Annotated in this window: 41 protein-coding genes and 2 CRISPR repeat arrays (1 of these 43 running past the window's edge); of the genes, 29 read left to right on the plus strand and 12 right to left on the minus strand. The window is 33.9% G+C overall.

Features of this window, described 5'->3' with window-relative positions:
• The 3 genes from K0R77_RS08265 to K0R77_RS08275 form a co-directional block, all read right to left on the minus strand.
• Positions 1–1,023 carry the beginning of a hypothetical protein gene (locus K0R77_RS08265; protein ID WP_300350994.1) on the minus strand. 1,113 nt of this gene lie to the left of the window's left edge, so the window shows 1,023 of its 2,136 coding nt (coding positions 1–1,023); the start codon lies at positions 1,021–1,023; its stop codon lies off the left edge, out of view.
• A gap of 201 nt (positions 1,024–1,224) precedes the next feature.
• On the minus strand, positions 1,225–4,833 hold the full coding sequence (locus K0R77_RS08270; protein ID WP_300350997.1) for a DUF4450 domain-containing protein: 3,609 nt from the start codon (positions 4,831–4,833) through the stop codon (positions 1,225–1,227).
• A 1-nt stretch (position 4,834) separates the two neighbouring features.
• Positions 4,835–6,238, minus strand: coding sequence for a glycoside hydrolase family 28 protein (locus tag K0R77_RS08275; protein ID WP_300351000.1), 1,404 nt, complete (start codon positions 6,236–6,238; stop codon positions 4,835–4,837).
• Positions 6,239–6,565: 327 nt separating this feature from the next.
• Here K0R77_RS08275 and K0R77_RS08280 point away from each other — a divergent pair, with 327 nt between their 5' ends.
• Positions 6,566–7,753: a GAF domain-containing sensor histidine kinase gene (locus tag K0R77_RS08280; RefSeq protein ID WP_300351003.1), complete on the plus strand. Its 1,188-nt coding sequence runs from the start codon at positions 6,566–6,568 to the stop codon at positions 7,751–7,753.
• 87 nt (positions 7,754–7,840) lie between these two features.
• On the opposite strand, the gene K0R77_RS08285 is transcribed toward K0R77_RS08280, so the two are convergent.
• Together K0R77_RS08285 and K0R77_RS08290 are read right to left on the minus strand one after the other, a co-directional pair.
• Positions 7,841–8,086, minus strand: a complete 246-nt coding sequence (locus K0R77_RS08285) for a hypothetical protein (protein ID WP_300351005.1) — start codon at positions 8,084–8,086, stop codon at positions 7,841–7,843.
• Between the two features lie 24 nt (positions 8,087–8,110).
• On the minus strand, positions 8,111–8,650 hold the full coding sequence (locus K0R77_RS08290; RefSeq protein ID WP_300351007.1) for a hypothetical protein: 540 nt from the start codon (positions 8,648–8,650) through the stop codon (positions 8,111–8,113).
• Positions 8,651–8,890: 240 nt separating this feature from the next.
• Here K0R77_RS08290 and K0R77_RS08295 point away from each other — a divergent pair, with 240 nt between their 5' ends.
• The 4 genes from K0R77_RS08295 to K0R77_RS08310 all read left to right on the plus strand — a co-directional run bounded on the left by K0R77_RS08295 (position 8,891) and on the right by K0R77_RS08310 (position 12,148).
• Positions 8,891–9,067: a histone H1 gene (locus tag K0R77_RS08295; protein ID WP_047446385.1), complete on the plus strand. Its 177-nt coding sequence runs from the start codon at positions 8,891–8,893 to the stop codon at positions 9,065–9,067.
• A 258-nt stretch (positions 9,068–9,325) separates the two neighbouring features.
• Positions 9,326–10,474 (plus strand): carboxypeptidase-like regulatory domain-containing protein, encoded by a 1,149-nt coding sequence (locus K0R77_RS08300; protein ID WP_300351013.1) that lies wholly within the window; start codon positions 9,326–9,328, stop codon positions 10,472–10,474.
• Positions 10,475–10,480: 6 nt separating this feature from the next.
• Entirely contained in the window at positions 10,481–11,314 is an 834-nt protein-coding gene (locus K0R77_RS08305; protein WP_300351016.1) for a GLPGLI family protein, read from the plus strand.
• 126 nt (positions 11,315–11,440) lie between these two features.
• Positions 11,441–12,148 (plus strand): hypothetical protein, encoded by a 708-nt coding sequence (locus K0R77_RS08310; protein ID WP_300351018.1) that lies wholly within the window; start codon positions 11,441–11,443, stop codon positions 12,146–12,148.
• Between the two features lie 71 nt (positions 12,149–12,219).
• Here K0R77_RS08310 and K0R77_RS08315 read toward each other — a convergent pair whose 3' ends face one another.
• The 3 genes from K0R77_RS08315 to K0R77_RS08325 all read right to left on the minus strand — a co-directional run bounded on the left by K0R77_RS08315 (position 12,220) and on the right by K0R77_RS08325 (position 15,626).
• A complete protein-coding gene (locus K0R77_RS08315; protein ID WP_300351021.1) occupies positions 12,220–12,786 on the minus strand; it encodes an RDD family protein in 567 nt (188 codons plus the stop codon).
• Between the two features lie 136 nt (positions 12,787–12,922).
• Positions 12,923–13,492 (minus strand): RDD family protein, encoded by a 570-nt coding sequence (locus K0R77_RS08320; protein ID WP_300351024.1) that lies wholly within the window; start codon positions 13,490–13,492, stop codon positions 12,923–12,925.
• Between the two features lie 10 nt (positions 13,493–13,502).
• Positions 13,503–15,626 (minus strand): Tex family protein, encoded by a 2,124-nt coding sequence (locus tag K0R77_RS08325; protein WP_300351028.1) that lies wholly within the window; start codon positions 15,624–15,626, stop codon positions 13,503–13,505.
• A 535-nt stretch (positions 15,627–16,161) separates the two neighbouring features.
• Here K0R77_RS08325 and cas9 point away from each other — a divergent pair.
• Genes cas9 through cas2 form a run of 3 tightly spaced genes read left to right on the plus strand, consistent with a single transcriptional unit; the run spans position 16,162 to position 21,608 of the window.
• Entirely contained in the window at positions 16,162–20,376 is a 4,215-nt protein-coding gene (cas9, locus tag K0R77_RS08330; protein WP_300351030.1) for a type II CRISPR RNA-guided endonuclease Cas9, read from the plus strand.
• A gap of 3 nt (positions 20,377–20,379) precedes the next feature.
• Positions 20,380–21,273, plus strand: a complete 894-nt coding sequence (cas1, locus tag K0R77_RS08335; protein WP_300351032.1) for a type II CRISPR-associated endonuclease Cas1 — start codon at positions 20,380–20,382, stop codon at positions 21,271–21,273.
• Complete coding sequence (gene cas2, locus K0R77_RS08340; protein ID WP_034678328.1) at positions 21,270–21,608, plus strand: CRISPR-associated endonuclease Cas2; 339 nt, start codon at positions 21,270–21,272, stop codon at positions 21,606–21,608. Before cas1 ends, cas2 begins: the two co-directional genes overlap by 4 nt.
• Before the next feature lie 57 nt (positions 21,609–21,665).
• Positions 21,666–22,891: a CRISPR direct-repeat array (repeat unit 47 nt; unit sequence GTTGTGATCAATCACGAAGATAATAATTTTTGAAAGCAATTCACAAC).
• A gap of 551 nt (positions 22,892–23,442) precedes the next feature.
• A CRISPR array of direct repeats spans positions 23,443–24,658; the repeat unit is 47 nt; unit sequence GTTGTGATCAATCACGAAGATAATAATTTTTGAAAGCAATTCACAAC.
• A 152-nt stretch (positions 24,659–24,810) separates the two neighbouring features.
• Here cas2 and K0R77_RS08345 read toward each other — a convergent pair.
• Together K0R77_RS08345 and K0R77_RS08350 are read right to left on the minus strand one after the other, a co-directional pair.
• Positions 24,811–27,225: a hypothetical protein gene (locus K0R77_RS08345; protein ID WP_300351036.1), complete on the minus strand. Its 2,415-nt coding sequence runs from the start codon at positions 27,223–27,225 to the stop codon at positions 24,811–24,813.
• A 116-nt stretch (positions 27,226–27,341) separates the two neighbouring features.
• The gene (locus K0R77_RS08350) at positions 27,342–29,753 is read right to left on the minus strand and encodes a hypothetical protein (RefSeq protein WP_300351039.1); all 2,412 of its coding nucleotides are present in this window, start codon (positions 29,751–29,753) and stop codon (positions 27,342–27,344) included.
• 323 nt (positions 29,754–30,076) lie between these two features.
• Between K0R77_RS08350 and K0R77_RS08355 the strand changes: the two genes are divergently transcribed.
• Positions 30,077–30,265 carry a hypothetical protein gene (locus K0R77_RS08355; protein WP_300351042.1) on the plus strand — a complete coding sequence of 63 codons (189 nt, stop codon included), beginning with the start codon at positions 30,077–30,079 and terminating at the stop codon, positions 30,263–30,265.
• Between the two features lie 255 nt (positions 30,266–30,520).
• Here the strand turns inward: K0R77_RS08355 and K0R77_RS08360 are convergent, their stop codons facing one another.
• A complete protein-coding gene (locus tag K0R77_RS08360; protein WP_300351045.1) occupies positions 30,521–30,691 on the minus strand; it encodes a hypothetical protein in 171 nt (56 codons plus the stop codon).
• A 1-nt stretch (position 30,692) separates the two neighbouring features.
• Here K0R77_RS08360 and K0R77_RS08365 point away from each other — a divergent pair, with 1 nt between their 5' ends.
• The 10 genes from K0R77_RS08365 to K0R77_RS08410 all read left to right on the plus strand — a co-directional run bounded on the left by K0R77_RS08365 (position 30,693) and on the right by K0R77_RS08410 (position 44,960).
• Positions 30,693–31,244 (plus strand): DUF6266 family protein, encoded by a 552-nt coding sequence (locus K0R77_RS08365; protein ID WP_300351721.1) that lies wholly within the window; start codon positions 30,693–30,695, stop codon positions 31,242–31,244.
• A 210-nt stretch (positions 31,245–31,454) separates the two neighbouring features.
• Complete coding sequence (locus tag K0R77_RS08370) at positions 31,455–31,769, plus strand: GIY-YIG nuclease family protein (RefSeq protein WP_300351048.1); 315 nt, start codon at positions 31,455–31,457, stop codon at positions 31,767–31,769.
• 203 nt (positions 31,770–31,972) lie between these two features.
• Entirely contained in the window at positions 31,973–32,866 is an 894-nt protein-coding gene (locus K0R77_RS08375) for an exonuclease domain-containing protein (RefSeq protein WP_300351051.1), read from the plus strand.
• 116 nt (positions 32,867–32,982) lie between these two features.
• On the plus strand, positions 32,983–34,566 hold the full coding sequence (locus K0R77_RS08380; protein WP_300351054.1) for a type I restriction-modification system subunit M: 1,584 nt from the start codon (positions 32,983–32,985) through the stop codon (positions 34,564–34,566).
• Entirely contained in the window at positions 34,556–35,782 is a 1,227-nt protein-coding gene (locus tag K0R77_RS08385; RefSeq protein WP_300351057.1) for a restriction endonuclease subunit S, read from the plus strand. The genes K0R77_RS08380 and K0R77_RS08385 overlap by 11 nt, the downstream gene beginning before the upstream one ends.
• A 49-nt stretch (positions 35,783–35,831) precedes the next feature.
• Complete coding sequence (locus K0R77_RS08390; RefSeq protein WP_300351060.1) at positions 35,832–36,797, plus strand: hypothetical protein; 966 nt, start codon at positions 35,832–35,834, stop codon at positions 36,795–36,797.
• Between the two features lie 2 nt (positions 36,798–36,799).
• Positions 36,800–38,218, plus strand: coding sequence for a hypothetical protein (locus K0R77_RS08395; RefSeq protein ID WP_300351062.1), 1,419 nt, complete (start codon positions 36,800–36,802; stop codon positions 38,216–38,218).
• A complete protein-coding gene (locus K0R77_RS08400) occupies positions 38,211–40,844 on the plus strand; it encodes a hypothetical protein (protein WP_300351065.1) in 2,634 nt (877 codons plus the stop codon). Before K0R77_RS08395 ends, K0R77_RS08400 begins: the two co-directional genes overlap by 8 nt.
• 10 nt (positions 40,845–40,854) lie before the next feature.
• On the plus strand, positions 40,855–43,998 hold the full coding sequence (locus K0R77_RS08405; protein ID WP_300351068.1) for an HsdR family type I site-specific deoxyribonuclease: 3,144 nt from the start codon (positions 40,855–40,857) through the stop codon (positions 43,996–43,998).
• Between the two features lie 44 nt (positions 43,999–44,042).
• Positions 44,043–44,960 (plus strand): HTH domain-containing protein, encoded by a 918-nt coding sequence (locus tag K0R77_RS08410; RefSeq protein WP_300351071.1) that lies wholly within the window; start codon positions 44,043–44,045, stop codon positions 44,958–44,960.
• Between the two features lie 211 nt (positions 44,961–45,171).
• Here K0R77_RS08410 and K0R77_RS08415 read toward each other — a convergent pair whose 3' ends face one another.
• A complete protein-coding gene (locus K0R77_RS08415) occupies positions 45,172–45,528 on the minus strand; it encodes a hypothetical protein (RefSeq protein WP_300351074.1) in 357 nt (118 codons plus the stop codon).
• 101 nt (positions 45,529–45,629) lie between these two features.
• Here K0R77_RS08415 and K0R77_RS08420 point away from each other — a divergent pair, with 101 nt between their 5' ends.
• The 10 genes from K0R77_RS08420 to K0R77_RS08465 all read left to right on the plus strand — a co-directional run bounded on the left by K0R77_RS08420 (position 45,630) and on the right by K0R77_RS08465 (position 57,538).
• On the plus strand, positions 45,630–45,893 hold the full coding sequence (locus K0R77_RS08420) for a DUF1294 domain-containing protein (protein WP_300351077.1): 264 nt from the start codon (positions 45,630–45,632) through the stop codon (positions 45,891–45,893).
• 116 nt (positions 45,894–46,009) lie between these two features.
• A complete protein-coding gene (locus tag K0R77_RS08425; RefSeq protein ID WP_300351080.1) occupies positions 46,010–46,558 on the plus strand; it encodes a type 1 glutamine amidotransferase domain-containing protein in 549 nt (182 codons plus the stop codon).
• Positions 46,559–46,879: 321 nt separating this feature from the next.
• Positions 46,880–48,685 carry a translational GTPase TypA gene (gene typA, locus K0R77_RS08430; RefSeq protein WP_300351084.1) on the plus strand — a complete coding sequence of 602 codons (1,806 nt, stop codon included), beginning with the start codon at positions 46,880–46,882 and terminating at the stop codon, positions 48,683–48,685.
• A gap of 114 nt (positions 48,686–48,799) precedes the next feature.
• On the plus strand, positions 48,800–50,401 hold the full coding sequence (locus K0R77_RS08435) for a family 10 glycosylhydrolase (RefSeq protein WP_300351086.1): 1,602 nt from the start codon (positions 48,800–48,802) through the stop codon (positions 50,399–50,401).
• A 285-nt stretch (positions 50,402–50,686) separates the two neighbouring features.
• Entirely contained in the window at positions 50,687–51,238 is a 552-nt protein-coding gene (locus K0R77_RS08440; RefSeq protein WP_300351089.1) for a ferritin, read from the plus strand.
• A 98-nt stretch (positions 51,239–51,336) separates the two neighbouring features.
• Positions 51,337–53,283 carry an AAA family ATPase gene (locus K0R77_RS08445; RefSeq protein ID WP_300351092.1) on the plus strand — a complete coding sequence of 649 codons (1,947 nt, stop codon included), beginning with the start codon at positions 51,337–51,339 and terminating at the stop codon, positions 53,281–53,283.
• A gap of 176 nt (positions 53,284–53,459) precedes the next feature.
• Complete coding sequence (gene ychF, locus K0R77_RS08450; RefSeq protein WP_300351094.1) at positions 53,460–54,551, plus strand: redox-regulated ATPase YchF; 1,092 nt, start codon at positions 53,460–53,462, stop codon at positions 54,549–54,551.
• 86 nt (positions 54,552–54,637) lie between these two features.
• Positions 54,638–55,714 carry a hypothetical protein gene (locus K0R77_RS08455; protein WP_300351097.1) on the plus strand — a complete coding sequence of 359 codons (1,077 nt, stop codon included), beginning with the start codon at positions 54,638–54,640 and terminating at the stop codon, positions 55,712–55,714.
• Between the two features lie 35 nt (positions 55,715–55,749).
• On the plus strand, positions 55,750–56,688 hold the full coding sequence (locus tag K0R77_RS08460; RefSeq protein WP_300351100.1) for an AraC family transcriptional regulator: 939 nt from the start codon (positions 55,750–55,752) through the stop codon (positions 56,686–56,688).
• A gap of 85 nt (positions 56,689–56,773) precedes the next feature.
• Positions 56,774–57,538 carry an SDR family oxidoreductase gene (locus K0R77_RS08465; protein WP_300351103.1) on the plus strand — a complete coding sequence of 255 codons (765 nt, stop codon included), beginning with the start codon at positions 56,774–56,776 and terminating at the stop codon, positions 57,536–57,538.
• The last annotated feature ends 133 nt before the right edge of the window (positions 57,539–57,671 follow it).

The following is a 57,671-nucleotide window of genomic DNA, read 5'->3' on the forward strand; positions in this document are numbered from 1 at the left end:
TTCAAGCTCATTGGCTCTTGGGTCTGTACTTCCCTCAAAGTCAACAGCAGCACCACTTTCCCAGAAGTTTTTCCAGCCAGAAGTACTTTCTTTTTCAGCATCAGCGAATAAAGTTCTATTAGATTTCGGGTTTTTAGCCGAAAACTCAACGCTCAATTCAATTGTTTTGTTTTTAGAAGAGGGTTCGTAAACAAAATAATGTTTTCCTGCTTCACGAAGTTTTCCGTATGTAAAATTAAATTGTGTATAATAATCTGTACTCTGCAACTTGTGCTGAATCAATCCTTGAGTAGATTGTGAAGAAACGATTTTCGAAAAATGGTCATTTTCATTTCCGTAAAAAGCAGCATCATCCAAAAACTGTCCGGTCGGAGAAGGGTAGCGTGCAAAAACTTTTAATTTATTTTTTGAAATTAAATCAGATTCAATTTTAATTCCGATTTTATCTGAATTTTGGAAAGAAGCAGTCCAGACTTTTACCGGAGTTCCTTCCAGTGAAAACTCGCTCGTGATAATTCCTGTCCACAAATCAATTTTCTGATTGATGTTGGTTAAATCTGAAATTTTCGCTTTCTGACCGTCTTTTTTCGTCAGTTCAATCCCGATATTTCCCAATTGCAAACGGTGTTGGTTCACACGGAAATATTCAACAGCACCTTTATTGCGTTCAGGTTCTTTCAGTTGGACACTGTACAACGCTTTTCTTCCATCGTTATTGAAATCATAAGGTTTTAAAGTTTCTTCAAACTTGTAATTTTTGGTATTCGGAAAACTATTCCAGCCCCATTCAGACTGCGTTCCGAGAGAAACTCCATTTTTATAATATTCAGGGAACGACTGCATTCCGGTGATGTCAACGGTGTAGGCAAATTTCCCGTTTCCTACGGTTAAAGTAGAAAGTGTATCGGCTTTTATGTTAACTACATTATGTCGCTGAACGACCTTTTTTCGGTCAATTTTCTGGGCATTCAGTGAAGAAAATCCCATCAGGAAAATCCCGAGATATATTGTAATTTTTTTCATTTTATCTTTATTTATTCTTTAAACTTACAACTTAGGCTTCGACAAGTTCAGCCTGAAAATCCTAATACTAAATGTTTTACACTGCTGTCGGACTGAGCTTGCCGAAGTTTTTCTCACTAATATTTCTATATTATCTGCCACGAATGCACGAATATTTTTATAAGCATACACTTTATATTTGTGCATTCGTGGCATTGCATTCTATTTTAAAACTGTAGCACTCATCATTCCAATCACGACATCATTGCTCACGGCTGTGAGTTTTATCGACTTTAATTCTTTATTCGCGTCAATCGGCAAGTCCAGAATTGTTGCTGAGCCACCATCAACCTGACGGTCTGTAAATCCTTTGATGCTTGAATATTTGCTCAAATTTCCGCCTTTATACAATTCCCCGGTTTTTAATTTCACACGATACGGAATTTTATCATCCGGAATTTCAAAAGCAAAATTATCATCAAATAAATCCTGCTCAATCGGCCACCAATTAGTTGGGTTTTTCAGTTCTAATTCGGTTATCGAACCATCTGCATATTGAACAGTAATTTTTCCGTTAGCGATTTGCGACTGCATCGGATTTGTAGAACCAGCCATCAGAAAGTAGATTTTCTTTCCTTTCCCTGAAATCGGAATTTCAAGAGAATCGGAATAATTATCCCACTGACTGACGAAGGCGATATTTTTATCGGCTTTATTAATTAAAAATGGAATTCCAAGAAAATCTACTTTGCCATTTTTTCTTTTATTCATCAATCCGCTGTCATCAATTTGAGCGGTAATCAAAGGATAACACCAGTTTCCGATTCCCTGCCAAGGGAGCTGTAGAGTAGGGACTTTCAATCTTGGAGAAAGATATTTTTGGTTAAAAATCTCAGTTACTTTTTCATTATATTTTGAAGCTAATGAAATAGTGTTGAACTGACCTTGATTTTCAATTTCCCAATCCGTGATTTCAATATTTTGTTTGATTCCGTTGTATTCAAGTTCAATAGAATTGGTTCCTTTACTTAAATAATTTTCAGGAATTTCAATCGCTGTACCTTGATTTTTTTGAATCGAAAAAGTTTTGTTTAAACCATTAACAGTCAGTTTTCCATTAATGGGATTGGATGATTTCGACTGAATCTGTAGCTGTTTATTGACCCATTTTGTCTCCAAAGGAAAACGAATGTCCACATTTACAGGTTGCCACCAAGTTGTTTCGTTTTGCTCGAACTGAATAAAGAAAGTTCCTTTTCTCTCCTGCGGCTTAAGTTCAAACTTGTGGTTGACCACCCCGTCTTCGCCCTTCGGTCGAATCCACCCCTCCGGAGGAGGGGAATTTTTAATCAAACCTTGTGGGTCGTAGATGTTTTTGATTTTCTTTTTTGAATCAAAATTTAACTGAAGACTTTCCGATATATAATTAACGTAGTCGGTTTGTTCGTTTTTTAATTTTTCTCCTGAATAATTGATTTCAATTTTAAAATCTTTTCCCTTCGGCGTTTCAAACTGAACAATTGGCTGTAAAATAGAATTCGGTTTAATTTTCCAATCCACATTTTTTCCATTCACTTTCACCGATTTGATGTTGGAATAATTTACAGGAATCTGCATTTCCACTGCCACCGGATTTTGATATTTTGATTTAAATAAATACTCGGTCTTTTTCGAAGTTCTGGTAAACTGATAATCCCAATCCGGAAGTTTCAATTCTGCAGAATTCCAGTCTTTTGGGAAACCAGGTTTGATGCTGATTTTATTCTCCAGTAAATTCGGATAAACTCCGAAAAGTCCTTCCGTCAAAGTTCTTGAAGCTACGCCAATCGGGTCAGCGAAATCACGGTACAATTCTCCACGAAATGCATCGTAATGAGAAAGCTGTTCAAAATTCCCCGGACTTATGCCGTAATACATCGACTCCACCAAGTTTCCCTTCCAAAGTTGGTACGCATCCTCAGTTCTTCCGGCTTGCCAATAGGCCAAAGCGGTCTGTAAATTTTCCGCTAAAGCCACATTGTTAATCGACCAATCGTAAGGTTGCCAGTTGGTGGTTGATAATGTGTAATAATCTTTATTTTGTGCACCTTTCACCGTCACCGGAATTTTAGGCATATAATTAGTAATGTACTGTAAGTTTTGATAATCCTCAAATTCATTCAGAATAAACGCATCGGAAACGTGATAAATCGACCATATTCCCGGTTTGTCGTGAACGATTTGATTACCTAAAGCATCTTTATATTCAGAAAAATAGCCTTTGTTTTTTATCCAAAGTTCATTTTTCATTGCCTTTAAAATCGCATCAGCTTCCTGTTCGTAAGGTTGAGGATTTTCGCCAATGATTTTCGCGAGTTTCGCCATTTCACGATTGGCTCTGTAATTATAGGCCGAAGTGTGCGTCACTTTTCCACCCGAATATTGAAGTGCATCACTCGCCCAAATCGCTGCATACGCATCATACAAATCGCCACGTTTGAAATTCCGCTTTTCCCAATCCATATGACGAACCATCGTTGGCCACATTTTTTTCAGAAATTCTTTGTCGCCGGTATAATTGAAATGCGAAAACATCTGATCAAAAAATACCAGATTCATATCGTAATGATGCGGTTTTGTATTGTCATTTGGATTTCTGGAAATGTATCCGCTAGAAAAAACCGAAGTTCCCATTTTCTCCTCGTGACGGGCAAGATGACGCATCGTATCCATTTCTACAGGCGCAGAATCGGGTTTCAAAACCTGCGAATTGGCATAACTTTCAAAATGTTCTTTCGCCCGGTCGTGCCAACTCAAAGCATCGGCTGTGTAAGCTCCTCTCCAGGCATTCAGTCGCATTCTCCAGGCAACTGCACCGTGAAGGAAAGTCGGACTTTCCCAAATTCCATCGGCTGCAACTGCCAAATTAGCTCCGAAATTATTTAAATCTGCATCGGGAGTTTTTAACTGAATTCTATTGGTTAATGTTAAACGGGATTTTTCAGCTTCATTAAATATATTCTTTAAATCTTCGTCCGAATAGTTTTTATCTGATTTCCCTTTCGCAACCTGAATAAAAATTGGTTGCTTTTGTGAAGAATAGGAAGCGTAAACAATCGGGTATTTTTCGTTTTTATTTTGAGTAAACTCAGAAAGTTTTTCTAAAGTTTTTGCATCGGTCAATTGAAGAGAATTAATATTTGAAAAACTTCCGTTAACGGTTTGAGTTTCTTTTTTCCTGTTTAAATAATTTAATTGAAAATGATTTTTACTAATTTTATATTCATTAATCAGACAATATTCAGGCAACAGATAAAATCCGGATTCTGGGTCTGCGCCGATGTCGCCGTTTCTGCTGAAAGTCGTTCCGCTCGCACCGCCAAAAATTGCAAAGATTTTTGTTGAAGAATCTACATTTACAGTTTCCATTTTTAAAACCAAACCCTCTTCTTTAGCCTGTGCTAAAACAGTCAGTTTCAAAGTTCCGCTTCCTAAAATCGGGTCTTTGATTTCATACAACATCGAACCAGGTCGGTAACGGGTTTCAATTTTATCAGCCTGAATTAATTTTTTAATTGAATTACCCTTTTGAATGACAAACTGAAGATTGCCACCCATTCCCGGAAGATAGAGTGCAAATTCCGGCAAATCTCCTGCTTCAACCCTCGAAGCTCGATTATCTCCGTACAACGCACGGTTGAATCTGTACTTTCCGTTGACCAATAAAAAATCGCCTTTGTCTTCTTTGTAATGCAGTTCACGCTCGTTATTCTGCCAATGTTTCGATTGGGCAAAAGAATGGGAGAGTGCCGACAAAACTAGCAGTCCGGCGAAAATGGTTTTTCTTCGCATTTTATGGTTTTAACTCAGTTAAAGGCTGTCCGTTAACGGTTACATTTTTTAAAGTCACATTTTTCAAATAATCCACTTTGTAAGGGATCTGAACGCCGGTCATTTTTGCATTAATCATCGTGAAATCTGTCACAGGAGAAGATTCGTAAGCGTCAGAAAATACAGCATATTTTCCGCCTTTGTCAACCGTTAAATTTTCAACCCAGATATTTCTGATGGTCGGAATGTGATTTCCCGGCTTTTCATAATGCATATTGAAACGAACTGCCGCTTCTTTGTAGGCGCCAACTTTTGTGTTGTAGAAAAATACATTTTCGATAATGCCACCACGGCTTGAGCTGGTTTTGATTCTTAAAGCTCGGTCAAGATTTTTACTATCCATCACGTTTCCGATAGCGTAAATGTTTTTTGCACCGCCTGCAATTTCACTTCCGATTACCACACCGCCGTGACCGTCTTTCATTTCGCAATTTTCGATAATGTGGTTTTCGGCTGGTCTTCCGATGTCTCTTCCGTCCTCGTCTCTTCCTGATTTTATTGCGATACAGTCGTCTCCGGTATCAAAATAAGAATCTTTAATCCATACATTTTTACAGGCTTCAGGGTCGAATCCGTCGTTATTTGGTCCGTGGCTAATGACTTTTACTCTTTCAATTAAAACATTTTCACAAAGCACAGGATTCAAATTCCACATCGGAGAATTTTTCACCAAAACATCCGCCATATAAAAGTTTTTAGACTTATAGGGCTGTACGAAATTGGGTCTCAAATACCATCCGTTACCAAAAATTCTTTCTCTAGCCGGTTTTCTCTGAGCCATATATTCGTGAAGTTTCGCGCGGGCAGGATTTTGTCTTCCCGGACGAGTTTCATTATAGCCATATTTTGTTGCACCACACCAGAACCACCAGTTATCATTATCCGAATTTCCGTCTAAAGTTCCTTTTCCGGTAATGGCGATATTTTCTTCTTCATAAGCATAGATTAGAGATGAATAATTCATACATTCCATTCCTTCCCAACGTGTGAAAACAATAGGGTAGTCGTTGCTGTCCTGGCTGAATAAAATGGTTGAACCGTCACTTAAATGAAGATTGACATTAGATTTTAAATAAATTGCTCCAGTAAGAAAAACACCGTTTGGTACGACAACTCTTCCGCCGCCTTCTGCATTGCATTTTTCGATTGCTTTTTTGAAAGCTTCTGTATTTTTTGTTTTTCCGTCACCCACAGCTCCAAAATCGGTAATTAGGTAATCAACTTTTCTGAATTCCGGTTTTTTGATTTGCTTTTTTAAGGCTTTGATTTCTTTTAAAGGTTGTGCTGAAGAAGTCCACGGTTTATATTGAGCGAAAATTGAGATCGGTAGCAGGAATATAAAAAGGAATAACACGTATTTTTTCATAATGTCAGAACTTTGTTTAGTTTAAGAAAATCATATTTTAAATATTTTCTTTATTAATCGCAATCTAAAATAATTGTAAATAAAAATTATCCTGCACTGTCTGTTTTCTGAATTAAGTTGCGGTCAATTTGATTAAGAGTGGTCGATTTCATCATTTCAAAGGTAAGGATTATCAGTTTTTTAGAAGAAAACTGAAAGATGGAAGGCGAATTTTCTTATCTGAAAAGCCAGTGGCCAAAGATAAGTCTTAGAGATTATTTCTTACCTTTATAGATTAATTATGCTTATTAAGCAACATTAAAATCGAAATGATTAAAAATATATCATATGAACGATCGTACAAAATCATTTGATTTTGAAAAAGATATTGAGCAGGTGAATCAGATTCCTGCTGTGGCAAATATTCTTGAGGTAATCTGCAGTACAACAGGAATGGGATATGCTGTTGTTGCAAGGGTTACAAAAGACCGTTGGATCGCATGTGCAGTTAATGATAAAATTAATTTCGGACTTGGAGTCGGTGGTGAACTGAAAGTAGAAACTACGCTGTGCAATCAGGTAATGGAATTAGAAAAAACAATTGCTATAGATCATGCGGATAAAGATCCTGTTTATTCCGGTCACCACACACCTGAAATGTACGGTCTTCAGAGTTATATTTCAATTCCTTTGATCTTAAAAAACGGAGATTTCTTCGGAACTTTATGTGCAATTGATCCTAAACCTGCATTGGTGAACAATGAAAAGACGATCAATATGTTCAAACTTTTTGCAGAACTGATCGCATTTCATCTGGATTCTCTTCAAAATCTTAGCGAAACGCAGGCTCAGTTACAGGAAGAGCAGGAAAATGGAGAAATAAGAGAGCAGTTTATTGCTATTTTGGGCCATGACTTGCGTAATCCTGTTAATGCAATTTCCAATGCTGCTCAGCTTTTATTGCGAAGTTCTTTGGATGAGAGAAATCAGAGATTGGCAAAAGTCATTCAGGATTCTACCAATCGTACGAAAGGGTTGATTGATAATATGCTTGATTTTGCAAGAGGCCGTCTTGGTGGAGGCATCAAGCTGAATTATGAAAACAGCAAAAATCTTGAAGAAACTCTTCATCAGGTTATTGCAGAACTCAATATGGCATATCCTGACAGACTTATTCAGACAGATTTCAATTTGAAAGATGAAGTAAAAGGAGACAACAAACGTATTGCGCAGCTATTTTCTAATCTTTTGGGTAACGCAATCACGCACGGTGAAAAGGAATCACCAATCATTGTGACTGCAACAACAGAATCAGATAATTTTGAACTCCGTGTGATCAATAAAGGAAATAAAATATCGGAAGAGACAGAAAAACATCTCTTCAAACCATTCTCAAGAGGAAAAGTACATCACGGTCAGGAAGGATTAGGATTAGGACTTTACATTGCCAGTGAAATAGCAAATGCTCACAATGGCAGAATTTTAGTTGATTCTACTGATGAAGAAACTTGTTTCAGATTTCAGATCTCTTCATGATTTTATCATAATAAATTGAATTCAAATCTCTGGGTTTAATAATTTAAAGACTTTGCATCAACGATACAAAGTCTTTTTTGTTTGAGGTTAACGATCAGTTATTGCAAAATAAATGACATACAACCATCCCAAAATACCGTGAATGATTGCCCATAATAAAGATTTATTTCTGTCCCAGGAAGTTACCACCGCAATCACAGAACCGAGACTGATTCCTGTTTGTGTAACAGTATTTGTGACTTTGTTGGCAGTTTCCGGACCTGAAGTGCTTTGGGCAGCAATGATAGAAACTGCAAGTAATACGAATGTGAAGGTGAGAATTTTTTTAGTCATGAATTGTTAAGGTTGATTTGTATTTTATTTATTGAAATAATTGATTCCGAATATTCCTTTATTGGTTTGAATTGAAATAGTATCAGCTTTTTTAAGTTTAAAGAAATCATTATTTCTAAAGTATTTCAGATAATCTTTTTCGTCAAAATAATCTCTATGATCAACAATATTATATGCTAACAAATAGTGTTTTTTATCAATACTTAACACTTCATATTTTGCAATTTCTGTTGAAGAATGATGTTGTCTGTTGATAAATAATAGTACAGAAAGAAATAGAGATTTGGAAATAAAAGTCATTAAAAAAGAGATAAAAATTGTGTAGACTAATAGATTGATAAAGTCGGTTTTTTTGTATTTTCTTACGATACCGATAATCATTATGATCAAAAATAAAAAAACGCTTATAGCAATGGCAAAGTAAGGATATGTGTTTTCGGTAAAACGATCGATCTCTTCCTGCAAATAATATTCTTTCTGTCTAGGTACAAATATAAAAGTCATCAAGGCAAAACAAATGATAAAAATAATCATGGTTTTGTGTTTCTTTATTAATTCAATCATGCTTTTTTTATAGTTTTCAGCAAAAATAAATAAATGAAAATTATGGTCAACCTATTTATTTTAAATCTCAAATTTAAGTTTAAATCACTCTTAAATTGAATTATTTCTTTGGTTTTGTACAATTGAAACTCAAAATTCTGACTTTTGTGTTAAATAATTCACATTTTGCTATAAATTTTTTCCCCAATGTTAGGCTGGAAACATCTGAAAACATATATTTGCAGCCTAAATTTTATAGACATGAAAGAACTTATTGAAAAAATCAACGCAGAATTCGAAGCGTTTGCAACTGAAGCAAACCAACAATCAGAGAAAGGAAACAAAGCAGCGGGTACAAGAGCTCGTAAGTCAGCTTTGGAATTGAGCAAATTGTTCAAAGAATTCAGAAAGGTTTCTGTAGAAGAATCTAAAAAATAAGACAGACTCAGCCGGCTTACTAAAGCCGGTTTTTTTACGCCTTATTTCGAGAGGGCTTTTTCTTTAATACAACTAATTCTTTCATAAGTGGAAAGAATTTTTTTGTTAAAATATTTGAAGATTCCCATTGTTATTCCCAAATTTTAAAGCTTTTAGTTAAATATTGATAATTTATTATTAAATAACTCATTTCGTATTGAATTGTATCTGATTTGAAATATATATTTGTCTTATTAATAAACATGATAACAAATTTATATGAAACGAATTTTTATTTTATTTTCTGTTGTTTCGACACTTCTCTCAGCACAGAAAATACAGGTTATTGATGCTGAAAATAACAAGCCCATTGGAAATGCCCGAATTATTCTTGACAATAGAGTAGTTTATACTAATGATGACGGTTTTGCACCTGTAGAATCTACAGAGAAAAATCTTGAGGTTTCTGCGACTGGCTTCACTAAACAAAACCTTAATACATTTACCGCCTTAGTAAAATTAAAACCGAGTTTTAAAGATATTGAAGAGGTAAAGATGGTGAATGTTGATATTAAGACGATCTTTGAAGATATCTTTAAAAATTACTATAAAAGATACTTTGACGATCCATCACTTTACGATATTACCTTAAAGCAGCGGGCTTTTGATAATGATAAATTGCACTTTATGGTGATTGCTGAAGCTAAACTGTGGAGCAAAAGCAATACTTACAACTTCAAAGATGGCTTCAGGAAAAACTATGATGATATTCTGCAGATTCAGCTGAATAATGTCAAATATTTAAAAAATATAAAATCAGACAGTATTTTCAGCCAAAAAACGGATGAGTTCTCCCATGAGATCGTTGGGAATTTCTTTTTTAATTTTGAAATCTACCGCACTTTATTGAATTTGAGAAATAAAACGACCAAGTTTTCCGGTAACTTGATTTCTGATGATGGTGAAGAGCAAATCATTAGCTGTAAAATAAAATCAAACTATGGCATTAATATCAGCGGAGAAATTAAGTACAATAAAAAAGATAAAGTAATTACAAGTTATGAATTCACTTACTTACAGGGTGATTTTCCGACACAAAAGAAAGTAACTACCGATGGAAAAGAGTTTAGCAGAAAACTCGGTAATGCAACGATAAAATTTGAATTTTACAAAAAAGATGGTGTATATCTACCTTCGCTAAATAGTTTGAATACGGATAATTTTGTTATTTTCTATGAAGACCAAGTTCATACGAAAAAAGCCAGCCGGGAAATTGTCTATAATAGTTTTTCAAAGTCTGATAAAAAAGGTTTAGAATCTAAAATTGATTTCAATAAAAGCATATGGGAAAATATTCCTGTAAAAGAAGATAAAGAAACTACAATTTTACTTTCAAAAGAAGAACAGGAATTTATCAATCAGAAATAACAGACTATGAAAAAAATCGTTTTATCAGCATTTATTCTAGCTTCATTTGCATCAAATGCACAGACTCACCGTTTTATTTATGATGTAGAATACAAGAAAGATTCTACACAGAATATCACCACCAAAGAAAATTATCATCTTGATATCGAACCGAAACAAATAAAATATTATCCGCGAGATTTTTTTGTTGGAGATTCTTTGGTTGCCCATAATCTTGCGATTCCAAATGGAGCAAATTTTAATACCTCAAACATTCTCACTCACAAATCAGGAACTGACGATTATGAATATTATGATGTTTTAGAAAATATTATTTTAAAACTTCCATCAAAAAATAAACAGAATTGGAAACTGACGGATGAGAAAAAGAAAGTGAAAGACCTTAATCTTCAGAAAGCCACCACAACTTGGGGCGGAAGAAACTGGGTTGCATGGTTTACTTCTGATATTCCCTTTCAGGAAGGTCCTTACAAGTTTCATGGTCTTCCGGGACTGATTTTCGAGCTTTATGATGATCAAAATAATTACAAATTTGAGCTGGTGAAAACTCAGAAACTGACAAAACCTTATGTCAACCAATACATCAGTTACATGATTGAGCAAAGTGTTCCGGTAAATGAAGAAAAATATACAGCCACAAAACTGAAATACTACGATTCTCCGATCAACACATTGAGAAACAATAGTGGCTCAACAAAAACCAATGAAGAATTCTACCTCAACGACGGTACAAAGGTCGGAGAAAATAATTCCCGTGAAGTAAATGAGCGTTTGAGAGAATCAGTCAGAAAATATAATAATCCGATTGAGTTGGATAAAGCGATAAAATATCTTTTGTAGTTTTTTAGGTTTAAATAAAAAAGTTTCTCGTAAATTTCCATCAAGATTATTAATATCTTAATTAATAGAACTGAGAAGAGATTCTAAAGATGACAGATACAATTTAAATTTAATAAAAAACTAAAAATGAAACTTTTAACCACTATTATTACGGCTTGTTCAGTATTCACAACTAATCACTTTGTTTTTTCGCAAAGCACAAACGAAGCCAAAGCTAAAGAAATCATTGTAAAAGCAGTTGATGCGATGGGAGGAAAAGATCTTTTAAGCAGTATAAAAACTCTTTATTCGAAATCATCTACGGTTATGGATGGTAGAAATGTTAATTATATAACAAAAGAAATGACTCCGAATATGGGTAGTTTTGAAATTGAATATCAAGGCAGAATAGTGTACAGATCATGGTTCGATGGAAAAACCGGCTATGAGACGGTAAACGGCGAAAAGAAAATTGCTGATCAGGAAGAGTTCAAAGATAAGTTGGATAGAAAATACATCATGAATGAATTGGCATATTTGGATCCTTCTTTATATAAAGTTGAGTTTGTAGAAACGGATAAGGAAAATAAGCTGCATAAAATAAAAGCAACCGCTAAAGATGGAAATATTACTAATTTATATTATAATGCTGAAAGCTATTTACTGAACAAAGAGATTCATGAAAATCCTACGAAAGGTTCTTTTTCAACAACACTTTGCACAGAATATAAAAAATTCGGTGATCTTACTTACTGTTCAAAAAATACATTCCGGTCAGAGAATGGCGATCAGGTGGCAACTATAGTTGATTTGTATTACAATAAAGACATCAAAAAATCAGATTTTAAATTTTAATCTGTTTGATTAATTCTAAAAAGGCAGCTATTATTTTAAGCTGCCTTTTTTATTTTAAATATTAGAAGTTTTCAAGAAATAGTATTATGAATCTGAGCATCAAGGAGTTTTCTAATTTCCCATAATTGACTTTCTTTCACAATGTAAGTTTTACAAACTTTGTTATTCATGTGTATTGTGAAATTTGTTTCTGTGTGTTCGATTTTTAAAACTTCGTTTAATGGAGGTATGTAATCGTCAAAGATAAGTTTAAAAGTAGCTAAACATAAAAGATTTCTGCAAAATGATTTTGTTATTTTAGGATAATTTCCGAAATCATCAATAACTTTTATTTTAAATATTTTCTTTCCTAAAGTTGTTCCGAATGTCGATTCTGACAGAGTTCCCAATAAAATGACGGATGAGATAGAATATAGTATGGATAGAAATCCGTGTTGATGAAAAATGAAATAGAAAATTAAAAAGAATGGAAGTAAATCAATCAGTTTGGCAAAAATTCTTTGTTTTTCATTGTTTTTAAAACTTGCGTTGTACGGCAGATCATACTCAAATTCATTATAGATTCTTTTTCCCTCAACATCAAATTGACGAGTTGGGCGATGAATGATCTTCTTGATTTTTAATTCTGATATTTTCAAGTATAATTTTATTAAGCTTAAATATACAAAGAATAATAAAATATAATTCTGATTTAAAAGTTAAATAAAATCAAAGAATCTGTGAAGATCTGTGTGATTTGTTGGCGAAAATTTATCCCGCAGATTTCACAGATCTTCACAGATTCTTTTGTTTTAAAACATTCTGATCAAGCATTTTTCTGAGTTCCCAAACCTGACTTTCTTTTACGATATAAGTTTTGCATAATTTATTATTCATAAACATACTTAGACGTGTTTCAAAAAAAGTCCGCGTTCCAAAAGCAACATCTTTGATGGTTCGTTCCGAGAACGAAGGATAAAAATTTGCCAGACAAAGAAAATTTCTCTTTAAAGATTTTGAGATTTCCGGATAATTTCCATCATCATCTATTACCTTCATTTTAAAAAGTTTCTTACCTAAAGTTGTTCCCCAACGAGTTTCGGTGATACTCCCAAAGATCATAACTAAAGGAATTGTAACAATGAAGGAATAAATTATAGGAAGGTGAAAAATAAAATATAAAACCAAAAAGAGCGGAATCATATCAATAAACTTTGCAACTTGTCTTTTTTGATTGCTTCCATAAAAATCTACTTTGTAAGGTAAATCGTATTCAAGCTCATTATAAATACGCTTACCTTCAAAGTCAAAATTTCGTGTTGCTCTGCGAACTATTTTTCTTTCTTTCAGTTCTGAAATTTTCATGAGTTTTTAATTACAAAATCATACTCAGCTGAATCCTCTTTCTCGCCTCATCAACCTCAGTCACTTTTACCTGAACATGTTGGTGCAGTTTTACCACTTCATTGACATCAGAAACAAAGCCTTCTTTCAATTGAGAAATGTGAACCAATCCGCTTTCTTTAATACCTAAATCTACAAAACATCCGAAAGCCGTGATATTATTGACGATTCCGGGAAGAATCATTCCTGTTTTAAGGTTTTTAATGCTTTTTACATTCGGGTCAAATTCAAAAACTTTGGCAGCTTTTCTTGGGTCTAATCCGGGTTTTTCAAGTTCTTTTAAAATGTCTTTTATGCCTAAAATACCAATGGTTTCGTTGACGTATTTTTCAGGATTTATCTGTGTAATTTTTTCTTTATTGGCAATCAGTTCATCGGTTTTTATTCCTAAATCTTTTGCCATCTTTTCCACAATTCCATACGCTTCGGGATGAACTGCCGAATTGTCTAAAGGATTTTTAGCATTGGTAATTCGGATAAAAGCTGCAGCTTGTTGATACGCTTTTTCTCCTAATCTTGGAACTTTTTTCAATTGTTTTCTGTCTTCAAAAGCACCGTTTTCAGCACGGTAATTCACAATGTTTTCAGCCATTTTCTCGCCGATTCCGGAAACATAACTTAGAAGAGATTTGCTTGCTGTATTTAAATTGATTCCGACAGAATTAACGCATTTCATTACTGTAGAATCCAGTTCGTTTTTCAATTGAGTCTGGTCGACATCGTGCTGATATTGCCCGACACCGATAGATTTGGCATCAATTTTTACCAATTCAGCCAAAGGATCTGCCAATCTTCTTCCAATAGAAACCGCACCACGAACGGTCACATCATAACTTGGAAATTCATCTCTCGCAATTTTACTGGCAGAATACACTGAAGCTCCGGCTTCCGAAACTACAAAAACCTGCAAAGGCTTATCAAAAGCGATTTTTTTAATGAAGAATTCAGTTTCACGACTTGCCGTTCCGTTTCCTATTGATATTGCCTGAATGTTGTATGCATTTACCATCGAACGGATTTTCTTCATCGCCATTCCGCTCTCGTTTTGCGGAGCGTGCGGATAAAGAGTCTCGTTATGAAGTAAGTCTCCCTTTTCGTCGATGCAAACTACTTTACATCCGCTTTTATAACCGGGATCAATCGCTAAGATTCTTTTCTCTCCCAAAGGTGGAGCAAGTAGAAGCTGGCTTAGGTTTTCTGAAAAGATTTCAATCGCTTTTTTATCTGCTTTTTCTTTTGCTTCCTGTAAAGTTTCGTTGGAAATTGCGGGTTCCAGAAGTCTTTTGTAAGAATCTTTGATGGCTAAAGCAATTTGCTCCGAACTTTCATTTCTTGATTTGATTATCGCATTTTCAATAAAATCAATCGCTTCATCTTTATCGATTTCAATATTGGTTTTCACAAAACCTTCAGCTTCAGCTCTCAACATTGCTAAAAGTCGATGAGAAGGAGTTCGGTTGAGGCTTTCTTCCCACTCAAAATATTGTGAGAATTTCTGAGCTCCGTCTTCGTCTTTCTTGGCTTTTACCACTTTTGAAGTGATCATTGCTTTACGCTGAAATAATCGGCGGAGATTTTTGCGGACGTACATATTTTCATTGATCCATTCTGCCATGATGTCTCTCGCGCCTTGCAAAGCTTCCTCTTCCGATGAAACCTGATCGTTGAGGTATTTTGAAGCCAAATGTTGTAAGTCACCAGCTTTTTGGCTCATGATGATTTTAGCTAAAGGTTCTAAACCTTTTTCTTTAGCAGCATCAGCTTTGGTTTTTCTGCGTTTTTTGAAAGGCAGATACAAATCTTCCAATTCCTGAATATCAAAACTTTCTTCTATCCTTTGCTTTAATTCGGATGTTAATGCATTCTGCTCTTCAATTGATTTTAAAATGCTTTCCTTACGTTTTACGATTTCCTCAAATTGTTTATTGAGTTTTGAGATCTGCTCGATCTGTATTTCATCCAGATTTCCAGTTGTATCTTTTCGGTAACGAGAGATAAACGGAATGGTACAATCTTCTGAAAGTAATTTTAAAGTAGCATTAATGCTTTTATCGGATATATTGAGTGTGCTTTTTATAAAATCAGTCGTATTCATGCGGCATTTTTGGAAGTGCTAAAATAAGATTTTAAAAAGAAAAAAGGCGAGTTGCCATTTTTATATGTTGTAAATTACAATGTTGTTCATTACTTAAATATGATTTCTAACATATAATAAAAAATCCCACGGAGTACGCAGGATTAAAGATTTTCTTCGGCTTTTAAGCCTTATTGTGAATTGCTTTTCAAAATTATTAATACAAATATAGATAAGTTTTTTTAATTTAAGTTTACGGAAAACCGTATTTTTTAGAATTATATTATATTTAATTTTAAAAAAATATCCCCACAAGCGCGGGGATAAAGCAATTCACAACTCATACACTAAATTAATATGAAATAAATTGAGTGAAAAAGAAAGTTAAATTATAATAATCAGGAATAGTGGTTGGAATACTAATCCAATTTACATCCGGATGTAAGCTTTTACTTTCTGATACAAATATAGAGAATATTATATATATTAGTGTATGATAAACCTAAATAATTTATATATTTGTATTATGTAACTGATAATCAATATATTTATTTTTATGAAAAAAACTTTAGGAATCGACCTTGGCACAAATAGTATTGGCTGGGCCATCAGAAATACAGATTTATTAGATAACCAAATTGAAGATTTTGGAGTTATAACTTTTGAAAAAGGAGTTGCCTCTGAAAAAGGAAATGAATTTCCTAAAGTTCAGAAAAGAACTGAAAGCAGAGGAAAGAGAAGAAATTACCAATCTGAAAAATACAGAAAGTTTGCTCTATTAAATTTTCTTATTCAAAAAAATATGTGTCCGTTGACGATGGATGAATTTTGTATTTGGAAAGATTACAGAAAGGGTAAGAAAAGAGAATATCCGCAATCCGAGGCATTCCTTAATTGGGTAAGGTTTGATTTTGATGGAGATGGTTTGCCAGATTTTCATTTATTTGAAAAAGGGAAAGATGAAAGCTACTATGTTTTCAGGGCTTTTGCTGCAGATGAGAATCATACAAATGTTTTTGAGAATAATCCTCATATTTTAGGAAGAGTTTTGTACCAAATGGTGCAGAGAAGAGGATTCAAAGGAAGAGATGAAGAAGAGGCAAAAACAATGCTTGTCGGAAGTGATAAAAATGGAACAAAAGGAAGAAATGATATTGAAGGATATATTGAAAAATATAAAACTTTAGGAGCTGCCTTATATTATCATCAAAAAGATTTTGGCGGCAGAATAAGACAAAGATATAATCTTCGTAAAGACAATGAGAATGAACTAAAAGAAGTATGCAAATTGCATAAATTTTCTCAAGAAGATTACGAAAAACTTTGGAAAGCAATTATTTGGCAAAGACCTCTTAGAACTCAAAAAGGCTTAATAGGAAATTGCATTTATGAGAAAAATAAAAAACGAGTTGCCGTAAGTCATCCATTATACGAAGAATATAGAACTTGGGTTTTTATCAATAACTTGAATATAATTCCACCTTTCGGAGAAGCAAAACAAAATTATATTAAAGAAAAAATTTATCCTTTATTTTATAAATCCAAACCAGATTTTGAGTTGTCTGATATTGATAAACAACTCAAAAAAGATGGTGCAAAAAGAGCTTCAAAACACAATGAGAAAACCAAAGTACTTTCTGTAAAACTTCTGAAACAGTTCCAAGATGTTTTCGGAGAAGATTGGAAAGAAAAACTGCAATGGAATATCAATGGAGATAGAAATCCACAACCCGAAAAAAGAGAAGAATCGCTATATACATTTGAAGATCTTTGGCATATTCTGCTAACTTTTGACGGACAAGAAAATCTTAAAAAGTTTGCTCTCGAAAAATTAAATCTTGATGAAGATAAAGCAACTAAATTTTCCAAAATAAAATTACAGCAAGGCTATGCAACGCTAAGTATTTCCGCAATCAAAAAGATTTTGCCTTATCTGCAAAGAGGATTTTTATACAGTCACGCTGTTTATATGGCAAACTTGTATAAAATGTTGGGAGAAACAGCAATCTCAGAAACTCTGACCAATCATTTTTCTGAGGAGATTTTGGGAATTTTAGATAATGATTCTTTCAATAGAAAAAATTCGGCAATCATCAATAATCTTATTTCTGAAATGTTGAATGATGAACATCGTTATTATGTTGAAGATGACAGAAGTTTGGATAAAACTGAAGAAAAAAAAGTTTTAAAAAGTATTATAGATAATTATGGCTTAGAATCTTGGGAGAATTTTAATGAAGAAAAGAGAATAGAAATTATTGATTTTGTTTCGGGTAAATATTTGGAATTTCTAAAGAAGACCTATTTTGATAAAACAAATTTGTTCATTCAGCCCGAAAGAATTCACGATAAGATTTTTAATTTTTTAAAAGAAACTTATCACGTTTCGGAAGATAAAAGAAAACATCTTTGGCATCCTTCAGAGCAAGAAAATTATGCAAAAGCTGATGATTACTTTGAATATTCTATTGGTAATAAAAAATATTATGTAAAAGAAGAAAGCAAACAAAATTTCCTTTCAAGAAATCCCGATGCAGAATTCGATGGAAGACAGCTTAAACTTTTGGGAAATCCTGAACCATTGAGCAAGGGTTTCAAAAATCCTATGGCTCTAAAATCTTTACATAAACTCAAAAATTTAGTAAACTATCTTTTGCAAACCAGAAAAATAGATGAAGAAACTAGAGTAGTAGTAGAAATTGCCAGAGAATTGAATGATAAAAACAAGAGAAAAGCGATTGAGAATTGGCAAAAAGATAGAGAGAAAGAAAATGAAGCTTTTAGAAAAGAAATAGAAATTTACAAAGAACAGTTTCCTCATATTAATTTGATTGACGAAAACACACTTATTCGTAAAATAAGATTGTGGCACGAGCAGAATAAGATTTGCCTTTATACAGGCAAGACAATTCCATTTTCTGAGCTTATTATTGGAAACAAATACGATTTTGAACACACAATTCCTGCAAGTATTAGTTTTGACAATGAATTGAAGAATCTTACAATTTCAGATTCTGGTTATAACCGCTTGCATAAAGGTAAGAAGTTTCCTACTCAATTATCTAATTACGATTCTGAGCAAACCATAAATGGAGAAAATTGTAATTCTATTATAAGAAATATAGAATTCATTTTCGGAGAAAGAACTGTAGAATACAAAGAAATAAAAGGAAAAACCGAAAAAATAGTTAAATGGAAGAAAATTGATGAACTTGAAAAGCAATTTGATGAATGGAAGAAAAAAGCATCATATGCAAGTACGAAAGAAATAAAAGACAATTGTATTGTAAAGTATCATACCATAAAAATGGATTTGGATTATTTGAAAGCCAAATTAGCCACTTTTACAATTACAGAATATAAAGCAGGTTGGAGAAATAATCAAATTCGGGATACACAAATTATTACGAAATATGCTTTGCCTTATTTTAAAACTTTATTTAAAAGAGTCTCTGTAGAAAAGGGAGGTGTTACAGATATTTTCAAGAAAGTCTATAAAGTACAATCCAGAAACACAAAAAAAGATAGAAGCGTTCATAGTCATCACGCTCAAGATGCAGCAATTCTTACTTTAATTCCAAATGCTTTTCATAGAGAAAGAATTATCAAAGCTTACGAGAATGAAATTGACAATAGAACAGGAAAAACCTATCACGAACTTCCTCTTGATTGGAATAATTTTTCTGAAAACTTTATTTTAGAATTAAAAGATAAAGTATTAATCAATAATCTTACTGATAATAGAACGATTACCCAAACCTATAAAACAGTTAGAAAAAGAGGAAAAGTTCAATATGATATAGACAAAGAAGGAAATTCTTTAAAGCGAGTAAGCAAGGGCGATACAATTAGAGGACAGTTGCACGGAGAAACTTTTTACGGAGCTATAAAGCAACCCGTAAGGGATGAAGACAATAAAATTCTTTTTGATGACAATAAAAAAATGATGCTCAAAGATGAAATTTATTTGGCTGTAAGAAAACCTTTGGTTTATAAAAAAGATGCAAATTCGCCTGGTTTCAAAACTTTAGATGAAGTTGAAAAAGTGATTGTAGATAAAGATTTGTTTAAAATGATAAAAAAACAAGTCGAAGAATCTGATTTTAAAACTGCGCTAACTGATGGCGTTTATATGCTTGATGAGAATGGCAAAAAAGTAAATAGAATTAGAAGAATACGATGTTTTGAAAACGGATTAAAATATACAACTGCGATTAAAGTTCATCAGCATAGTTTTGCCTCAGATAAAGATTATAAAAAATCTACATTGGCAACCAATGGAGAAAATACCTATTGTCTTTTTTATAAAAATGATATGGGTAAAGCGATGAGAATTCTTTCCATTGTTGATTTAGCTGAAATTAAGCTTAAAAACATTCAGAATTTATACAATGAACCAGAGTTTTCAAGTTTTGAATCTGGAAAAGGAAAGAATAAATATGAAATTCCTTTGTATTCAGTTTTAAAAAGTGGAGACAAAGTTCTATTCTATAAGGAAAATATTCACGAATTAAAAGATTTAGAACAAAAAGAACTTTCCGATAGAATGTTTAAAATGTATCAATTTGAAAAAGATGGTAGAATAAAATTCAGACACCATTTAGCAGCGGGAATTGACACTGAATTAAAGAAAGACAATCAAGAATATTCATCTGTTAATTTCGATGATAAGCCAGTTTTCTTAAGATTACGTCAAGGACAATGGAATTTTGCAATTGAAGGAAAGGATTTCGAAACATCTCTCGACGGTAAAATTAATTGGAAAATTTAACCTATGATCACCCGCTCCATTTACATCGGCAATCCCGCTTACCTCAAGCTCAAAGACGAGCAAATGTACATTATGGAACCTTCTTCTAATGAAATGAAAGGTAAGGTTCCGGTGGAAGATTTGGGTTTGCTGATGTTGGACCATTTTCAGATTACGATTTCCCATCAGCTAATTCAAAAAATGATGGGAAATAATGTAGTCGTGGTAAGTTGCGACAGTCATCATTTACCACACGGAATAATGCTTCCGCTTTACGGTCACACCGAACATTCCGACCGAATCAAAGATCAATTAGAAGCCAGCGAACCCCTCAAAAAACAACTCTGGAAACAAACCATCGAATGTAAAATCGAAAACCAAAAAGAAGTATTAAGAAGATTAGGAAACTATTACGAACCGATGATTGATTATCAAAACAACGTCAAAAGTGGAGATATTACCAATATGGAAGGTATTGCAGCGCAGCATTACTGGAAATACCTCATCAGTCTCGATTTCCTGAGACAGCGTTTTGGAGATTCGCCCAATCAGTTCTTCAATTTTGGATATTCGGTTCTCAGAAGTATTGTTGCAAGAGCAATTGTTGAGACCGGATTGCTTCCGGTGCTCGGAATTTTCCATAAAAATAAATATAATCCGTACTGTCTCGCAGATGATTTGATGGAACCTTATCGTCCATTTGTTGATTTATTGGTGATGCAATGGCTTGAACTCAACCTGGAAACAGAAGAATTGACTAAAGAATTTAAAGCTTACATCTTACAAATTGCAACCAGAGATGTAAAAATAGACGATAAAACCAGACCATTGTTGGTTGCTGTAAAAACAACCGCTACCTCATTGTATAAATGTTATACAGGAGAAAAGCGTCTGATCTCTTATCCTGAACTGATATGAATGCTGAAAGGTTTAATGCATACCGAATTATGTGGGTTTTAGTATTATATGATTTACCGACGGAAACTAAAGCCAATATGAAAGATGCTAATCGCTTTCGTAAATCTTTGTTGGATGATGGTTTTACTTTATTTCAGTTTTCGATGTATGTACGACATTGTCCGAGTCGTGAAAATGCTGAGGTTCATATTAAAAGAGTAAAATTTATGCTCCCGAAAGCAGGGAAAGTAGCCATAATGTGCATCACCGATAAGCAATTTGGTGACATCGAAATATTCTTTGCCAGGAATAAAGAAGAACCACCGCCCACCTTCCAACAGCTTGAATTATTCTAAATTTTAAATCCTAAAAACGAAAACAATCTACTGAAAATCAGTAGATTGTTTTTTGAGGTTGTGATCAATCACGAAGATAATAATTTTTGAAAGCAATTCACAACACCAATCACGAATATCTGAAATTATTTCTTGTTGTGATCAATCACGAAGATAATAATTTTTGAAAGCAATTCACAACAAAACCCCTATTGCGGTATATTTTAGTTTCGTTGTGATCAATCACGAAGATAATAATTTTTGAAAGCAATTCACAACACATGGTAGGCAATATTATTTCTGCCGAAAGTTGTGATCAATCACGAAGATAATAATTTTTGAAAGCAATTCACAACACAGATGCTTATACAAAATTTGCCGCATCAGTTGTGATCAATCACGAAGATAATAATTTTTGAAAGCAATTCACAACAACACTATCCAAATCGATTGGCAATTCAATGTTGTGATCAATCACGAAGATAATAATTTTTGAAAGCAATTCACAACTCAATTGACCTATTTGAAAAAAGGTGACAGTTGTGATCAATCACGAAGATAATAATTTTTGAAAGCAATTCACAACCTTATAAGACCAATGGTTTTAGTAGGAAAAGTTGTGATCAATCACGAAGATAATAATTTTTGAAAGCAATTCACAACATGTTGCGTATTTTCTCTCAATCCACTCTCGTTGTGATCAATCACGAAGATAATAATTTTTGAAAGCAATTCACAACTATCTCGTTATAATAAAATTGTCCGCATCCGTTGTGATCAATCACGAAGATAATAATTTTTGAAAGCAATTCACAACCTTTCTCTGCAAATCTCCGGGTGTAAGGTAGTTGTGATCAATCACGAAGATATTCGTTGTGATCAATCACGAAGATAATAATTTTTGAAAGCAATTCACAACTTGATAAGCATGGAAATCTTGTTTTATCTCGTTGTGATCAATCACGAAGATAATAATTTTTGAAAGCAATTCACAACTTGTTAAGCATTATTAAAATTCTTTTTGTTGTTGTGATCAATCACGAAGATAATAATTTTTGAAAGCAATTCACAACCGTAGGTAACTATGAAAAAGCTTTGGGCGGGTTGTGATCAATCACGAAGATAATAATTTTTGAAAGCAATTCACAACCCCGGTCACCCGCAAAAGCTAAGGCATTAAGTTGTGATCAATCACGAAGATAATAATTTTTGAAAGCAATTCACAACATTTTGAAAAGCATAATTATTTTTTCATGCGTTGTGATCAATCACGAAGATAATAATTTTTGAAAGCAATTCACAACTATGTACTTGCAATTTCATTTCCAAAATCAGTTGTGATCAATCACGAAGATAATAATTTTTGAAAGCAATTCACAACGAAGATTAAAACGTTGTGATCAATCACGAAGATAATAATTTTTGAAAGCAATTCACAACAATATTAAGAAATACGTCTGAAAATTATTAGTTGTGATCAATCACGAAGATAATAATTTTTGAAAGCAATTCACAACAAAAGAAGTGCTGTCTTTTGCATTTGGTGTGTTGTGATCAATCACGAAGATAATAATTTTTGAAAGCAATTCACAACTAGGAAAATGGAAATGATTCCTATGAAAGAGTTGTGATCAATCACGAAGATAATAATTTTTGAAAGCAATTCACAACTATGTAAGTTTTAGAAGCTGGAATTGTTTCGTTGTGATCAATCACGAAGATAATAATTTTTGAAAGCAATTCACAACTAACTTCGACAGAACCTTTGAATAAAGCCTGTTGTGATCAATCACGAAGATAATAATTTTTGAAAGCAATTCACAACGCTGTAGGAGCTTTGGCTTATGATGAAATTGTTGTGATCAATCACGAAGATAATAATTTTTGAAAGCAATTCACAACAAAGCATTGTTTACTACTCTCAGAAATCGGTTGTGATCAATCACGAAGATAATAATTTTTGAAAGCAATTCACAACAACGATAATGTAATGTATCAAAATAACTACGTTGTGATCAATCACGAAGATAATAATTTTTGAAAGCAATTCACAACAAACCCTCCAGGGACAACAAAAACTGCAGGGTTGTGATCAATCACGAAGATAATAATTTTTGAAAGCAATTCACAACGATATCGATGTGACGAACGGAAAAGTAATGGTTGTGATCAATCACGAAGATATCAATCACGAAGATAATAATTTTTGAAAGCAATTCACAACCTTCGTTAATAAGTATTTTAATACTCGCGGGTTGTGATCAATCACGAAGATAATAATTTTTGAAAGCAATTCACAACTGCTGAACAAGAGTTAATGAACAAGAAAATGTTGTGATCAATCACGAAGATAATAATTTTTGAAAGCAATTCACAACTTGCCCAAATTACCTAATAATATTATTTTAGTTGTGATCAATCACGAAGATAATAATTTTTGAAAGCAATTCACAACTAAAACAAATTGCTTAACGAGTGTTCAAAAGTTGTGATCAATCACGAAGATAATAATTTTTGAAAGCAATTCACAACCACAATTACTACATGAGCAACTTTTCAAAGGTTGTGATCAATCACGAAGATAATAATTTTTGAAAGCAATTCACAACATGAGTAAGGACACAGACTTACAAGAATTAGTTGTGATCAATCACGAAGATAATAATTTTTGAAAGCAATTCACAACTACGTAAGAAATGGAGCCGTAGGAGTTTATGTTGTGATCAATCACGAAGATAATAATTTTTGAAAGCAATTCACAACAAGTCAAGACTTCCGAAATACTGTTCCAAAGTTGTGATCAATCACGAAGATAATAATTTTTGAAAGCAATTCACAACTATTAGGAAGAATAATTATAGAAATGATATGTTGTGATCAATCACGAAGATAATAATTTTTGAAAGCAATTCACAACTTATTTGAAGGGACAAAAGCCACTTCTAAAGTTGTGATCAATCACGAAGATAATAATTTTTGAAAGCAATTCACAACCGTACGTTGCTCGGACGCGTTTTTGCAATGGTTGTGATCAATCACGAAGATAATAATTTTTGAAAGCAATTCACAACGTCGGCGAATACTTAGAAAGATTGTTACCGGTTGTGATCAATCACGAAGATAAAAGCAATTCACAACAAGAAAACAGATGTTGATTTAAATCGTTCAGTTGTGATCAATCACGAAGATAATAATTTTTGAAAGCAATTCACAACAGGAAAAATTAAGGAACTATTTTATCATAATATACAGGTAGATATTTTTCATTATCAGATCCTATAATAATAAATCGGAACTTTTTCGCAGTGTCGTTATTGTAGAAATCAATTGGGGTTGGTGTGGTCTCATCTGCTTCTAAAGAAGAATTCCAATATAAAACAGTGCGGTAATCATAACTTAATTTAGAAAGTTCAGAATTTCCATAATCAGAATCAGGATATTTTTCAGATGTATTATAGCCTTCCATTACAAAAAAGTTAAGGTCAGTCATGGTCAGCAAATTATTGGCACGAGCCGGAGCCTGAGTGTCACCTCTTTTAGTATAGACAAGTACGGCTCCATTTCCACCGCCGCTCATGCCGACAGTCCCGTCTTTAATTACTTTTACCATAGCAATGTTATCGGCTGATATTCCATTAAGAGAACCTGCATCCATTAACATTTCATCTAAATAAATATTGGCTTTCCCCTGACGGATATAAGGAGTAGGAACTCCGTTGTCATAATTGATCGTCAATCCTGCAACACGACCTTGGAGCCACTGCAGAATGTTGGGTGAACTTGCTGCAGATTGGTTTTCATTGACAAAATCAAAAACAACTTCATTCATACTGTTGTAAAGTGGGCTGCTGAGTTTTTTGTTGAGTTCCTGAGTAAGGTTTTTCTTTTTGGCTTTTAATTTTACTTCTTCAATCGTTGTCACCTTTTCATTATATTCCTTTTTAGATCTTCTTGCTTCAATCGTTTTAGTCAGTTCAGCTGATTGTGAAATTTCTGAAGATGAATTTCTATCAACAAGTTTGTAATTTTCTACAGGAGGTAATTCTTTCTTTAAAGGAATAAAAGTATTGGTAGGATTAATAAAAACATTGGTTCTGCTTTTAAGGGCAGCATTGGCTCCGTTGATTTGATAGGTTATTTTAATAGGCTTTTCGAAAATCATATTATCGAAAAAGAATTCTCCGTTGCTGTCTGTTTCTACCTCAAAAACTTGATTCCCCGATAAATCTCCATCCACAAACATAACAAGGTTTTGTTGTATGGCAGGTTTTGCATTGACGGTCACTCTTCCTTTGTAGGAAATATATTTTGAAGATTGATTGATGATAGTAGGATATTTTCCTGAAATGATTTCCTTCCAGTCAAACATTTTCCATTGTTCGGAAATAAGAAGGGCATCAAGAGCTTCGATATTTCGTTTTTCACTAAAATATTGGGCAGGACGGTCTATTTTAGAGGTAATAACACTGCTTAACCATAATGAACTCAAAAGATTTTCATCCTGCAGTGATTTTTTGTCTTCAGGATCAAACACTGCGACAGAATAATTCGGTACACCCTTAATAGCTTTTATATCAAATGAATTAAACCCTCTTTTTTCGGTACTCAAAGTTTTAGCTTTTACTTCCGGTACAGATACGAGAAGGTTTTGAGGCATTACAAAACACATTCTGCTTGCCAGAATATTTTCTTTATCATCAAAAACCGTAATCTGCAAAATGCTGTTGATCAGCTGATTGGTTGGGATTGCCTGAAATACATCTTTCAACTGATTGATTTTTGCTTTATAAACAAGCTGATCTCCAATATTGGCAACGACAGTATAGTAGGGAAAGCTCTGTGCGGTATTCTGAATTTTATATCGAATGTTATCTTTTTCGCTGATTACCTGAAGACTGACTCCGGTTTCGGCAGCTTTTGGAAGGGTTACTGTATTTTGATGTCCATTATTATCCGTAATTACGGCTTCATAGATTTTATCTTTTTCCGGGGTTAACGTGAAAACTCCTGCGTTTCCGTCCAGTCCTTTGAAGGTAGAGATTTTCTTCTCAGGATTACTTTTTTCGATGACATAGCCTTCCCATTCTGCAGGAGGGGTTCCGGTAGAATGAAGACGTACCGCAATTTTACTTGAGATTCCCTGTATAAAAGTATTTCCTTCGGGATGTACAGTTGCAGTCCATGAAGATGTTTTGTCTGCTACCAGTTTGTTGGGTGAATCAGGATTGTAAATGGGAATTTGCTTTAAATACTGAAAATCTTCACTCAGATTGCTCATCATCGGAGTATAGGCTCTCAAAAAATACACATCTTCGCTCAAACTTTCGGGAAGCTGAATACTTCCTTGTACAGCGCCGTTAAAAACCGGGAAACGTCTCTTTAAGATCTGCTTCTTGTTACGGTCATATATTTCAATAAAGAAATTTGTTGATAAATCAGATGTTGTGAAATTCCTGAAAACCATAGCGTTAAACCATACTGTTTCACCTGAAAGATAAAAATCTTTATCAGTGAGAATGTAGATGTTTTCCTGAGAAAATTTTTCGTTTAAAGTTTGAAGCGCTTTATCAACTGATTGTTGTGAAGAAAACTGGCTTGAAAAAGCCAAGAGAAAACAGAATAAAAGTATTCTTTTCATTGCCTAACTGCATTAATTATGTGCAAATTAGTAAAAAAAAAAGAATACTTTTAAAATAATAAGAAATTTTATGATTTGAAAATATTTCTATTCTCAAGACTGTAAATAAATAGATTCTATTTTAAAATTTCATTGTAGTAGAGTGGAGTATCATCTTCTTCATCAAATCCGATGATAATTACTTTAAATTCTTTTGCACTATCATTGTTATAAAACTGTATGGTTGTAGGTTCTTTATCATCTTTTAGAAGATAGGGATTCCAGTAGAGTGTGCTTCGGGAATCTTTTGTAAGGCTTTGGGTCTCTATGCTTTCATAGATCTGATTATTAAAAGGTTCTTCTTTATCATACCCTTTTAAATTCATTTCTTTTAATGTTTTAGATTTAGTATCCTGAACAGACCCTGTGATTCCTCCACGGCGTGTATAGATTAGAATAGCTCCGTTTCCACCACCTGCACTTCCCGAAAAGAAACCTCTTATTACTTTGATCATCGCAACTTCGGGAACAGAAATCATGGAGATTTGAGAACCGTCAATTCTCATTTCGTCAAGAAAAATTTCTACTTGTCCGCCGCGCATCGTTGCAGTAGTGTTTCCACCCTGAGAATTGATCTGTAATCCTGGGACTCTGCCCTGTAGCCACTGAACAACATTGAGAGCTCCCATTCCGTTGTTTTCATTGACAAAGTCAAACACCATTTCGTTGGCACTTTTAAACATCGGACTGCTCAATTCATCATTCAGCTTTTTAGTTTTATTTCTTTTATCAGCTTTTATTTTTACTTCTTCAATATCAGTTACTTTTTCATTGATAAACTTCTCCGAAGCCAGATTGGCAATAGATTGGGCAACTTTTGCAGGAATTTCTTCTCCCTGAATTCTTTCAGTCAGTTTCATTCTGCTGTCAGGTAATTCTTTTCTAAGCGGTACAAAGCTGAAATCTGGCTGAAAGTAAACCTGAGTACTGTTAACAACAGCTTTATCACTTGAATTAAGCTGATAGGAGAAAGTCATGGTATCTTCAAAAACAAGATTTTTTAAAGTAAAAAGTCCTGAAGCATCTGTCTTGATCTGATGAAATTTCATCCCCGTATCAGGCATTTTAAAAATTAAATTAAGATCTGCGTTGGCAGCTGGCTTACCTTGAGAAACAACTTTTCCTTTATATGAAATATAAGATTCAGGTTTGTTTTTTATAAAAGGATAATTGCCAAGCATGATGCTGTTCCAGTTAAATCGGTTCCATTTTTCGGAAATAAGGAGAGCATCCAATGCTTCCGACTGATGATTTTTGGTGAAATATTGTGCAGGTCTGGAAATGGTTGAACTGAAATCACCTGTGAGCCAAAGACTGCTTAAAACGCTGTTTTCCTCTTCAGAACTGCTTCTTTCCGGATCGGTTACAACAATGCTGTATCCGTTGTAATTGGCATTCTTCCCAATTGTGAGAGAATTTTTGGCTCTTTCGGATGGATTAAGATTACTTGTAAGGTTAGGTTTTTTGATATTTAAAAGATCAGGCTGTACAAAACATAAACGCTGAGCAACTACATTTTCTTTTGAATCAAATAAAGTAAGTTGTAAAACTCCGTTAACGAGTTTGTTTGCCGGGATAGAAGCCGATTGTGCATCGGTCATTTTATGGATGATTGCTTTATAAACAAGTACATTATTGATTGTACCCAAAATTTTATATGGCTGAGTATCTGCAGAAATATTTTTTGACTGAATAGAATATTTTACGGCAGTATTGCTGCTTTCAACCTGCAGATTAATTCCTGAAGAACTAACTGGAGGTAAATTAATACTAACTTTTTTTCCTGCCTCATCCTGAAGAGTGACCTGATATTTTTTTCCGACCTGAGGTTTGATAGTAAATGATCCTACATTCTGATCAAAACCTGTCAACTTTACGATTGGTGTGTCAGGATTTTCAGTTTCACTAACAAAACCATTCCATTTTGAAGGGGTGATTCCTTTTGAATGTAATCTTACAGCAAATTTTGTTTTAATGCCGTCTATAAAAGTTCCGCTTTCAGGATGTACAGTTGCTGACCAGACAGCTTCCGTATCAGTTTGCAATTTTTGAGGAGATAAGGGATTGTATATTGTTATGGGTTGCAGATAATTGAAGTCTTCACTGAAATTGGTCATCCACGTAGTATATGCCCTGATAAAATATACATCTTCTTTTAAATTTGCTGCCAAAAGAAAACTGCCACTTCCTTCGCCCTTTAATAGAGGAACCATTTTTTTGTCAATCAGTTTTTTACTGCGGTCATACAATTCTACAAAAAGGTTTGTGGAAATCGTGGAACGGTTATATCCTTCAAAAACAAATGCCTTAAACCAGAGATTCTCTCCGGTTACATAATGATCTTTGTTGAAAAGCAAATGAATTTTTTCTTGTGGATAATTTTCTGCGAATTTCTGAAGAGCTGTTTCAGCTTTATCCTGTGTGTAAGCATAGGTTGCAGCAGATAATGTAAGCACTAAAGCCATCCTTTTAAATAAATAAATACTCATTCTTTAATTTGCGTTTTTTAAAATTAATTTTCAAAAATACATTTTTTCCTTACTTAGGAGAAATAAATAATATTCATACACCTTTTTTTTTTGAAATTACACATAAATTAAAATCAAAGATTTGAAGTATTTTACTTTACAGATGCTGATTATTTAATGAATGAGAGACTTTTATTCTTTTTTAAATTAAAAATAAAATTTAAACTTAATTGGAAAGATAAATAATATTATTTAAATGTTATCGTTGATATAGGTGAATTAAAATTAAAATATCGGATTTTATGTAGTAAAAATTTATTATGTTAAATTAAAAACCTTACATGATGGAAAAATTAGATCCGCAATTATCGGAAGAACAATTTGCAACTGCAGTTTTGACCTTGCTTTCCGAAATTTTAGAAACTCTTAAAAAATCGCCGGGAAATGATTTGAATTATTATGACAGTGCTGATGTCAAACAACTTTTAAATATAAGTGACAGCACACTCCACCGATTAAGAAAACAAAAATGATATTCCGCATATCAGGATCGGACGCAAAATATTTTACCCGAAATCATTTTTCATCACTGCCCTCAAACAATGAGGGCTTTTTTATGACCATTTTCACTCTTTCATTGATGATCAATTCATCATACTTCTGTTCTCTTCGCCTTCTGTTTGGCAGCTCTTCGATAAAAGATTCTTTTTTCCGAATCAGACCAGAAGAAAGCATAACGATTGTGCGGGCAACAGTGCAATAAACCGTTCAGAATACTTCAATTGCTGTCAAAAGCTGTCATTATTTGCAGGAATGATGTACGCTTGAATATTCTGTTTTACCTTCGTTTCATCAACCAATAAATTACATAAGATGGCACGTATTACAAAAGGAATCCTTGGAGGATTTTCATGAAAAGTAGGTACAATCGTAGGAGCCAACTGGCGAGGACAAGACATTATCAGAAGTACGCCCAAACCAAGCAGCAGACCGCCGAGCGAAAAACAGCTTTTGCAGCAGAACAAATTTAAACTGGTGATTAATTTCCTGCAACCAATCAAAAACATTCAGAGCAGATATTTCGGATCGGGGAGTGGCTCCAAATCAAGAGTCAATATGGCGACTTCGTACACTATTAATGAAGCAGTGCAGGTGACGGCAAATGTTCCTTCTTTGGTGTACAACAAAATTCTGATTACAAAAGGCAATCTGGCTGGTTTCCAAAATCCTTCGGCAGTTCCGCAGAGTGGGCAAATGCTGAGTCTTTCCTGGGAAGATAACAGCATTCAGGGAAATGCAAAAGCTACCGACATAGCCAATGCAGTCTGCTATTGCGAAGAGCTCGGGACATTTGAAATTTTCCAATCACTGAATGATCGCAGTTCCGTGACTGCCGATATTACATTAGCACCTTATTATTCGGGAAAAGAAATTCATGTCTGGATGTACTTTAATATTGAAGAATCCCTCGCCTGCAACAGTCCGTATCTCGGTATGTTTACCGTTCTTTAGTTCTCAGTCTCCATCATTTGATGGAGATTTTTTTTGTGGTGGCTGAGCGTTCTTAAAAATATTCAAGGTGGCTGAGCGTAGCCGAAGCCACATTGGGCGTGGCTTCGGCTACGCTCAGCCACCGGTATCTTTGCTATTTTTGTTGATGGTTTTAATTTTATGTATTTATTTAATAAAAATTACTATTTTTAAATAAAAAAAATACAAATCATGAAAGGATGGATGTATATTCTCCTGTGCTCAGACGGTAGCTACTACACAGGAAGTACCAACAATCTCGAACTGAGGCTCGCACAGCATCAGAATGGTGAAGGAGCTAATCATACTAAAAAAAGACTTCCCGTAAAACTTCTTTATTATGAAGAATATGACCGCATTGATCTTGCCTTTTATCGTGAAAAACAGGTGCAGGGTTGGAGCAGGAAGAAGAAAGAAGCGTTGATAAATGGATGGGACGAAGAATTAAAAAAAGCAGCCGATTGTATGAATGAAACTCATTGTAAGTTTTATGATAAAGAAGGGTAGGTGGCTGAGCGATAAAATAAGCATCTTCCAAATTTACACGATCATCAGTACCCAATATGAAAATATAAAATAAAATAACCCAACCTTAAAAAAATCAAAAATCACAGGTGGCTGAGCGTAGCCGAAGCCACCCACATTTTACGGTTTCCCATAATTGGGATTCCCATTTTTTTTTTACATTTGACAAAACTAAAACCACGGAAATGAGATTTACAGCCATTGACTTTGAAAAGGCAAACAATGATTCATGTTCTGTCTGCAGCATCGGGATCTCGGTATTTGAAAACGGAACAGTAATCTATTCCAATAATTTTCTGGTACAGCCACCCGGCAATGAATACCTTGCCCTTCATACCTCTATCCACGGAATCACGGCAGAAGATACCTGTACTGCTCCGCATTTTCCTGCGGTTTGGGATTTGATCAGAGAACATATTGAAGGTCAGGTGGTCGTGGCACACAATGGATGTACGGTAGAATTTCCGATTCTGGAAAGCTTATTCAGGTATTATGAAATAGATCTCCCTGCATACCAAGGCATCTGCACTTTACAGCTTTCCCAACAGCTTTTTCCTTATCTAAACAATCATCAATTGTCAACGCTTGCCGAACTGTTGAATCTGAATTTCAGCGAAAAGCTTCATCACAATTCTCAATATGATGCTGAAGTTTGCGGATTGATTTTCCTGAAAATGAATCAGTATTTCAAATTGAACAGCTTCTTTCAACCTGATCATCAAATAAAGAAAGAAGCTGTAAAAAAAGATTTCTTTTCAGAAACTTTCGCCTCCAAAAAGATCAATTCTTCGCTCATTTACCCAACCGTAAAACCAAAGTACGAAAACCACTATTTCTATTCTAAAAAAGTAGTCATTACCGGAGAGTTCACTGCCTTCCCGAAACAGCGAAATAAATTAGCACAGATTTTATTTGACTGCGGTGCAGATATCAACACCAGCATTTCAAAAAATACAGATCTGGTATTGGTAGGAACCGGAGCCGGACCCAAGAAAATGGAAAAGATTTCTGCTTTGAGTATTGCGGTGATGAATGAGGAGGAGTTGCTGGGGTTGATTGGGGAGTTTATTAAAACTTAATTAGACAAATAGTTAAACCTTCCCGATGAGGTGACAATAGATTTTTAATTATCTTTGATTTCTTAACATATAAATAAATAACAGTACTATAAAACTGTTGATCAAGAAAAGATATAATGGCAACGAAAACAGCTGCAAAAACAAAAAGTACCGAAGAAATCCTCTGGGATTCTGCCAATAAATTAAGAGGTTCTGTGGAGCCTTCCGAATACAAGCACGTGGTGTTGAGTCTGATCTTCCTCAAGTTTGCGAATGACAAATTCTTGAGAAGAAGAAAGGAACTTATCAACGAACATAAAGAAGCTTTTCTGGATATTCCCGAGTTCTATCAGGCGGAGAATGTCTTTTACCTGCCGGAAGAATCGCGGTGGACTTTTATTATGGAAAACGCCAAACAGGAAAATATTACCCTGATTGTAGATTCTGCCCTAAAAACCATTGAGCGTACCAACAAATCTCTGGAAGGTGCTTTGCCCGATAATTATTTTTCACGTCTTGGGCTGGATCAGTCTAAGTTCTCGGCTTTGCTGGATACCATCAACAATATTGATACGCTACGCGACGAAGCCCATGATATTGTCGGGCGTGTGTATGAATATTTCCTGAGCAAATTTGCCATTGCCGAAGGGAAAGGAAAAGGAGAATTCTATACGCCAAAGTCTATCGTCAACCTCATCGCTGAAATGATAGAGCCTTACAAAGGGAAAATCTATGACCCTTCCTGTGGTTCGGGTGGGATGTTTGTACAGTCGCTGAAGTTTATTGAAAAGCATAAGGGAAACAAAAAAGACGTTTCTATCTACGGTCAGGAGCTGACCAACACGACCTATAAACTCGCCAAGATGAATCTCGCCATCCGTGGGATTTCTTCTAATCTGGGGAACAAAGCAGCAGATACTTTTGGCGACGACCAGCATAAAGATCTGAAAGCCGACTACATAATGGCGAACCCACCTTTTAATTTAAAAGACTGGCGTGCGGAAAACGAACTGACCACCGACCCAAGATGGGCAGGTTATGAAGTGCCACCAAAATCCAATGCCAATTATGCGTGGATTCTGAATATGATCTCCAAGCTTTCTCAGAATGGCGTTGCCGGATTTATTTTGGCAAACGGTGCCTTGAGCGGTGGTGGTGAAGAATATAAAATCCGGAAGCAGATTATTGAAAATGATTTGGTGGAAGCGGTTGTGATTTTACCAAGAGCAATGTTTTATTCTACCGATATTTCAGTAACGCTTTGGATTCTGAACCGCAATAAAAACGAAAGAACTTTTGAAGTAAATGACGGCATTAAAAATTACCGTAACCGAAAAGGCGAAGTGCTGTTTATGGATTTGCGTCAGAAAGGTGAACCGTTTGAAAAGAAATTCATTCAGTTTGGCGAAGATGAAATTACTGCGATTGCGACTCATTATCACAATTGGCAACAATTCCCCTCCACTGGAGGGGTGTCCGAAGGACGGGGTGGTTACAATATCCCTGAATATTCTTACAGTGCTACTTTAGAAGAAATTCGTCAAAAAGACTATTCTTTGGTACCGAGTAAATATATTGAATTCGTCAACCGTGATGAAAGTCTGGATTATGCTGAGCAGATGCAAAGTTTACAGACTGATTTGAAAGATCTGTTTCAGCAGGAAAGTCAGTTGAAAGATGAGGTTTCCAATGTTTTTAAAACTCTCGGCTATGAGTTATAAGAGATTAGGTAATTATATTCAACAGGTTAATGTTCGGAACAGAGATTCGGCAACAGAAGTTCTTTTAGGCGTGAGCATTACTAAAAAGCTGATACCTTCAATTGCAAATATCATAGGTACGGATATGTCTGTCTATAAAATCATTGAGAAAAGACAATTTGCCTATGGAACTGTGACTTCAAGAAATGGAGAAAAGATTTCCATTGCTTTATCTGACCAGTATGATAAAGCGCTAGTTTCTCAAATCTACGTTGTTTTTGAAGTGATTGATACTGATGAATTGCTTCCTGAATATTTAATGATGTGGTTTTCCAGACCTGAGTTTGACAGATATGTTAGATTCCATTCTCACGGCAGTACGAGAGAAACTTTTGATTGGGCAGATATGTGTGAAGTTGAATTACCCATTCCAACAATCGAAGAACAGCGAGAAATTGTTGCGCAATACCAAAGCATAGCCAATAAAATAAAAGTCAACGAGCAGATTTGCGAAAAGTTAGAAGCTACTGCGCAGGCTTTGTACAAACATTGGTTTGTGGATTTTGAGTTTCCAAATGAAGAGGGAAATCCTTACAAATCTTCCAAAGGTAAAATGGTTTGGAACGAAGAGCTTGGAAAGGAGATTCCGGAGGGGTGGGAAGTGAAGAGATTGGGAGATATTTCTAAAATAATTACAAAAGGTACAACTCCAGAAAAAATGTCATCTTTGAAAAATGATTATTATTCCATACCTTTTATTAAAGGTGAAACTATTAATGAAAATCACACACTAAATATTGATAAAACATCATATATAAATGATAATATACATAATACTGATTTAAAAAGGTCAATTATTTATAAACATGACATTCTTTTTTCCATAGCTGGTACACTAGGTAAATATTCTATCTATGAAGAAAATCACAATGCGAATTGTAATCAAGCAGTAGCTATTATTAGATCTAATAAAGCAAAATATATCTATTGGAATTTTTTAGCTAATGAACATAAGGAATACTTCAATTTTAATATACAGCAAGCCGTACAAGCAAACTATAGCTTAGATACTGTTAGTAATTATAGATTACTTGTAGCTAAAGACGATGATTTAGTGGACTTTTTTACTACTAAAATTTATTCTCCAATATTGAATTTTAGAGTACAAAACCAAAAAATCGCACAACTGCAAAGTTTGTTGTTGTCGCGGTTGGGGAGGAAAAACTTATTAATTTGAATTTTATACAGCAATAAAAACTATAAATTATAATGAAAATTTAAAAAAAATGGAAGATAATTCACTAAATAATTATAACCGAGAAAAAGACAATGAGCCAAACTTAATCATTAATTTAAATGAAGAGTATAAAATAAAAATTGAAAAAGGTAATCAGTTTTACAAATCAATTTTTAAAGATGTTTATACGGCAGCTTTAAACAATGTTGAGGGCATTGTAGATCAAGCAAATCAACAAAATGATTATGATAATTTTAATAACATTATTGCTTTTACAGGTGAGCGTGGTAAGGGTAAATCATCATCTATGATTTCGTTTAGAAATGCACTTATAAATCATCATTTGGAAATAAATTCAGAATTTTTCAGTAATAAAAAAGAAATCGTAAGAAAGAAGTTTGCCACAATTGATATAGTAGATCCTTCATTATTTCGAGGTGGTGAAAGTCTTTTTGAAATTATTCTCGCTCAAATGTTTAATAAATTTCAGGTTGATATTAAGTGTGAAAATTCGAAAGTTTCAGATGACGATAGAAGAGCCTTAATAAAACAATTTCAGGAAGTTTTTGAAAATCTTCAAATAATAAATTCTGACCGAACAGACTTATATAAAAAAGAATCTATAGAAGCTCTAAGTAAATTAGCGACTAGTAGCACGCTAAGAAATTGTTTTAAAGATCTTGTGTCAATATATTTACAAAAATTTGAGAGACAAAAAGATTATTTGGTAATTGCTATTGACGATTTTGATTTAAATACTTCTGGAGCTTATGAAATGCTTGAAAATATTAGGCAGTTTTTGATTCAGCCTAACATAATTTTACTTATTGCATGTAAAGTGGAGCAACTAAGAGTTGTGGTTTTAAACCATTTTTATCGAGAATTTGAACTATTACTAAAGTATGAGTCAACAGAAATCACAGAATTAGATTTAATAAATAAATCAGAGAAATATCTAGAAAAGTTGATTCCAAATGAAAAAAGATTAATACTACCAAACCCAAAAATGTTTTAGTTATGCAAATTCAATATAACTCTACTATCTTAAGCAATGCGGATAATTTGCAGGATTTAGCTTTAAATCTTATCTATGATAGAACCTCACTTTTCCTAAATAAACCAGAGTTTAAGTCTAATATTTTAATTCCTGATACATTAAGAAGCTATAATGAATTAGTAAGCTGTTTTAAAGATAGAGATAGTCTTAAAAAATTTGAGAATTATCTCTATTACAGGATCAGTTCTGAATTTGATAGTAATAAGGTAATGGTGTTAAATAAACTGAGTAACGCAAATGATGAAATGTTTTTAATTCAATTATTAAACTCTCTAACTGATTTTGATCATACTTATGGACAATCAGAAATTACTACAGAGATATTCAATACCAAAAATCCTTATAATATATCCATAGCTGATTTAACATCTAGCTTTAATTACATCGAGGATAATTGTGGATTAAATGATTATAACAATAAAAGATTTATTGATTTTCTTAGGATATATACCGCTTTTAGAATTTCTAATTTCTCTGATATATTAAAGACAAATTTATTAAAAGGCGGATTAGTTAATGATCACTACTCAATATTTCCTAGACAGTTGAAAGATGATTTTCGAAGAGATCAAATTGTCTTTAATTATAAATCTGTTGTTGAGAGCTTTCCGGATCATGAAGTATGGTTGAACTATTTTATAATATATACAGGTTCACTAAAAGCTGATTACAGACTAGATGACGAGAATATTTACGAAAGAAAGCGATTAACACGATTATACGACAATGCTTGTTTTAGTCCACTTTTTCCAATTGTAAGCTTGTTTTGTATAAATGAAAATATGCCTACTTCTTCTGATTTAGTTAATGAATGTATTGATTGGTGTGTAAATAATCAAAATTTAAAATCTCTTTTTTTAAATCCTTTATTTCTAAATGAATTCAATAAAAGATTAGATAATTTCTCTAAACATAAAATGAAAGATTCACTAGGATCTTACTCTGATATTGTTTTTGATTATGTATTTGTGGGTATTCCATTTGTTGTTAAAGATCTCAAATTGAAATATCCATTCCTAAATTTTCTTGATTCGGAAACCATTATAAATAATCCGATTTATAATATATGGTTCAATAACAGAGAAGAATATTGTAAAATAATAGATGATGTTTATAGAAATAATTTTTTACAAACATATTCATCAGAAACTATTGCAACTGCTCAAAAAGCGCTTGAGAAATATGAAAAATATTTTGATAAAACAAATAAAAATACTTCGCAAGGAACTAAACAGGCCATGAATTTTCTCGTTAAGCTTTTTGTTAAAGATAAAGAAATTCACCAGGAATTTAAAAAATTCAGAAGCCAAATGGATAGACAATATAATAACGGCTTAAATAATATTCATAATTTATTAAATAAGATTTCCAATGGATAATATTCGGAAATCTATTCGCTTGTTATTCGTTGATTATTGCCCAGATTATATTTTAAGAACAAAAAATTCTTTAAAATTTATTAATAAACTGACCTTTCTGGAAAGAGGTTTTCAAGCGTTTTCTAATTATTCTTTGGATGAAATCAGTAATGTATTTCAAAAGTTAGAAAATGATTGGTTTATAGATATTGAAAATGGTAGTAAAAACTATTTTAATATCCTAAATCATTTTAATTCAAAAATTTTAGTAGAAGAAAATCAGGAGCCTTTTGTCAATTATCATCATTTATTAAAATGGAGAGACTTATCATACTATACAGGCGAAGATTTGTTGACTACATCGTATTTTGCATACATTGATAATAGGTCAAAAAGTAACAGAAGTTTTTTTTCCTGGCGACCAACTGCTTTTTCTGATAATAAGCGTTTAAGACTTCTATTAAATAAGGGACTCGCTGATAATCACTTTCATTTAAAAGGATCGGGTCCGGTATTCGATTTAAGCTGGCTTAACTTGATGAATAATCCAACAAAATTCGAGAATGAATTTTTGATGCTCGAAAAGGATTTAAGTCTATTGACAAAAATTTCAAATGCGTCTTTAAGTTCAACGAAAGAATTAAAAATATTAGTTTATAAAGCTGCTTATATCAGATATTTATTATTTTGTAAGATTCATAAAATTAGTTCAGTTATAAATGCAGATATATCTAAAGATAGTAATTCTGAACAGTCATATGATTTGCTATTAAAAATACGGGAGATCTCACAAAATATAAATTTATTGAAGTTTGATCTTGGACACAAATTTCAGTACAATAGTGACAGAAATCATACGATTGACTATGCTATACCAAAGAATATACACAAGAGTAATTTTGATAAATCTTACGTTTTTTATGGTGAACGTAAATTAATGTACGACTGCTTCCAATTAGTTTTTAAAAAAGACAGGGACTTTCAAGAATACAATTATCTCTTTCATTCATATTTGCTTATTAAAGCACAGTTTCGTGCGGAACTAATTCAGGTTAACGACAAAGTTGGGTTTGCTAATTTCGCTAAGTATCAAGATAGAAAAGAATATTTTCTGCCAGATGGTAGTATTTATCATACAGCATTTATAAATTTAGCGGTGCACGATACAAAAAAGCATATTAAAATAAATTCTTTTGAGTTACGTATTGCTCCTAAGGACAATGTGATTAAATTGAAATTAGCTATTGATGGATATAATCATGCGCTTAGAAAAAATGCAATAAGGACATTGCTAAAAAAAACTAGAATTTACTTAAAAAATAATCGAGGAAAAGAAAGATCTTATCTAACAAAAAATAATATTTTTTATACGATACACTATATAAAAAAAAGAGATAATCAAAAATTAAATAATATTTCGAGTAGTATACTTTGCAGACATTCTCGTTTGAGAGAAGAAATTAAAAATCAATCTATTGCAGTTAGTCGATTGAGAGAAAGCACTTCTCCTTTATCTAATCTGATTAGAGGTATTGATGCTGCATCAAGTGAGTTTGATGCAAACCCAGAAGTGTTTGCGCAAGGCTTTAGATATCTAAAGAATCATAAATTAAGAGGACATTTGGATCATCTAAAAGATAGTCTAGATGAACCTAAAATTTATGCAACTTATCATGCAGGAGAAGATTTCTATGATTTGGTAGATGGTTTACGATCAATTGATGAAAGTGTGAAATTTTTGAATTTGAAACAAGGAGATCGTATTGGTCACGCTCTAGCTTTAGGCTTTGGTGTTAAAGAATATTACGACTTCAAGCAAAATAAATTAATGTTACCTAAACAAATTGTATTAGATAATATTGTTTGGCTTCTGGCAAAAATACGAAAGTATGGTATTTCAATACACCGTAATGAGATTAATAGGCTTGAGAAGTTGTATGAGAATCTGTATTTTGAACTATACACATCAAATTATGATAGTACACATCCATTACGAGAAAAAAATGTCTCACATACAACTTATTTTGATGCATGGAAATTGAGGGGAGATGACCCATATCTCTACTTTGATAATCTAGAAATAGATGTGTACAGAAAAATAAATCTTACATATTGGGAAAGATGTCGTATCAATGAGGAATATCCTAAGATAAAAAATATTAGATTAAGTATAGATGCTAAAAGAATAGTCCAGGCTTATCATTTTAATTCTAAAATCAAGATTGCTGGGAATCTAATTAAACAATTCGATGTTACTCATGCATATATGGAGTTAGTGGAAGAAGTTCAGAAAAAAATGATGCACGACATTAAGGATTTGAACATAGCAATTGAAACCAATCCCACTTCAAATTATTTAATAGGAACTTTTAAAAGATATTCAAAACATCCAATTACCAGATTTCATAATTTAGGGCTTGAATTAGATAAAGAAATTATCAAAAATTGCCCACAGTTATCAGTTTCTATAAATACAGATGATCAAGGAATTTTTTCTACATCATTAGAGAATGAATATGCATTACTAGCAATTGCGTTAGAAAAAGAGAAAGATGATGTGGGAAATGCTAAATATAATTCATCCATGATTTACGAATATTTAGAGAGAGTAAGATTAATGGGTTTAGGTCAGAGTTTTAATAATTGATAAATAAAGGATGAAATACACCGAATCCCAATTAGAAAAATCATTCATCCATCTTCTGAAAGAGGAAGGCTACGAGTACGTGAATGGCAAAGACGTAGTTCGGGCATCTCATCAGGAGGTTTTGATTCGGGAAGATCTGAGTGATTTTCTGCTGTCGCGTTATCCTGATTTGGAAGCGATAGAACTGGAAACCCTTATCAATGAACTGGCGTATCAACCTGCTTCCAATCTGTATGACAGCAATAAATACATTGGAAAACTCCTGGCAGACGGTCTGATTTTTAAGAGAAACAATCCTTCTAAAAAAGATTTGCACATCCGCTACATCGATATAGATTCCGCCATTCTTTTGAAAACCAATCACTTTAAGATTGTGAACCAGCTGGAGATTCAGGGAAAAGAACTGCGCATTCCGGATTTGATTCTGTATATCAACGGAATTCCCTTGGTGGTTTTTGAGTTTAAAACTTTGATTGAGGAGAAAATTACAATCTATGATGCTTTTAAACAGTTGACAGTTCGCTATAAAAATCATATACCAGAACTGATGAAATACAATGCATTCTGCATCATCAGCGACGGCGTGAACAACAAAGCAGGTTCTCTGTTTGCACCTTACGGTTTCTTCTACGGTTGGCATAAAATAACAGGCGAAGAAAGGAAAGCATTGACGGGAATTCATACCGCCACTTCCATCGTCCACGGAATGCTGAACAAGCAAAGGCTTTGTGATATTCTGCATCACTTTATTTGGTTTCCCGATACGACTAAAAGAGAAGAAAAGATCCTGTGCCGTTATCCGCAGTATTATGCTGCCAACAAACTATTTGACAGTATCCAGAAGCACCGCAAACCGGAAGGCGACGGAAAGGGCGGAACCTACTTCGGCGCGACAGGTTGTGGGAAAAGTTATACAATGCTTTATCTCTCAAGATTATTAATGCGTTCTACGCAGTTGGCAAGTCCGACCATCATTATTATTTCCGACCGTACCGATCTGGATGACCAGCTGTCAAGGGATTTTACCAATGCCAAGGATTTTATTGGCGATGAAAATATTATCAACATAGAATCTAGAGCCGATCTTCGCACAAGATTGCGGGGAAGGGAAAGTGGCGGCGTCTTTCTGACGACCGTTCAGAAATTTGCAGAAGACGATGAGGTGCTGAGTGAGCGAACCAATATCATCTGTATCTCCGACGAAGCCCACCGCTCGCAGGTGAATCTGGATTTGAAAGTCCGCATCGATGAAGACGGTGTGAAAAAATCCTATGGTTTTGCCAAATACCTTCACGATTCTCTTCCGAATGCGACGTACGTAGGATTTACGGGAACGCCGATTGATAAGACTCTGGATGTGTTTGGTCCTGTGGTAGATTCCTACACCATGTTTGAATCGGTGGTGGATGAAATTACGGTTCGACTGGTGTATGAAGGACGTGCTGCAAAAGTCAATCTGAACCATTCCAAAGTGGTGGAAATTGAACAGTACTATCAAAATGCCGTTGCGGAAGGCGCTTCGGAATATCACGTGGAAGCCAGCCAAAAAGCGATTGCCAGAATGGAAGTAATTTTGGGCGACCCTGGAAGAATTGAAGCGATTGCGCAAGATTTCATTACACATTATGAAAAACGAATCGAAGAGAAAGCGACCGTTGCCGGAAAGGTAATGTTCGTTTGTGCCTCAAGAGAAATAGCCTACAAACTTTTTAAAGAAATCATCAGGCTAAGACCGGAATGGAATGAAAAAAGTCTTGCGGAAAACCTGAGTGAAAAGGAGCAGAAAGAAATCAAACCCATCGAGCGCATCAAAATGGTGATGACCAGAAACAAAGATGACGAAGAGAGTTTGTGGAATCTACTCGGCAATAAAGAAGACCGAAAAGAACTTGATCGGCAGTTTAAACAAATCCATTCTAATTTCAAAATAGCCATAGTGGTTGATATGTGGCTGACTGGTTTTGATGTTCCGTTTTTGGATACAATTTACATCGACAAGCCATTGCAGACGCATAACCTGATACAGACGATTTCACGTGTGAACCGAAAGTTTGAAGGCAAGGACAAGGGTCTGGTTGTCGATTACATTGGCATCAAGAAAAACCTGAATCATGCTTTGGGCTTATTCAATAACACAACTGCGGCAGACGATTTTGAAGACCTCGATAAAGCGGTGATTATCGTCCGAGATCAGTTAGATTTACTGCGACAATTTTTCTATCAATTCGATACCACTGATTATTTCAAAGGTTCGCCTGTCGAGCAGTTGCATTGTCTTAACCGTGCCTCTGAATTGGTATTACTTACCGAAAAGTCTGAAAAGTTCTTTGTGGATGTGACGAAAAAACTGAAGGCAGCTTATAATTTAACCTGCGGTTCGGAAATCTTTAATGACAAAGAAACCGATGAGATTCATTTTTATTTTGCCATTAAATCGATTGTTGTCAAGCTGACCAAAGGTGAAGCTCCCGACACCGCACAAATGAATGCCAAAGTGAGCAAAATGGTAGAAGATGCCATCGTTTCGGAAGGCGTGGAGGAAATCTTTAAACTCGATGACAATAAAGCCAATGCAATAGATTTATTTAACGATAAGTTTTTAGAAAAAATCAATGCACTAGAATTGCCTAATACCAAGATTAAAATCCTTGAGCGCCTTTTAAAACAGGCCATTTCTGATTTCAAAAAAGTCAACAAAGTAAAAGGCATTGAGTTCTCTGAAAGGCTTCAGAAAATCATCAACAGCTATAACGAACGAAGTGAAGGAAACCTGCTGGATTATGATGGTATTCAAGCGACTACTTCCGAACAGATTCTTGAACTTATTTTGAAACTTCGTACTGAAATGGCTTCGTTTGAAGATCTTGGTATCAATTACGAAGAGAAAGCCTTCTACGATATTCTGGATATGGTTTGTAAGCAATACGGTTTTGAGTTTGACAAAGACAAAATGCTGGAGCTCGCCCGAGAAATCAAGAGGATTGTAGATGATACCGCCAAGTTTCCGGATTGGAGTGACAGGGATGACATCAAAGCGCAGTTAAAGATGGAAATTATTGTGAAGCTGCACGAGTTCGGTTATCCACCAATTACGCAGGATGATGTGTATAAGAATGTGCTGGAACAGGCGGAGAATTTTAAGAGGAATAGGTAAAGGAATAAATTGAAGGAATTTTTGAATAACTAAACTCTCATAAGATGACATTTTTAGAACTGGCAGAACGCATATTAAAGGAAGAAAATAAACCCTTAACCGCCAACGAAATTTGGAATATGGCTATAGAAAAAGGATATGATAAGCAACTTAATTCTGAAGGAAAAACTCCTTGGGCTACTTTAGGTGCTTTAATTTATGTTAATGCAAAAGATAATCCTAAGTCAATATTCTCAAAAACAGATTCTAGACCAAAAAGGTTTTATCTAAAAACAATGGCTGATAAAGTTGATATGTATGAAAATACAATTCCTGAAGAGCCTGTTTTATCAAAGAAGAAGAAATTTGATTTTCTGGAAAAAGATCTTCATAAGCACCTTACATTTCATGCATATTATTATATGCAATGTTATACTAAAACTATAAATCATAGTGTTTCCAGCAAAAAAGAGTTTGGTGAGTGGGTTCATCCCGATATGGTAGGATGCTATTATAGAACTCAGGACTGGAAAAAAGAAGTTGGTAATTTTAGCAATGCAATTGGTATTAGATCAATTGTTTTATATTCTTTTGAAATCAAAAGAGAATTGAGTTTTGCCAACTTAAGGGAAAGTTTTTTTCAGTGTGTGTCTAATTCTTCCTGGGCAAACGAATCTTATCTTGTTGCTGCAAGAATATCTGAAGACGAAGATTTTATGAAAGAACTTGAACGCCTTTCATTATCCTTTGGAATAGGAGTTATCGAATTAAATACAGATGATCCCCATTCTTCTGAATTAATAATTCCCGCAAAACATAAAAAGGATTTAGATTTTGAAACAATAAATAAATTAGCGATGAATAGCGACTTCAAAGACTTTCTTGAAACGGTACAAATTGACTACACCAGTGGAAAAATTCATAATAAAGAATATGATAAGGTATGTGAACTTGAAGAATTAATGAAGAATAAAACAGATTAAAGAGATGAAAAAAATGTTCACATGGTGTGGTGCTGCAAATATAAGGTAAAACAAAAAGTTAAACAAATTGCTCAAATGGTAATTGATAATAATCTAACTTGTTTACCAAATGGTATAGATTTGACTAAGAGAGAAATTAAAGGAGTTATAAAAGTAAGTAAGCTTTGTATAGTCAAAGCTGGCTAAGAGATTTAGAAAAATTATAAAACTATCAATTCAAAAACTCAGTCGTATTAATCCGTACACAATATTCACTTCCAAGATACAAAGGATCACCATGCTTTTCAGACCAAAAGCCATCCAGAATATCTTTAGTAAGACAACGGTAAACAGCAGTTCCTTTGTATATTTTCTGATCGTCGCCTTCGTAATTAAAATTGATCACTAAAATATCATTTTTAAAAAATCCTGTTCCCTTTTGTTCGTGGTCACCAATGATCCACTGAGCGATGATGCGGTTGTTTTCGTCAAGAGAAAGCGTCAGAACACCGTGATAAGAAATGTGATCCGTTTCTTCCTGATTACTGCCTTGTATGGAGTAGCTGCCCACTAAATCCTGTACTATCATTGATTCATTTTTATGGTCAACAAATGTAAAAACTTTTATCCTGCTGAAATCAAAGATGAGGTGTGTTTTATGATATTTATTTTTGTTTTAGATTTGCCGTCATGTTGTACCTGCTTTTATTCATCAATCTGATCACTTTCACAACCTTTGCACTGGATAAATGGAAAGCTGTAAAACACAAAAGAAGAATCTCAGAATTATCACTTTATATAATGACGTTTTTAGGTGGCACTCTTGGAGCGATTTTGGGAATACTCATTTTCAGACATAAAATATCAAAGAAAAGTTTTCTCCTCAAAATCGGACTGATCATTTTGTTACAGATACTGATCATCATTTTCATTAAATTAAAAATTAAAAACTGACAATCACCAACAAACACCCAACAGATCATTTTAACAAATTTTTATAAGTTCTATTGATTAGCACGGCATCATATTTTCTTTGAAGTAAGCATATAACACCAAAAAATTATAGTATTATGTCTAAGAAAATTGCAATTCTTTCAACACACGGTTTTGAAGAAAGTGAATTAAAATCTCCAAAAGAGCATTTGGAACAACAGGGTTGGACGGCTCACATCATCAGTCCCGAATCAGGAACCATCAAGGCTTGGGCAGAGAAAGACTGGGGAAAAGAATATGATGTTGATAAAACTTTAGATGAGGTATCGGCTTCAGAGTATGACGCATTGGTTTTGCCGGGCGGAGTAATCAATCCGGATCAGCTGAGAACCAACGAAAAAGCTTTAAGTTTTGTAAGAGACTTTTTCAGTCAGCATAAACCTGTTGCGGCAATCTGTCACGGTCCGCAGATTCTGATCAACGCTGAGGTGGTAGAAGGAAGAAACCTGACGTCAGTAGATTCCATCAGTAAAGACTTGAAAAATGCAGGAGCAGTCTGGGAAGACAGTGAAGTAGTGGTAGACAATGGTTTGGTTACGAGCAGAACTCCGAAAGACCTTCCGGCTTTCAATGCTAAAATGGTAGAAGAGATCAAAGAAGGCAAACACGAAGACCAGAACGCATAATCAAATTGAATATGCATATATAAAGAAGGCTTGGATCGAATGATTCAAGCCTTTTCTGGTTTATTAGAGTGTAGAAAAAGATAGATCATTTTTTGTAAATAAAATTATTTTCGCTGTTTAGAATCGGGTCGAAAAATTTACAAGCTCAACCTCTTTATCTCAATCTCATATTTTCCTTAAAAAAACATTGCAAAAACTCAAAACTAACCAGTCAAAACTCGCAACTTCACAAAACCTTCTCATTATGAATTTGTTAATTAATAAAACTTTTAGTGGTTAATTCATTAAAAATCACTAATTTCGCACCCGTAAAAATCATTCATGCAAAACATTAGAAATATTGCGATTATCGCACACGTTGACCACGGTAAGACTACTTTGGTTGATAAGATTATTCATGCTACAAACATTTTCAGAGAAAATCAGGAAAGTGGAGAATTAATAATGGATAACAACGATCTTGAAAGAGAAAGAGGGATTACCATTTTATCAAAAAATATTTCTGTAACTTATAAAGACGTTAAAATCAACGTTATCGACACTCCTGGTCACGCCGATTTTGGTGGTGAGGTAGAGAGAGTTCTTAAAATGGCAGACGGTGTGATCTTGTTGGTAGATGCGTTCGAAGGACCAATGCCTCAGACAAGATTCGTACTTCAGAAAGCTTTGGAATTAGGTCTTAGACCTTTGGTTGTAATCAATAAAGTTGATAAACCAAACTGTCGTCCTGAAGAAGTTCACGATCAGGTATTTGATTTGTTCTTCAACCTTGAAGCTACCGAAGAGCAGTTGGATTTCCCTACATTCTACGGTTCATCTAAACAAGGTTGGTTCAACACGTCACTAGAACAAACTGATAATATTTTCCCATTATTAGACGGGATTTTACAATATGTTCCTGAGCCGAAAGTGGAGGAAGGTAACTTGCAGATGCAGATTGTTTCTCTTGATTTTTCTTCTTTCTTAGGAAGAATTGCGATCGGGAAAGTAATCAGAGGTGAAATTAAAGAATCTATGTGGATCGGTCTTGCTCAGGCAGACGGAAAAGTAGTGAAAGGAAAAGTAAAAGAACTATACGTGTTCGAAGGTCTTGGTAAGAAAAAAGTAACCGAAGTAAAAGCAGGAGATATCTGTGCTGTTGTAGGTTTTGATGCTTTCCAGATCGGAGATTCTTTCGTAGATCTTGAAAACCCTGAACCATTGCCAAGAACGGCTATTGATGAGCCTACGTTGAACATGACGTTCTCAATCAACAATTCACCTTTCTTCGGAAAAGATGGTAAATATGTAACTTCAAACCACCTGAAAGAAAGATTAACGAAAGAATTAGAGAAAAACTTAGCATTAAGAGTTGAGCAGACTGATGATGCAAACACTTTCTTGGTATTCGGTAGAGGTATTCTTCACTTATCTGTTTTAATTGAAACAATGAGAAGAGAAGGGTATGAAATGACTATCGGACAGCCACAAGTTATCCTGAGAGAAATCGACGGAGAAAAATGTGAGCCGTACGAATCTTTGGTTGTTGATGTTCCTGAAGAATATGCTTCAAGAGTTATCGATTTGGCTACTCAGAGAAAAGGAGATCTTCACATTATGGAAACGAAAGGTGAAATGCAACACATGGAATTCGAAATTCCTTCAAGAGGTTTGATCGGATTGCGTTCTCAGATGTTGACGGCTACTGCTGGTGAAGCTATCATGGCACACCGTTTCACAGAGTATAAGCCTTTCAAAGGTGCGATTCCTGGAAGAAGTAATGGGGTATTGATCAGCAAAACTCAGGGTCCTGCAACAGAATATTCTATTGCTAAATTACAGGATAGAGGTAAGTTTTATGTTGATCCGGGTGAGGAAATCTATGCAGGTATGGTGATCGGTGAACAAAACAAGCCGGGAGATTTAGTTGTAAACATTGTTGAAGCAAAACAGTTGAATAACATGAGAGCTTCAGGGAAAGATAAAGATACAGGTGTTGCGCCGAAAATCTTATTCTCTCTTGAAGAATGTATGGAATATATCCAATCTGATGAGGCAATCGAGGTAACTCCTAACTTCATCCGTATGAGAAAGAAAGTACTTTCTGAAGAAGAAAGAAAAAGAATTGAAAGAGGAGCGAAAGCGTAATCTTACATTCTTAAATATATTAAAGCCTCGATTTTCGGGGCTTTTTTGTTTTAATTATATTAAATTTTGTTATCTTGAAATTTTTAAAATCATAATTAAATAGTCTATCAAAAAATGAAGATTGATAAAATAAAAATGATAATGTTGTTGGGCTTTTTCGCCTCATTCAGCAGTTCGTGTTCTGTACAGAAAAATACTTCAACGGTAAAAAATACACCTAAAGAAAACAGATATAAAGCTAAAACTAAAGATTCTGCTGTTGCCGTTAAGCCACAGATCATCACACCCATCGAAGAAGACTTTAAAGTTAATCTTCCTGCAATCAATCGTGAATTTCGTGGTGCATGGATTGCGAGTGTTGCCAATATCAACTGGCCTTCGAGAAATAATCTTTCTGTAGAACAGCAAAAAGCGGAAGCAATTGCTATGTTGAATATGCTTCAGGAAAATAATTTTAATGCTGTAATTTTTCAGGCACGTCCTTCTGCAGATGCTTTGTATACAAGCGAATTGGAACCATGGTCATATTTCCTGACGGGTCAGACAGGCCAACCGCCATATCCGAATTACGATCCGTTACAGTTCTGGATTGAAGAATCACACAAGCGCGGAATGGAGCTTCATGTGTGGTTAAATCCTTACAGAGCACATCATTCCAACGGAGGTGCAGTTTCAAGCCAGTCGATGGTGAATAAGCTTTCTGATATCACCATAAGATTAAAAAACGGAATGTATTGGTTTGATCCTGCCAATCCGAAAACGCAGGGGCATGTTTCTAATGTCGTGAAAGATTTGGTGAAAAGATATGATTTGGATGCCATCCATTTTGATGATTATTTTTATCCTTATGCAACGTATAATCGTGGAGCCGATTTTCCTGATTCTGCAAGCTGGAATACCTATGTCAATTCTGGCGGAACGCTTTCAAGAAATGACTGGCGAAGAGACAGCGTCAATAAATTTGTAGAAAGAATTTATAAAGAAATTCATGCAGAAAAAAATTACGTACGTTTCGGAATCAGTCCGTTTGGGATTTGGAAACCGGGTTATCCTGAAGGAATTGCAGGCTCATCACAATATGATGAATTGTTTGCTGATGCTAAATTGTGGCTGAATAAAGGCTGGATAGATTATTTCTCACCTCAATTATACTGGCCGATCGAATCAAAAGGACAGTCTTTCGGTTCTTTGTTAAACTGGTGGAAGTCAGAAAATACCATGAATCGTCATCTTTGGCCGGGATTGAATACAGTTGAAATTAAAGTTTCCGACAGACCAACAGAAATTAAAAATCAGATTGAGCTGTCGAGACAGATTTTAAACAATGATGCTGGTGAAATTCACTGGAGTATTGCCGGTCTGACTAAAAACTCAAATATGCTTTCCACATTGAAAAACGGACCGTATAAAGAAAAAGCTTTAGTACCAAAAAGTCCATGGATCAAGTCAGTCCCATTAGAAAAACCGACTTTATTTACAAACGATAACGGAAGTTTTATCCAAACAAGCTGGAGTTCTAAAAACATAGGGAATATTTTCCAATGGGTACTTTTCACGCAGTACAACGGAGTTTGGGAAACCGAGATCCTGACATTGGAAACTCTTTCAAAGGAAATTTCAAAAAGCAAAGACGGAAAAAATCTTAACGCTATTGCAATAAAAGCAATTGACCGTTTGGGAAATGAAAGTGATTATATGGCGAAGAAAGTGAAGTAGGGTTGTGGGAGTGTTTTGGAGTTTATTATTGCTTTGTCATTGCGAGGAACAAAGCAATCTCTTAATAATCTTCAATTAAATAGACCTTATTAGTTTTAAAAATATGTAATTCAAATCAGTTCATAACAGTGAGCTGATTTTTTATTTTAGACTGACTATAAATTATTTGCTTAAAAATTTGATTAATAATAAGTTATCAATTACCAATAATCAATTATAATTGTGTTTTGCACTATCGGAATCATTTTTGTATCCTTTGAAGTACAAATACTAAAATATACGATTATGAATACCAATAGACTTTCACCAAGACTTGAACAGGCACTAAGTGACCAGATGAATACCGAAGATTTACAATCAAGAGTTTATTTCTCTTACGGAATTTGGGCAGCCGATAAAGGATATGGTGGAATTTCAAACTTTCTTTTCCGTCACGCTCAGGAAGAAAGAGATCATGCAGTGAAATTTATGCAGTACGTCCTCAACCGAGGCGGAAAACCAACCATAACGGCACTCCCTTCTCCGGGTCAGGAACCGCAAAGTCTGACAGACTGTTTTGATCTTGTTTTCAAACACGAAGTAGATAATACAACGGCAATCTACAATTTGGTGAATATTGCTTTTGAAGAAAAAGACTGGGCTTCATGGAATTTTCTACAATGGTTCGTAAAAGAACAAATTGAAGAAGAAACATTTGCGATGAATCTAATTGATAAATTAAAAATTGCCGGTGGAGACAGAGCAAGCGACGAATCTCTATTTACATTAGATAAAACATTGGAAACACTTCCAGACGACGCAGAGCTTGCGCAGAACGCCACGGGAGCAAACCCATAAAAACGCACTGATAAAATTATTATTTCTGAAAATCTGTCAATTACTTGGCAGATTTTTTTTGTGATATAGTTTTGGTATTTTTGAGGAAACTAATATGTATGGATAATAAATTTGATATTATATTTTCGGAAAAAAAAGATTATGAGAGTTATTTTAATGATAATGATGAAAAATTACAAAGAGTAAAAGATTTATCTGATATAAATATTTTAGTAGGTGCGAATAATAGTGGTAAAAGCAGGTTTATAAGGTCTTTCTTAAAATCAAAAATAGTCAACAAGGAAGATAGAAATTACTTGCAAAAACTTATAAGTGATTATAATAAATTTATATCATCCAATAATTTTGGTGCCTACAACGCTAATAATAATGTTAAATATGGAACATTTCAAGATAAGGCTCGTCAGTTGAGTTTTAAGGAGCTATCGTATGTAGAAATACAAACAGCAATGTTAAAACAGATTACTTTTAATTTAAACATTTTTAATTTTTTAACTGATGACGTAGGTAAAACCCTTTCACTACCAACAAATCTTAACTTCACTCGTCTAATTGATCAAAAGCAGGAAACTCTAGACTTTTTGCTAACTGAAATGAGAGATCAATTAGGTGAAGATTTTACAGAAAAGCAAAAAATTTTTATTCCCACATTAAGAACCGCACATTCAATCTTTGAAAAAAAAGGAGAAAGAAATTCAAAAATTTCAGAAGATATTTTTAAAAACACTATTATTAAAAGCCATGAATTAGATGAAACAAAAGTTTCAATTTTCACCGGCTTAGATTTATATTATCAAATAGTTAACATTAGAAATGATGTAAAAGATAAAAGACAGTCATTTGAAAAGTTTGAACAATTTCTTTCAGAAAACTTTTTCCAAGGTAAAAGAATTGAAATTGTTGCTAAATTTAATATTTATAATAAACATGATGGTAAAGACGACTCTGAAATTATCAATGTTTTCATTGATAATGAGAGCAATGATCTGCATGATTTAGGTGATGGTATTCAGGCATTATTCATCTTGATGTATAAAATTTATACCTGCGAAAATGAAAGTTTAATATTCATTGATGAACCGGAAATAAATCTTCACCCAGGAATGCAGCGATTGTTCTTAGAACAAATTACCACAAATAAATTTCTAAAGGAAAAAAAACTAACTTATTTTATTTCAACTCATTCAAATCATTTTTTAGATTTAACAATCGAAAAAGAAAACATTTCAATTTTTCTTTTTAACAAAATAAATAAAGATAAATTTGTTGTCAAGAATGTAAATCATGGAGATAATTCTGCGCTTCAGTATCTTGGAGTGACCAATTCATCTGTGTTTTTAGCGAATTGTTCCATTTGGGTAGAAGGAATTTCTGATCGTAATTATTTAAAAGCATTTTTAAAAGCGTATTGTAAAGATAAAAAGTTCATTTATCCCAAAGAAGATATTGAGTTTGCCTTTATAGAATATGCTGGAAGTAATATTGATCATTATAATTTTGATGAAGAAGAATTAAAAGAAAAAGTTAATGCCTTTTCAATTAACAATAAAATATTTTTGATTTCTGATTATGATGGTGATTATAGAGTGGAAAAGCATAAGATTTACGAAGACATAGCGTCTGAAAATGAAAATTTTGAATATCAGACTACGAAGGATTACAAAGAAATAGAAAACCTTTTACCTTTTAAAGTTTGGGATAAAGTTTTAATTCATTTTTGTGACAAAAGAAAAGTGAAAACAGAAGAGGAATTTACAAGAGTTCAAAGTTTAATTTCGGCTTCACTACAAAGAAAAAATGAAGAAACGTATAAGAATTCATACATTGGAAAACTTTTGAGAAATATTAAACTAAATGTTCCAGAATTGAATAAGATTTGGGATAAATCGGAAGGAACTTTAATGAATAAAGCTGAAGTTAGTTATAAGGTTTTAGATTTAGAAGAGAAAGGAGAAATTACTTGGAATGATTTAAAATCCAATCCAAAGATTGTTTCAATTATTGAAAAAATGTACGACTTTATTCAAAAATCTAATTATAAATAAATCATTTTCAAATACGATTAAACTTCACTATCTTTGCACGCTTAAAGTTAAAGGTTTTAAAGTCCGAAATTTAAAAATTGGATTTGTTTCAGACTCTGATCTTTAAGAATAAAATTTTGAATTTTACAATATGAAACCGAAAGGTTGCATAATACTAATAAAAATAAAATTTCGTTATGAAATGTGGAATCGTAGGCTTACCGAATGTAGGTAAATCAACTCTTTTTAACTGCTTAAGCAATGCTAAAGCGCAATCAGCCAATTATCCTTTCTGTACGATTGAGCCTAACTTAGGAACAGTTTCGGTACCGGATCAAAGATTATTTGAGCTTGAAAAACTGGTAAACCCCGAGAGAGTTTTGCCGGCGGTTGTAGAGATCGTTGATATTGCCGGTTTGGTGAAAGGAGCGAGCAAAGGTGAAGGTTTAGGAAATCAGTTTCTTGCCAACATCAGAGAATGCGAAGCGATTATTCATGTTTTAAGATGTTTCGAAAACGGTAATATCATTCACGTTGAAGGTTCTGTAGATCCGATGAGAGATAAAGAAATTATTGATATCGAACTTCAGTTAAAAGATTTGGAAACTGTTGGAAAAGCAGTCGAAAAAGCTAAAAAATTCATCAAGTCTGGAAAGAAAGAAGATATTCTGACTTATGAAACGCTTCATAATCTTGAGAAATTTATCGAAGATGGTAAAAATGCAAGAGAATTCCCGATGGATGATTTTGCAGCATCAATTATAGAAGGGGTTCAGTTGCTGACTAACAAACCTGTTCTTTACGTTTGCAACGTAGACGAAAATTCTATCAAAAACGGAAATGAATGGATTGCCAGGATTGAAGAAATGGCTCAGAAAGAAAATGCTGAAGTTGTTGTTTTGGCCGCTCAAATCGAAGCTGACATCAACGAACTCGAAACTTTTGAAGAGAGGGAGATTTTCCTTGAAGAATTAGGCTTGACTGAACCGGGAGTAAACCGTCTGATCAGAAAAGCATACGATTTATTGAAACTTCAGACCTATTTTACAGCTGGAGTCAAAGAAGTAAGAGCCTGGACAATCGGACAGGGGTGGACTGCTCCTCAAGCTGCAGGAGTGATTCACACAGATTTCGAAAAAGGTTTTATCCGTGCAGAAGTAATCAAATATAACGATTACATAAACTACGGGACAGAAGCAAAAGTAAAGGAAGCCGGAAAGCTTTCTGTTGAAGGAAAAGAATACATCGTACAAGACGGTGATATTATGCACTTCAGATTTAATGTTTAAAAGTATTAAAGGTTAGTTGTAATATTTTAAAAAGCGCTCTCATTAATTTGGGAGCGCTTTTGCTATCTTTATAGAAAATTTTTTTAATGAAATATTTAATGTTTTTACTGTTTATCTTACTTTTTGTATCGTGCTTGAAAACTCCTCAAGAAAATTGCTTTATTGGAAAAGAAGAAGAGAATATTTATTTGGAAGAAAAGCCATTCACAGCTAAGCAAATTCTTGAAAGTAAACCAAATTATCTTGAAGTAATAAGTTTGAAAGATTACAGAACCTTTAGACAAGACAGTATCGAGCGCAATTATTTTCAAGGTGAAGAATTAGAGGAAATAAAATGGGAAAAGAAAAAAGAAGAATTTAAAGATTTTAAAGAAAAATTTGATGATCAGTTTTCATGTTCTGGTAAACAGCGTGTGGGAAATATTCAATACTGTTTGGGTGGAAATAATCTTGGATATTGGCTGTTGAAAATTGAAAATAATAAACCAAGTGCTTATTTTTTAGGATTAAGTTTCAGTCATTATTATTTTAATGAAATTCAGACAAAGCCAATAATCAACGATGGTTTTTTAGAACTTGAAGGAAGCCTCGTTAAAATTGTTAAAGTTGCTGGCTTACCTGGATATGACGATTATTCTGCGATTGCAGACGGAAAATTGTTTAAAATCAAATTAGAAGATTTAATGAGAGATTCCGACAATGATGGCTATAATGATATTTTTGAAAATAGTTTTGGCTTAAATCCAAATATGAAAGATTCGGACGGTGATGGAATTAATGATTTTAAAGATCTCAATCCGATGTTTAAATCTGAGAAAAATAAATTCACTCAACTTTATGAGATGCTTCTTCCTGATTATGGAGATGAGAATATGCGTGATCGCAGTTACTTTTTTGAAGTTTTTATAAGTGATTGTGATTACTTTCATGAGATAAATCCTAAATATCATGTTTTATTTGTTCCGGATGATTTGAAATCGCAGCCAAGCTATGTGAAAATTACTGATGTTTCCAGACATGGAATCGATAAAATAAAGAGGAATAAAAATAATCCTGATATTTTTTATATAAACAGTTGGGACAGTAGCAGTTCAAGTGATTATTCTGCAGAATATAAAAAAGGAAAATGGGTTTTAACGATGGTCGGACAAACAGTGTCATAAAAATTTCTATATTTGATTCATACAAATTCCGCATTATGGAAAAAATTGCTCACGCTTCCTTAGAAGACTTTTATGGTGAAATGGCAAAAAAACTTGGAAAAGATATTGAAAGTATTTTCCCTAAAGGTCTTCATAAGGATATTGGACATTTTAATGTTTTTAATATTGCACAAACACTTGCAACTGTCAAAAGGACATCTGAAATGCCTTACAACAGAAGGAAATATTATAAAATAAGTCTGATCAGAGGGAAAAATAGAGCAGAATATGCAGACAAAGTTATTTCAATAAAAAAGAATGCGCTGCTTTTTGCAACTCCAAAAGTTCCTTATCATTACGTTCCGGAAGATGAAAATCAGTCGGGAAGTTTCTGTGTTTTCACGGATGATTTTTTTAATAAAAATCAGTCTCAGAATATTCTTGAAGACCTGCCTTTATTTCAGCCTGGTGCAATTCCTGTTTTTGAAATTGATGATGAGTTGGCGGAAGAAATTGAGATGTTGTTTTCAAAAATCAAAAAAGAAATTGATTCTGATTATGCTTTTAAATATGATCTCATCAGAAATTATGTTTTTGAATTGATCCATTACGGACAAAAATTACAGCCCGCTGCTAAAATTTCGACTTCTCACAATGCTTCGCTTCGTGTGGTTTCTTTATTTATTGAGCTGCTTGAAAGACAGTTTCCGATAGAGTCTCCAGAACAGAGAATTCAGTTGAAGGTTGCCAAAGATTATGCAGACAGACTGGCAATTCATGTGAATTATTTAAATAAAAATTTAAAAGAAAATACAGGGAAAACCACTACCGAATTTATTGCAGACAGAATCATTCAGGAAGCAAAAATCTTATTAAAGCAAACCAAATGGAATGTTTCTGAGATTTCTTATGCTTTGGGATTTGAAGAGATCGCTCATTTTTCAAATTTCTTCAAAAGAAAAACTACAGTTGCTCCTCTGGAATTTCGTTCATAATTTGAATTTTGCAAATTTCAGATTGATTGAAGCAAATAAAGAATCTGTGAAATGACGGAACTTTGTATCAATAAAAAAATCAAAAATGGATAACAGAACAAAAATCGCATTGATTACTGGCGGAAGCCGCGGATTAGGAAAAAATTCAGCATTGAAAATCGCTCAGAAAGGTTTGGATGTCATCATCACGTATCACAGCAATAAAGAAGAAGCTGAAAATGTAGTGAATGAAATAAAAGCTTTGGGAAGAAAAGCAATTGCTTTTCAGTTAGATACAAGAAATGTAAAAAGTTTTGATACATTTATTAAAAGTGTATCAGACCATTTAAAAGAAAATACAGGAAGCGGAAATATCGATTACTTAATTAACAATGCCGGAACTGCATTATATTCGCCCATAATGGAAACTACGGAAGACCAGGTAGATGAAATGTTTAATATTCATTTCAAAGGGGTTTTCTTTTTGACTCAAAAGTTTTTGCCATTCATCAATGACGGCGGTGGAATCATTAATATTTCTTCAGGTTTGGCGAGATTTGCTTTGCCGGGATCATCCGTTTACGGTTCTATGAAAGCAGGAATTGAAATGCTGACAAAATATATGGCTAAAGAATTGGGCGCAAGGAAAATCAAAGTTAATGTTGTTGCTCCGGGAGCTATAGAAACTGATTTTGGTGGTGGAAGAACGAGAGACGATAAAAATATCAATGCCATGATTGCTGGAAACACGGCTTTAGGAAGAGCAGGTTTGCCGGACGATATTGGTGGAGTAGTTGCATTTCTTTGTACAGAAGACGCTCGTTGGATTACAGCACAAAGAATTGAAGCTTCCGGTGGAATGTTCTTTTAAATAAAATATCTTCTCACAGACTCTGTAAATAAAGCTAATTTAATTTAATAGTTGTACTCAATTTTTAAATTATAATCAGTTTGTTTGTCATTCCGCAGGAATCTAAACAGAACTTGGATTTCTGCAGAATGAC

The sequence above is a fragment of the Chryseobacterium sp. genome (assembly GCF_029240215.1).
Taxonomy (GTDB): Bacteria; Bacteroidota; Bacteroidia; order Flavobacteriales; family Weeksellaceae; genus Chryseobacterium.

Excerpts from the sequence above, each read along its gene's own strand:
- K0R77_RS08415 (WP_300351074.1), bottom strand. The coding sequence starts at position 45,528 with ATGATAGTACAGGATTTAGTGGGCAGCTACTCCATACAAGGCAGTAAT.
- K0R77_RS08425 (WP_300351080.1), top strand. The coding sequence starts at position 46,010 with ATGTCTAAGAAAATTGCAATTCTTTCAACACACGGTTTTGAAGAAAGT.
- K0R77_RS08370 (WP_300351048.1), top strand. The coding sequence starts at position 31,455 with ATGAAAGGATGGATGTATATTCTCCTGTGCTCAGACGGTAGCTACTAC.
- K0R77_RS08355 (WP_300351042.1), top strand. The coding sequence starts at position 30,077 with ATGGAAAAATTAGATCCGCAATTATCGGAAGAACAATTTGCAACTGCA.
- K0R77_RS08420 (WP_300351077.1), top strand. The coding sequence starts at position 45,630 with ATGTTGTACCTGCTTTTATTCATCAATCTGATCACTTTCACAACCTTT.
- cas9 (WP_300351030.1), top strand. The coding sequence starts at position 16,162 with ATGAAAAAAACTTTAGGAATCGACCTTGGCACAAATAGTATTGGCTGG.
- K0R77_RS08305 (WP_300351016.1), top strand. The coding sequence starts at position 10,481 with ATGAAAAAAATCGTTTTATCAGCATTTATTCTAGCTTCATTTGCATCA.
- K0R77_RS08375 (WP_300351051.1), top strand. The coding sequence starts at position 31,973 with ATGAGATTTACAGCCATTGACTTTGAAAAGGCAAACAATGATTCATGT.
- K0R77_RS08380 (WP_300351054.1), top strand. The coding sequence starts at position 32,983 with ATGGCAACGAAAACAGCTGCAAAAACAAAAAGTACCGAAGAAATCCTC.
- K0R77_RS08385 (WP_300351057.1), top strand. The coding sequence starts at position 34,556 with ATGAGTTATAAGAGATTAGGTAATTATATTCAACAGGTTAATGTTCGG.
- cas1 (WP_300351032.1), top strand. The coding sequence starts at position 20,380 with ATGATCACCCGCTCCATTTACATCGGCAATCCCGCTTACCTCAAGCTC.
- K0R77_RS08295 (WP_047446385.1), top strand. The coding sequence starts at position 8,891 with ATGAAAGAACTTATTGAAAAAATCAACGCAGAATTCGAAGCGTTTGCA.
- K0R77_RS08445 (WP_300351092.1), top strand. The coding sequence starts at position 51,337 with ATGGATAATAAATTTGATATTATATTTTCGGAAAAAAAAGATTATGAG.
- typA (WP_300351084.1), top strand. The coding sequence starts at position 46,880 with ATGCAAAACATTAGAAATATTGCGATTATCGCACACGTTGACCACGGT.
- K0R77_RS08300 (WP_300351013.1), top strand. The coding sequence starts at position 9,326 with ATGAAACGAATTTTTATTTTATTTTCTGTTGTTTCGACACTTCTCTCA.
- K0R77_RS08360 (WP_300351045.1), bottom strand. The coding sequence starts at position 30,691 with ATGTCTTGTCCTCGCCAGTTGGCTCCTACGATTGTACCTACTTTTCAT.
- K0R77_RS08290 (WP_300351007.1), bottom strand. The coding sequence starts at position 8,650 with ATGATTGAATTAATAAAGAAACACAAAACCATGATTATTTTTATCATT.
- K0R77_RS08455 (WP_300351097.1), top strand. The coding sequence starts at position 54,638 with ATGAAATATTTAATGTTTTTACTGTTTATCTTACTTTTTGTATCGTGC.
- K0R77_RS08310 (WP_300351018.1), top strand. The coding sequence starts at position 11,441 with ATGAAACTTTTAACCACTATTATTACGGCTTGTTCAGTATTCACAACT.
- K0R77_RS08435 (WP_300351086.1), top strand. The coding sequence starts at position 48,800 with ATGAAGATTGATAAAATAAAAATGATAATGTTGTTGGGCTTTTTCGCC.
- K0R77_RS08320 (WP_300351024.1), bottom strand. The coding sequence starts at position 13,492 with ATGAAAATTTCAGAACTGAAAGAAAGAAAAATAGTTCGCAGAGCAACA.
- K0R77_RS08465 (WP_300351103.1), top strand. The coding sequence starts at position 56,774 with ATGGATAACAGAACAAAAATCGCATTGATTACTGGCGGAAGCCGCGGA.
- K0R77_RS08270 (WP_300350997.1), bottom strand. The coding sequence starts at position 4,833 with ATGCGAAGAAAAACCATTTTCGCCGGACTGCTAGTTTTGTCGGCACTC.
- K0R77_RS08390 (WP_300351060.1), top strand. The coding sequence starts at position 35,832 with ATGGAAGATAATTCACTAAATAATTATAACCGAGAAAAAGACAATGAG.
- K0R77_RS08275 (WP_300351000.1), bottom strand. The coding sequence starts at position 6,238 with ATGAAAAAATACGTGTTATTCCTTTTTATATTCCTGCTACCGATCTCA.
- K0R77_RS08405 (WP_300351068.1), top strand. The coding sequence starts at position 40,855 with ATGAAATACACCGAATCCCAATTAGAAAAATCATTCATCCATCTTCTG.
- K0R77_RS08400 (WP_300351065.1), top strand. The coding sequence starts at position 38,211 with ATGGATAATATTCGGAAATCTATTCGCTTGTTATTCGTTGATTATTGC.
- K0R77_RS08285 (WP_300351005.1), bottom strand. The coding sequence starts at position 8,086 with ATGACTAAAAAAATTCTCACCTTCACATTCGTATTACTTGCAGTTTCT.
- K0R77_RS08440 (WP_300351089.1), top strand. The coding sequence starts at position 50,687 with ATGAATACCAATAGACTTTCACCAAGACTTGAACAGGCACTAAGTGAC.
- K0R77_RS08325 (WP_300351028.1), bottom strand. The coding sequence starts at position 15,626 with ATGAATACGACTGATTTTATAAAAAGCACACTCAATATATCCGATAAA.
- K0R77_RS08460 (WP_300351100.1), top strand. The coding sequence starts at position 55,750 with ATGGAAAAAATTGCTCACGCTTCCTTAGAAGACTTTTATGGTGAAATG.
- K0R77_RS08395 (WP_300351062.1), top strand. The coding sequence starts at position 36,800 with ATGCAAATTCAATATAACTCTACTATCTTAAGCAATGCGGATAATTTG.
- ychF (WP_300351094.1), top strand. The coding sequence starts at position 53,460 with ATGAAATGTGGAATCGTAGGCTTACCGAATGTAGGTAAATCAACTCTT.
- K0R77_RS08410 (WP_300351071.1), top strand. The coding sequence starts at position 44,043 with ATGACATTTTTAGAACTGGCAGAACGCATATTAAAGGAAGAAAATAAA.
- K0R77_RS08345 (WP_300351036.1), bottom strand. The coding sequence starts at position 27,225 with ATGAAAAGAATACTTTTATTCTGTTTTCTCTTGGCTTTTTCAAGCCAG.
- K0R77_RS08350 (WP_300351039.1), bottom strand. The coding sequence starts at position 29,753 with ATGAGTATTTATTTATTTAAAAGGATGGCTTTAGTGCTTACATTATCT.
- cas2 (WP_034678328.1), top strand. The coding sequence starts at position 21,270 with ATGAATGCTGAAAGGTTTAATGCATACCGAATTATGTGGGTTTTAGTA.
- K0R77_RS08280 (WP_300351003.1), top strand. The coding sequence starts at position 6,566 with ATGAACGATCGTACAAAATCATTTGATTTTGAAAAAGATATTGAGCAG.